Annotated in this window: 29 protein-coding genes and 6 pseudogenes (1 of these 35 cut by a window edge); 9 read left to right on the top strand and 26 right to left on the bottom strand. The window is 61.6% G+C overall.

What is annotated here, in order from left to right; all coding sequences use genetic code 11:
* Positions 1-2: 2 nt before the first annotated feature.
* From istB to tnpB, 4 genes are all read right to left on the bottom strand, one after another.
* Positions 3-758 carry an IS21-like element ISPsy14 family helper ATPase IstB gene (istB, locus tag PSPTO_RS14695; protein ID WP_011104225.1) on the bottom strand — a complete coding sequence of 252 codons (756 nt, stop codon included), beginning with the start codon at positions 756-758 and terminating at the stop codon, positions 3-5.
* 20 nt (positions 759-778) lie between these two features.
* Positions 779-2,293 carry an IS21-like element ISPsy14 family transposase gene (istA, locus tag PSPTO_RS14690; protein WP_004666649.1) on the bottom strand — a complete coding sequence of 505 codons (1,515 nt, stop codon included), beginning with the start codon at positions 2,291-2,293 and terminating at the stop codon, positions 779-781.
* A gap of 746 nt (positions 2,294-3,039) precedes the next feature.
* The gene (locus PSPTO_RS14685) at positions 3,040-4,593 is read right to left on the bottom strand and encodes an IS66-like element ISPsy5 family transposase (RefSeq protein WP_003409202.1); all 1,554 of its coding nucleotides are present in this window, start codon (positions 4,591-4,593) and stop codon (positions 3,040-3,042) included.
* A gap of 17 nt (positions 4,594-4,610) precedes the next feature.
* Entirely contained in the window at positions 4,611-4,970 is a 360-nt protein-coding gene (gene tnpB / locus PSPTO_RS14680) for an IS66 family insertion sequence element accessory protein TnpB (protein ID WP_003409203.1), read from the bottom strand.
* An 84-nt stretch (positions 4,971-5,054) separates the two neighbouring features.
* Here tnpB and PSPTO_RS14675 point away from each other — a divergent pair.
* A pseudogene (locus PSPTO_RS14675) lies at positions 5,055-5,447 on the top strand (hypothetical protein); the annotation flags it as partial.
* Positions 5,448-5,659: 212 nt separating this feature from the next.
* Here PSPTO_RS14675 and PSPTO_RS14670 read toward each other — a convergent pair.
* From PSPTO_RS14670 to PSPTO_RS14655, 4 genes and pseudogenes are all read right to left on the bottom strand, one after another.
* Positions 5,660-5,944, bottom strand: a complete 285-nt coding sequence (locus PSPTO_RS14670; RefSeq protein WP_046463525.1) for a hypothetical protein — start codon at positions 5,942-5,944, stop codon at positions 5,660-5,662.
* Positions 5,941-6,471: a DUF2778 domain-containing protein gene (locus PSPTO_RS14665; RefSeq protein WP_046463534.1), complete on the bottom strand. Its 531-nt coding sequence runs from the start codon at positions 6,469-6,471 to the stop codon at positions 5,941-5,943. The genes PSPTO_RS14670 and PSPTO_RS14665 overlap by 4 nt, the downstream gene beginning before the upstream one ends.
* 24 nt (positions 6,472-6,495) lie before the next feature.
* Positions 6,496-6,996 (bottom strand): annotated as a pseudogene (locus tag PSPTO_RS14660) (Hcp family type VI secretion system effector).
* Positions 6,997-7,191: 195 nt separating this feature from the next.
* The gene (locus PSPTO_RS14655) at positions 7,192-8,169 is read right to left on the bottom strand and encodes an IS5-like element ISPssy family transposase (protein ID WP_007247571.1); all 978 of its coding nucleotides are present in this window, start codon (positions 8,167-8,169) and stop codon (positions 7,192-7,194) included.
* Between the two features lie 163 nt (positions 8,170-8,332).
* On the opposite strand from PSPTO_RS14655, the gene PSPTO_RS14650 reads away from it, so the two are divergent.
* Positions 8,333-8,485 (top strand): zinc-binding dehydrogenase, encoded by a 153-nt coding sequence (locus PSPTO_RS14650; protein ID WP_011104223.1) that lies wholly within the window; start codon positions 8,333-8,335, stop codon positions 8,483-8,485.
* A 95-nt stretch (positions 8,486-8,580) separates the two neighbouring features.
* A pseudogene (locus PSPTO_RS30250) lies at positions 8,581-8,945 on the top strand (hypothetical protein).
* A 9-nt stretch (positions 8,946-8,954) separates the two neighbouring features.
* Here the strand turns inward: PSPTO_RS30250 and PSPTO_RS14645 are convergent.
* Entirely contained in the window at positions 8,955-9,860 is a 906-nt protein-coding gene (locus PSPTO_RS14645) for a serine hydrolase domain-containing protein (RefSeq protein ID WP_046463526.1), read from the bottom strand.
* A gap of 385 nt (positions 9,861-10,245) precedes the next feature.
* Between PSPTO_RS14645 and PSPTO_RS14640 the strand changes: the two genes are divergently transcribed.
* Positions 10,246-10,914, top strand: coding sequence for a helix-turn-helix transcriptional regulator (locus PSPTO_RS14640; protein ID WP_003376912.1), 669 nt, complete (start codon positions 10,246-10,248; stop codon positions 10,912-10,914).
* Between the two features lie 5 nt (positions 10,915-10,919).
* Here the strand turns inward: PSPTO_RS14640 and PSPTO_RS14635 are convergent, their stop codons facing one another.
* Genes PSPTO_RS14635 through PSPTO_RS14620 form a run of 4 tightly spaced genes read right to left on the bottom strand, consistent with a single transcriptional unit; the run spans position 10,920 to position 41,369 of the window.
* Positions 10,920-12,926: a MacB family efflux pump subunit gene (locus tag PSPTO_RS14635; protein ID WP_011104221.1), complete on the bottom strand. Its 2,007-nt coding sequence runs from the start codon at positions 12,924-12,926 to the stop codon at positions 10,920-10,922.
* A gap of 2 nt (positions 12,927-12,928) precedes the next feature.
* On the bottom strand, positions 12,929-14,080 hold the full coding sequence (gene macA, locus PSPTO_RS14630; RefSeq protein ID WP_010216538.1) for a macrolide transporter subunit MacA: 1,152 nt from the start codon (positions 14,078-14,080) through the stop codon (positions 12,929-12,931).
* Entirely contained in the window at positions 14,077-31,866 is a 17,790-nt protein-coding gene (locus tag PSPTO_RS14625) for a non-ribosomal peptide synthetase (protein ID WP_011104220.1), read from the bottom strand. Before PSPTO_RS14625 ends, macA begins: the two co-directional genes overlap by 4 nt.
* Complete coding sequence (locus PSPTO_RS14620) at positions 31,863-41,369, bottom strand: non-ribosomal peptide synthetase (RefSeq protein ID WP_011104219.1); 9,507 nt, start codon at positions 41,367-41,369, stop codon at positions 31,863-31,865. The genes PSPTO_RS14625 and PSPTO_RS14620 overlap by 4 nt, the downstream gene beginning before the upstream one ends.
* 290 nt (positions 41,370-41,659) lie before the next feature.
* Between PSPTO_RS14620 and PSPTO_RS14615 the strand changes: the two genes are divergently transcribed.
* Positions 41,660-42,433 carry a helix-turn-helix transcriptional regulator gene (locus PSPTO_RS14615; RefSeq protein WP_005762368.1) on the top strand — a complete coding sequence of 258 codons (774 nt, stop codon included), beginning with the start codon at positions 41,660-41,662 and terminating at the stop codon, positions 42,431-42,433.
* Positions 42,434-42,602: 169 nt separating this feature from the next.
* Here the strand turns inward: PSPTO_RS14615 and PSPTO_RS14610 are convergent.
* Positions 42,603-42,878, bottom strand: a pseudogene (locus PSPTO_RS14610) (sugar-binding domain-containing protein); the annotation flags it as partial.
* A gap of 1 nt (position 42,879) precedes the next feature.
* Here PSPTO_RS14610 and PSPTO_RS14605 point away from each other — a divergent pair.
* Positions 42,880-43,179: pseudogene (locus tag PSPTO_RS14605) on the top strand (dihydroxyacetone kinase family protein); the annotation flags it as partial.
* A gap of 12 nt (positions 43,180-43,191) precedes the next feature.
* On the opposite strand, the gene PSPTO_RS14600 reads toward PSPTO_RS14605, so the two are convergent.
* Genes PSPTO_RS14600 through PSPTO_RS14590 form a run of 3 tightly spaced genes read right to left on the bottom strand, consistent with a single transcriptional unit; the run spans position 43,192 to position 46,774 of the window.
* Complete coding sequence (locus PSPTO_RS14600; protein WP_011104216.1) at positions 43,192-44,268, bottom strand: Rieske 2Fe-2S domain-containing protein; 1,077 nt, start codon at positions 44,266-44,268, stop codon at positions 43,192-43,194.
* On the bottom strand, positions 44,253-45,845 hold the full coding sequence (locus tag PSPTO_RS14595; RefSeq protein ID WP_046463528.1) for a GH3 family domain-containing protein: 1,593 nt from the start codon (positions 45,843-45,845) through the stop codon (positions 44,253-44,255). The genes PSPTO_RS14600 and PSPTO_RS14595 overlap by 16 nt, the downstream gene beginning before the upstream one ends.
* Entirely contained in the window at positions 45,845-46,774 is a 930-nt protein-coding gene (locus tag PSPTO_RS14590) for a fatty acid desaturase family protein (RefSeq protein ID WP_005762378.1), read from the bottom strand. Before PSPTO_RS14590 ends, PSPTO_RS14595 begins: the two co-directional genes overlap by 1 nt.
* A 123-nt stretch (positions 46,775-46,897) precedes the next feature.
* On the opposite strand from PSPTO_RS14590, the gene PSPTO_RS14585 reads away from it, so the two are divergent.
* A complete protein-coding gene (locus PSPTO_RS14585; RefSeq protein ID WP_005762380.1) occupies positions 46,898-47,764 on the top strand; it encodes a metal-dependent hydrolase in 867 nt (288 codons plus the stop codon).
* A gap of 24 nt (positions 47,765-47,788) precedes the next feature.
* Positions 47,789-48,697, top strand: a complete 909-nt coding sequence (locus PSPTO_RS14580) for a hypothetical protein (RefSeq protein WP_005762383.1) — start codon at positions 47,789-47,791, stop codon at positions 48,695-48,697.
* Here the strand turns inward: PSPTO_RS14580 and PSPTO_RS14575 are convergent.
* Both PSPTO_RS14575 and PSPTO_RS14570 read right to left on the bottom strand, forming a co-directional pair.
* Positions 48,685-49,800: a hypothetical protein gene (locus PSPTO_RS14575; protein ID WP_005762385.1), complete on the bottom strand. Its 1,116-nt coding sequence runs from the start codon at positions 49,798-49,800 to the stop codon at positions 48,685-48,687. The two genes, PSPTO_RS14580 and PSPTO_RS14575, sit on opposite strands and share 13 nt — an antisense overlap.
* Positions 49,794-50,459, bottom strand: a complete 666-nt coding sequence (locus PSPTO_RS14570) for a hypothetical protein (protein ID WP_005762387.1) — start codon at positions 50,457-50,459, stop codon at positions 49,794-49,796. Before PSPTO_RS14570 ends, PSPTO_RS14575 begins: the two co-directional genes overlap by 7 nt.
* A 249-nt stretch (positions 50,460-50,708) precedes the next feature.
* On the opposite strand from PSPTO_RS14570, the gene PSPTO_RS14565 reads away from it, so the two are divergent.
* Positions 50,709-52,157 carry a fatty acid desaturase gene (locus PSPTO_RS14565; RefSeq protein WP_005762390.1) on the top strand — a complete coding sequence of 483 codons (1,449 nt, stop codon included), beginning with the start codon at positions 50,709-50,711 and terminating at the stop codon, positions 52,155-52,157.
* Here PSPTO_RS14565 and PSPTO_RS14560 read toward each other — a convergent pair.
* The 7 genes and pseudogenes from PSPTO_RS14560 to PSPTO_RS14530 all read right to left on the bottom strand — a co-directional run.
* Positions 52,134-52,292: a hypothetical protein gene (locus tag PSPTO_RS14560; protein WP_225983000.1), complete on the bottom strand. Its 159-nt coding sequence runs from the start codon at positions 52,290-52,292 to the stop codon at positions 52,134-52,136. The two genes, PSPTO_RS14565 and PSPTO_RS14560, sit on opposite strands and share 24 nt — an antisense overlap.
* 89 nt (positions 52,293-52,381) lie before the next feature.
* Positions 52,382-52,972 carry a peroxidase-related enzyme gene (locus tag PSPTO_RS14555; protein ID WP_011104210.1) on the bottom strand — a complete coding sequence of 197 codons (591 nt, stop codon included), beginning with the start codon at positions 52,970-52,972 and terminating at the stop codon, positions 52,382-52,384.
* The gene (locus PSPTO_RS14550) at positions 52,972-53,493 is read right to left on the bottom strand and encodes a CMD domain-containing protein (RefSeq protein ID WP_005762396.1); all 522 of its coding nucleotides are present in this window, start codon (positions 53,491-53,493) and stop codon (positions 52,972-52,974) included. The genes PSPTO_RS14555 and PSPTO_RS14550 overlap by 1 nt, the downstream gene beginning before the upstream one ends.
* Positions 53,494-53,564: 71 nt before the next feature.
* The gene (locus PSPTO_RS14545) at positions 53,565-55,130 is read right to left on the bottom strand and encodes an ABC transporter substrate-binding protein (protein ID WP_011104209.1); all 1,566 of its coding nucleotides are present in this window, start codon (positions 55,128-55,130) and stop codon (positions 53,565-53,567) included.
* Positions 55,131-55,182: 52 nt separating this feature from the next.
* A pseudogene (locus tag PSPTO_RS14540) lies at positions 55,183-56,196 on the bottom strand (ABC transporter ATP-binding protein).
* On the bottom strand, positions 56,186-57,199 hold the full coding sequence (locus PSPTO_RS14535; RefSeq protein ID WP_011104208.1) for an ABC transporter ATP-binding protein: 1,014 nt from the start codon (positions 57,197-57,199) through the stop codon (positions 56,186-56,188). The pseudogene PSPTO_RS14540 and the gene PSPTO_RS14535 overlap by 11 nt, the downstream one beginning before the upstream one ends.
* Positions 57,196-57,671 carry the 3' portion of an ABC transporter permease gene (locus PSPTO_RS14530; protein WP_005762406.1) on the bottom strand. Its footprint extends 445 nt past the window's final position, so 476 of the gene's 921 nt are visible here — the last part of the coding sequence; its start codon lies beyond the right edge, outside the window; it ends in the stop codon at positions 57,196-57,198. The genes PSPTO_RS14535 and PSPTO_RS14530 overlap by 4 nt, the downstream gene beginning before the upstream one ends.

Genomic DNA, 57,671 nt, shown 5'->3' with positions numbered 1-57,671 from the left:
TGTTAGTCTGAAGTCCCTGCCGTCGTCAATTTCGTTGCGCGTCTGCGCATCGACTCGCCCTTCAGTTCGATCCGATAAGCGTTGTGCACCAGCCGGTCGAGGATCGCGTCGCCCAAGGTCGGATCGCCGATTAGCGCATGCCATTTGTCCACCGGCATCTGGCTGGTGACCAGTGTCGAGCGGTTGCCGTAGCGGTCGTCCAGCAGCTCAAGCATGTCGCGTCGTCGCGCGGCAGTAAACGGTGCCAGGCCCCAGTCGTCCAGGATCAGCAGGTCGGTCTTGGCGTAGCCGGCCATCAGTTTGGCGAAGCGGCCGTCGCCATGGGCCAGGCCCAGCTCCTCCATCAAGCGCGGCAGGCGCAGGTAACGCACGCTGTAGCCGTCGCGGCAGGCCTTGTGGGCCAGCGCGCAGGCGAGCCAGGTTTTGCCTACGCCAGTTGGCCCGCCGATGATCAAGTTCAGGCCATCACGCAGCCACTGGCCACCGCCCAGTTGCAGGATCATGGCCTTGTCCAGGCCACGCGGGCTGCGGTAGTCGATGTCTTCCAGGCAGGCGTTGTGGCGCAACCGCGCCGCTTTGAGGCGAGTGGTCAGGCGGGCGTCTTCGCGCTCGGTCACCTCGCGGTCGACCATCAGGCCGAGGCGTTCATCGAAGCTCAAGTCATTGATATCGGGCGTTGCGTGTTGCTCGCCCAGCGACTTGATCATGCCGTGCAGGCGCAGGGTTTGTAGCTTGTCGAGCGTTGGATTCGGTAGCATTTCGAAGCTCCTTTCTCAGGTCAGTGGTAGTAGTCCGGGCCACGCAGGTTGATGTGCTCGTCGGGCAGTAGCGGCAGGTTTTGCTGGGCCAGCGGCAGGCGCTCCAGCCCTTGGCGCAGGATTGATTCCAGGCTTTTGTAACTGCATGCGCCCAGTGCCAGCGCACGCTGGCACGCGGCTTCCAGCCGCGCTTCGCCGTGCTGTTTGCTCAGGCGCAGGATGCCCAGGCAGGCGCGGAAGCCTTGCTGTGGGTGGATTCGGCGTTCGAGGATGTAGGCGATGACGCCAGTGGTGTTGGGCCCGGTCTGCTCTGCCCAGCGGATCAGCCGTTGCGGCGTCCACTCAGCATGTTCGCGGTGGCTCTTGGGCATGTGCTCGGTTTGAGTGGTGTGGCGGCCTTTGTGCAGCGAGCGCAAGTGGCTGGCCACGCGCTGGTTGGCGTGGAAGCACTCGACGGTCTGGGCGGTGAGTCGTACTTCGAGTTGGTGCTTCACCAGCTGGTACGGCACCGAGTAGAAGTGGCCATCGACCTCGACGTGATAGTCGATATGGACGCGTACCTTTTTCCATTCGGCATAGACGTACGGGTGTTCCGGCAGCCCTTGCAGCGCCGGTTGGTCGAGGGCCTCGAAGGCTGACCGGCGTGAGCCGGGCAGCTTTTTGAAGGGCTTGTGGTTGAGGCGATCCAGCAGTAGCGCGATGGCTGTATTGAATTCGCCAAGCGAGAAGAACTGGCGGTTGCGCAGCACCGCCAGGATCCAGCGTTCGACTACTTGCACGCCGACTTCGACTTTGGCTTTGTCCTTGGGCTTACGCGAGCGAGCAGGCAAGACGGCGACGCCGTAATGCTCGGCCAGATCGCGGTAACTGGGGTTGATATCCGGCTCGTAACGGTGCGCCTTAGTCACGCCACTGCGCAGATTATCGGGCACCAGGATCTGCGTTGTGCCGCCGAAAAAAGCAAAGCATCGGACGTGCGAGCCCAGCCAGTCGGGCAGTTTCTGCGACCAGGAGGCCTCGGCAAAGGTGTAGCTGGACGCGCCGAGAACGGCGACGAAGATCTGCGCTTGGCGGATCTCGCCGGTTTGCCGGTCGATGACCGGCGCTGTTTGCCCGGCGTAATCAACGAACAGCTTTTCGCCAGCACGGTGTTCCTGACGCATGACCACGTCGACCTTGGCGGCCCAGAGGCGGTAGTGCTCGCAGAACCAGCTGTATTGAAAACCTTGCGGGTGAGCGAGTCGATATTCCTGCCAGAGCAGGGCCAGGGTTACGCCGGGGCGGCGCAACTCGGTGTGTACCCATGCCCAGTCGGGCATTGGGCGCTGGTCGGTCGGCACCGGCACTGTTGGTGGAAACAGCCGTCGATTCAACTCAGCGTCAGAAATATCGATGGGCCACTGAAGCCCACTGGCGGCAAACCGGCAAAGGTAATCCCCTGCACTCGAATGGCCGATGGATAAGCTGGCGGCGATCTTGCGCACGGACAGGCCGGCGTCGAACTTTAGGCGTAGTACCTCTCGGATTTTACGCATGGATAAGCGCTCCACGACGACCTCTTAGCTTCGAAAAAAGAGGTCGATAGTAGTGAATAGTCCTGCGTTGCTGCCTGCCTGAAAGTGTCCGGATGGCCGTGGAATCGGTGTCCGGATGCTTGTGGAATGAGTGTCCGGATCAGCGTGGAATCAGTGTCCGGATGTCGGTGGAATGGGTGTCCGGATGGTCATGGAATCCCCAATAGTGCATAACGTCGAAGCTCCAAATTCAAACGCACAGGGAACGCGCATGGGTATCAAAATGAGCTCCGCTTCTGATCAGAACAAGCAAGAGTGGGAAGCGGACACCTACCAAAAGGGCATGGGCGCCGAGCCCCTGCAGTGCACGCACTGCGCAACACCGGTGGCTCATAACCCGCCCCACACCCGAGAAATGCATGACAAGTCGGTATTCGTGCAAGGTTACTTTCGGCTTCTGCCCAAGGGCGCGCACAGTGCCAACTGCCCATTTGGGGTGGACGAAGAAATCACCAAAATAGCCAAGACATCTGAAGGCTTAATTGAAAGCCTCCAGAAGGATAGGTACCAGATGCGGCTGGTCATGATCAAGGAAGCACTGGAGGGGGCCGGCACGCCCAAGAAAACAGATGGCGGAACAAGGGCCACTGCCGGCCGAAAGTATACCCATAACCCTGGCCTGCTGCCCGCTTACATCAACTCAGCTAACCGTGCGCTGAAATGTAAGCGATCCACCAACCACACCTACCATCAGATGCGGCTTCCGTTTATCTTGGCATTTCCGGTGAGCAGTTCCACGGCAGCAACGCCTCATAGTCGGCCACCGACTGCGCAAGTGGCAACCTCTCCAGTACGTGGCGCAGCCACGTATAGGGCTCCTGGCCGTTGACCTTGGCGGTCTCGACCAAGCTATAGATCTGTGCACTGGCGGTGGCGCCTTTAGGCGTGTCGCTGAACAGCCAGGCTTTGCGCCCAATAACAAACGGCTTTATTGCGCGCTCTGCCGGGTTGTTGTCGATCGGTAAAAAGCCGGCTTCCACGTAACGCTTCAGCCGACTCCAGTTATTCGCCAGATAACCAACTGCCTTGCCCAGCACGCTTTGCGGCGTCACGTGGGACTGAGTTTTATCCAGCCAGCTTTTCAACTGAGCCAAGATTGGCAGGCTTTTCTCCTGCCGACCGGTAAAGCGCTGTTCGTCGCTGCCGTCTTTCAATTCGCGCTCGATACCGTACAGCTTATTGATCATCGTCAGCGCGATATCGGCACGCCCGGTCTTGCCCTTAGGTTGCACTTTTTGTGCTTCGACAAATTTGCGCCGCGCATGGGCCATACACGCCAAGCGCTCCACGCCCGGTTGTAACGCCAGCGCGTTATAGCCCGCGTAATCATCAGTCATCACATAGCCGCGATAACTTTCCAGCAGCCGTAACGGTACGTCCTGCGCGCGGCTGGAAGTGTAGTCGAACAATACGACTTTATGATCTGGAGGCCCGCTGGCCTGTACCCACATCCAGGATTGGCTGGTCGGGTCTCGATCTGGTTCTTTCAGTACCTGAACGCGGGTTTCGTCACAGTGGATGACCGGGCTTTCCAGCAATCGATCACGCATCAGATTTAACAGCGGCTGCAAATGTTCGCCGCACTGGATAATCCAGCGGGCCAACGTTTGACGCGGGATTTCTATGCCATGTCGGCTTAGCACCGTTTCAAAACGATGCAGCGGCAAGCCGTCGACATACTTGGTGGTCAGCAGCATGGCCAACACGCTGGGGCTGGCCATGCTCTTTTCAATCAACTGCGCAGGCTTGCCGGCTGTGACCGGTGCCGACTCACAGCCACGACAGCCGTAGACTTTGCGGATGTGTTTGATCACCCGAATCTGCATCGGCACGATATCCAGTTGCTCGCTGGTTTCCTCGCTGACGACATGCTTGCGGCAACCGCAGGCACAGGTCAGTTCGTGTTCGGGCAGCTCGTGGATGACTTCAATGCGCGGCAGATCAGCCGACAGTGGCTTGCGCTTGCCACGGCGTGGCGCAGGAGCAACTACTTCCTCATCAGCATCGCCGACCGGGAGCATAGGCTCGCTTTCAGGTTCATTGAACAAGGCAAGTTGAGGGGTATTAGGCTCGACGGTTTGTTCGGACTTTCGACCAAAAATACGGTCACGCAGCAGCTTGATCTGCTCTTTGAGATCAACGATGTGAGTGGCGTAGGCGTCTTTAACTTCCTGTTCGCGCGAGCGTGCTTCGTAGCTCTCAAGCAGCATCTGTTTGAGCAATACGGGATCGTCAGGAAGGTTGTCGGGCAATGGTCGCATGCCCTGGATTATACCCGTCAGGCAACAAACCTTGGAGTCAAAATCTTATGAGGACGGTTGCGCCACAGATCAAATCCATCCAGCAGCCAATTCAATTCCTGAACCGTCAGCACAATGGCTTCGTCGACATCATCTGGCGAGATTTTGAAACGCTCGGACTCGAGACGCTTGAGCCAAAGGCAGAAGCCGTTACGCTCCCAATACAAAATCTTCACTCGATTCCGGGATTTGTTGAGAAAGACAAAGAGCACCGGATCAAAGACCGCCACTTTAATATCCAACTCGACCAAAGCAGCTAAGCCATCGATGGATTTTCTGAAATCCACGGGTTTGGGATAGAGGTAGACTTTCTCGACTTTGGCGTCGGGTCGCATCATGGTGCTGGCTCCTGAAAGAAAACGGGAGCACAGCATCAGGCGTCAGCCAGTGGCTTGAAATGTGGGGTTCGTGGATCGGATACGTTCGATGCCTACATGACTACCACCAATAATCGTCACGGCCCTACATACGGGCTATTGCTTCAGCACCGCTATGAAAACCGGAAAATCAATTTTCATATGCTGATGAGCGCCGACGACTTCCAGCAACGTCCCTGCGCGCTATGGGACTTCCTGCAAAACTACATGGACACCAGCGGCCCGATTCCGGACATTCCGTTGTTCGAGCCGTATCGGCACCTGGACCCGGTCACCGCCCGTTACGATCAGCAGCGCGGCCGCAACCCTCGCTACTGGATCGACATGGATGACGCCACGTTCAATGCCGAGGTTGATGCCATGTGGCAGCGGGTTTATGCGATTGACACGTTTAGCCGCCCCAACCTTATGGCGCGATATGTGGATTACGGTTCGTGAAATCTTGTGTCGGCTATATCGTGGCGCGGCGATCGAGATCGCCGTGCCCTGTCCTCAGAGCCTTGCAGGGGCGGAAAACCGAATAAATCAGCGGTTCCCCATGTATCGTCAAAAAATCTGACAGGCGAAACCGTTGTAACGAGCAGAGCAGATGGACGCGCTATAGACGGCATATTGTTCTCTGCTCGTTACACCCTGCCACAGGGTCATTATCATGCCCGCGAACGTATAACCCCATACCAAAGCTTTGACAGCGACCAAGTCAATAGCGTGACCAAAATCAGAGAGGTGATAAACACCACGCTCATTATCAAAGTCTCTCCTTCTTCGGCCCCAGCCACGCCAAAAACATGACGCAGAGAGAGATAGATTGATCTACCTACCGAAGTCTCCACGCCGGCTTGAGCCATTCCACTAACAAACACGGTTCGCGTTAAAAACAACGCCACAAAGAAAATTGCAAGAGCTGTTGTGGCGAGCTTAATGGCACGCATCATTTGCTTATCCTTGGGTCGATGACGTCCAGAATGCCATAGTATTTTTGTCCAGAGCCTGGAATACTTCCGCCATCCATGTTGCGTAGGTAACAACTTAATTGCTCAAAAGCAATCCTGGATGGCATAGTGACGCATCCCTCGCTCAAACCCGCGACGCCAATGGGGTGCAACCTAAAATTTTGCCTGACCACATTATCTATTATTGTTTTATCATCAATATTTCCATCATCCCGATAGAGCGAAAACCAATCACTCCGATCAGTTTGCGCAATAAAATCTTTGACAGGATCTCTTATCCACCCTAGCATTCCACCGCTTTCCCTATCGAGAATATAATAACGACCGGGCGGAAGCGGACCCTCATCAGGGCTACTAACTGCGGCAGGATTGTTGGCAAAGCTACTTGATCCAGAGAAAGCATCATAATTTTCATGATTGCTACATTTAAGTATGCTGATCGGTTGGCCAGTCAATTCAAAGGTGCAATGCGCAACCTTATTGGTATCAATGGATGATTGGGAAGTCATAGTCATACGTCTCCTTACACTGCTTCAAGCATATACTTTATTAGCTATGCCATCCCATCCACCTACAACTTGCCCCCCACCTTGTCCATCAATGCGCTTTTGTTGCGTATAGATCATTTTCATGCGCCCATAATTCAAACGCACTGTTTCAGTAGGAAATCCACCCTCAACACTACCATTACCATTAAGAGAAACGGATGAAATAATTACTTCCTCAAGTTTTATCTCTAAGTACTTGAGCTTTTCTGATCCCGCACGATTGACTGCAATGGTTACTTCTTTAAAGTGCTTTCCGCTGCAACATGCCTCGTGAAGCTTAGGTGTAGATTTATCAACTGTCTTGCGAAAAAACAGGTCGCTCATGCGTGCTCGGCCACCCGTGGCTCCACCAGAACTAGTAGCAGTAACCGAAGCAGATTAGCTTGCACCCACATCGAAATCATCCATTTCTATCCAATCCTTGAACTGAGCGTCGAGCGCTTCACCGGGGATACCTTCTATCTTCAAATAAGCATCAAAAGCCATGTGTCTTTCTTCCATGTGGGTCGTTTATCATTATTAGCAAAATATTCTAGGGAAGGTCTGAAGTAGGCATCGATTTTTGACGCTCTCATGGCCTGAGGTTCAAAAAAAGCTCGCCCGATCAGATAATTAGACGTTTTCCGCTCTTAACTCATCGATTTTCCTTCAAACAGCACCTTTCCAAGGCGTTTTTCCGCATTACAGGCGCACCTCTCCCATCGCCAGCAGCCGTTTTCGCACCATCCAAAGGTTCGACAAGGCAAACAGAGTAGCCTGTTGCGCGGTGTTTTTAGCCAGCCCGCGAAACCGGACTTTCGTATAACCAAACTGGCGCTTGATCACGCGAAACGGATGTTCAACCTTCGCCCGTAACTGGGCTTTCGTGAACTCGATTTTGCGATAGACCCGTGCGATCAAACTTTTCTCGCCATGCTTTTTATAACGGCTTGGGCGGGCCGCAATTGACCAGATCATCTGACGATCCTGATGCTCCGCACGCTTGTCCACGCCGGTGTAGCCCGCATCACCGCTGACATAGGTTTCCTCACCATGTAGCAATTGATCAACCTGAGTCACGTCCGCCACATTCGCCGCAGTACCCACCAGGCTATGGACTAAACCCGACTCGGCATCGACGCCGATATGCGCTTTCATGCCGAAGAAATACTGGTTTCCTTTCTTCGTCTGATGCATTTCGGGATCGCGTTTGCCGTCCTTGTTCTTGGTCGAGCTCGGCGCATGAATGATCGTCGCATCGACCACCGTACCTTGGCGCAGCATCAAACCTCGATCACCCAGATAGCCATTGATGACCTGCAAAATCCCGCCTGCCAACTCATGCTTTTCCAACAGACGCCGGAAGTTGAGAATCGTGGTTTCATCGGCGATTCGATCCAGACTCAACCCTGCGAACTGGCGCAGGATCGTTGTCTCGTAAAGTGCTTCCTCCATCGCCGGATCGCTGTAACCAAACCAGTTCTGCATCAGGTGAATACGCAGCATCGCCATCAGCGGATAAGCCGGACGGCCACCTTCGCCCTTTGGATAATGTGGTTCGATAAGGGCAATCAAGCCTTTCCAGGGCACAACCTGATCCATCTCGATGAGAAAGCGCTCGCGGCGGGTATGCTTACGTTTACCCGCGTACTCGGCATCGGCGAAGGTCATCTGTTTCATCAGGGAAGCTAGGTGAAAGGTGTTGGGGTATTTTGCCAAATCAGGAAACCTTTTTCAGAGTTTCCCTAGACCATTATAATTACGTGTGCTCTGATTTTTTCATTGTTGAGATAGTGTTCTCATTTTTTGGTGCATTAGCAGCAACAGGGAGTTCGGCGTTACCGTGTACTCAACACAGGTGCGCTCCAATGGTACTCAATTGGCAGAGGCCGGACGCTTGCTTGACAACGGCAGCGTTCGCATCGTGATCGATAGCACGTTTTCATTGGCCGACGCATTGGCTGCCCACGCACGAGCCTCACGGGGCGGTATCTAGGGCAAGGTTGTGCTTACCGCCTGAGTGTTAGCCCCCCGGCATAACAGCAGAATGGATAAACTCTCCCTCACTGAAAACCGAAGGACACGATATCTATGAAGACGCCCACATCACCCATCACCGAGCGTTTGAACAACCGCAGATTCAAGGTAGCGGGTAACGCCCACGGGCTATCCGGTGCAGGAACGGTCTTTCACTACGTTGTTGAAGAGGGTGCGATTTCGGGCACTTATCAAGGTGGCCGGATTCGCATGGGTCATCAAATCGGACGCGTGACAGGCCCCGATACCCTTGAGCTTCTTTATCACTGCCTGACTACCGACGGCGAGATTCTCGCCGGGTGGTCTCGGGGCACCGTAGGCGTTGATCAGGCAGGACGTACCACCTTGAACTTCGTATGGGGTTGGTTATCGGGTGCGGAGGCGGTGGCGAGTCGAGTTACATCGAACTCGCCGGCTAGCCCTGCGCCTTATCGAACGTCGCCAATCGGCCGCTGCGCACTGACGGCGGTCAAAAGCTGCTCCAGAACCTTCGCCTCGACCTGCCCCTCATCACCGTGTTCATCGAACACCGAACAAGTCGCCACGTTGTGGCCACTTGAGCAATGGAACACTGCGATTACACCGCCAGGCCCCACGCCTGTATGCCCGGTAAGTGTAAGCCCACCGTTTGTGCCACCTATCATCAGGCCCAGTCCATAACCCGGAGTGGCCCACGGCCTTCCCGGTATTGGGCCGCCGAGCGCTATTGCATGCTGCATGTCTTGTAGCAAAGAGATAGGGAGAAGCTGGCCGGTCAACAAGCGATCCAGCAAAATGGTCGACTCTGAAAGTGGGCCGACCAGCAAGCCATGGTAGACCCAGCCAGGGTGGTACGAAGAGAGACTTGCCGGATGCACCTCAGCAAGGTCTTCCTGTGTCTTGGCGAATCGGACCTGTGTGACACCGAGGGGCAAAAGTACGCGGCGGGCCAAGGCGTCCTCCAGGCTCAGCTCGGTAATGCGTTCAATCAGCCTGGCGACCAGCAAGTAGCCCACATTCGAGTATCGCCAGGCAGTTCCTGGCGCGTAACGCAATCTCGTGGCGTCAAGACGCTGCATCATTTCGGCTGCTGGCCACGGAATGTGGCCTTCAGCAACGGCCGCGTGATATTCCGGCAGCTCTGAATAGTCCGCAAGTCCTGCCTGGTGTTTGAGCAGTTGCCGAAGCGTAAATGGGCCTTCCTGTACGGGGTCGTCCAGCTGTATCAAACCGTCACGAACAAGCGAAAGTGCCGCGGTAGCAAGCACCGGTTTGGTAAAGCTCCACCAAGGTACAACCACGTCTGAATGCTCTGTCGGCAAATGCCGACCGTTCAGAATGGTGGAACAAAACATGTGCAGGCATCCTGTAGGGAAAAGGCTTGAAACCAACATTGGCTTGCGTGGGGCCATGTCCTGCGATGCAGGGCGTCACGCGTCTGCCGAGTATGCCCTACCGGCCGGTCACAAAAAACGCATGCACCTGCGCCCCCCGATTCAAGCTCATCGTGCCCGCCTCCCCCGATCAACAACAATAACCCCTTGTGATGATGAAGTATTTAGGTAACATCAGGCCTGTACTCTTTGCTGTAATTAAAACTAGTGCGCTCTAATAGATCATCTAGATGGCATCTAACGCCACGTCCGATCTGCGAAAGCCTGCATGAGAAACTTCATGTGACTACTGCGCCCTTTCGGCGTCCAAGCTCTTGTCAGCAGTTCTGAAATCACGGATGACTTTATGCCCAATTCACTACTTCCGCAGATTGGCAGGGCCATCGCCAGCATTGGCAGCGGCCATTTTTCCAGCATGTTCCACAAGTTGATCGTGAGTCAGCTCGCCGTGGATGCCACGCACCTGTCCTCGCTGCCGCAGGCCTGGCAGACCCCGCCCGCCTCGGCACCGACGGTGTTCAACGAGACGGTGACGTCCGCGCGCGGCACTTTGCTGCTCAATGATTCGATTCATCTTTACCCTGCGCAGGCTTCTGAAAACTTTAGTTGCAAAATATCGGTCTTCCGGGCGCTTCCTGCCCATGAGTTTTCTGAAGAAGAGCGCCGCCAGCTGAATGATCTTTCTCCGCTTCTGTTCTCGATACTCGAAAAACACGTGAATGCCTTACAACTTGCGATGCCCGGAACCGAGTCCGCCAGGACGGAGAGTTTTGAAGAGCGTTTCCATGAGCGCCTGCGTGAGACCGGGCTGACCCTTTCCGAACGCGAGACGCAGGTTTGTCTCGGCCTGCTCGCAGGCCACACCGCTATCGAACAGGCCGAGCGTTTGGCGCTCAAGGTCAATACCGTCGGCAGTTACCAACGCCGTGCCGCGATCAAACTGGGCATCAGTGGCAGGCATTCGCTGATGCGCTGGATGTATGCGTCGTCCGAGAGCAATTATTCGCCCTGCTGAGGGCATCAGTCCCGCGCCAGCGCTTCGATAGGGTCCAGACGGGCGGCATTGCGTGCAGGCACAAAGCCGAACAGCACGCCGATCAAGGTCGAACAGGCGAATGCGGTCACCACCGAGGCCAGTGAAAAGACCATTTCCCACTGCTGGACGAACAAGGTAAACAGATAGCCGATGGCGTAGGACAGGCCGATACCGATTACCCCGCCCATCAGGCAGACCATGACCGCCTCGACCAGAAATTGCTGGCGAATGTCCGACTGACGCGCGCCGACGGCCATGCGGATGCCGATTTCGCGAGTGCGCTCGGTCACCGACACCAGCATGATGTTCATCACCCCGATTCCGCCCACCACCAGGGAGATAACCGCAATCAGCGACAACAACAGGGTCAGCGAGCGGCTGGTTTTCTGTACCGTCTGCATGACGCTGTCGAGGTTGTTGGTGAAGAAGTCCTTGGTGCCGTGACGCTGCAGCATCAGTGCCTTGATCTGCTCTTCCACCGCCTTGCTCGGCATGCCGTCCTTGACCCGCACGCTGATGCTGTCCAGATGTCGCTGCCCCAGCACCCGCCCCGCCGCCGTTTCATAAGGCATCCACAGGTTGAGCGTGTTACCGGCGATGAACAGGTTTTTATGGTCGCTGGTGACGCCGATCACCGTGCACGGCAGTTTGCCGACCAGAATCACCTGCCCCAGCGGGTTGACGCCCGGCCCGAACAGGCGTTGAGCGGTGTTGTGGTCGAGCACCACCACCTGAGCCTGACGCCGGGCATCCTGATCACTGAACGTGATGCCGGCTGCCAGCTGGATGTTGCGCACCTGAAAATAGCGGCTGCTGACGCCATTGAGCTGTGCGTCCACATCGACGTTGCGGTAGCGCACCAGCATGCTGCGACCGACCACGGGGGTGGCGCTGTCGATGTAATACAGCTGATTGAGCGCGGCAACGTCTGAGGGAAGCAGCGTTTCGATGGATTTGGCCCGGCTGTCACCAAAGTTGGCGCCGGCATAGATGTCGATGGTGTTGCTTCCGATGGACTGGATGTCCTTGAGCACATAGCGCTTGGCGCCTTCGCCAATGGCTGAGATCGAGACCACCGAGGTGATACCGATGATGATGCCAAGCATGGTCAGCAAGGTGCGCATGCGGTGCGATATCAGCGCGATCCAGGCCATATTGAACGCTTCACGGAACAGCCCCAGGCTGGCCAACAGACGCCTGGGCGCGGGACCTGGCGGCGTGGCTGGCTGCGCTTCGGGCGCGGGCTGCGTTGTCTGCGCCGTGCGTCGGTCACTGATGATTTCGCCGTCGCTGACTTCGATAATCCGCTCGGCGTTGGCAGCCACCTTGGGGTCGTGCGTTACCAGAATCACAGTATGGCCCGCGGCATGCAGTTCCAGCAGCGTGCGCATGACTTCCTTGCCGCTGGCGGTATCCAGTGCGCCGGTCGGCTCATCGGCCAGTATCACCTGCCCGCCGTTCATCAACGCTCTGGCGATGCTCACGCGTTGCTGCTGACCGCCGGACATCTGGCTGGGCCGATGCTGCAGATGCCCGCCCAGTCCCAGGCGCGTGAGCAATGCCTGAGCACGCTCATGGCGCGTGGTCTGCGCGGTGCCGGCGTAAATGGCCGGAATCTCCACATTGCGAACCGCATCCAGGTGCGGCAACAAATGGTAGCGCTGGAAAATGAAGCCAAAATGGTCGCGGCGCAGCGCTGCCAGCGCATCGTCATCCAGCTCGCGGGTTTCCTGCCCGTTGACCTGATAGCTGCCGGCGCTGGCATGGTCCAGGCAACCGAGAATGTTCATCAGGGTTGATTTGCCCGAGCCCGATGCACCGATGATCGCCACCAGTTCGCCGGTGTGAATGGCCAGGTCGATGTGCTTGAGGACCTGAAATTCGCGGTCGCCTGCCATGAAGCTGCGGCTGACCTGTTGCAGGCGCAGCAGCGGTTGGTCGCTGTTGATCGACGTTTCGTGCAACGCTTCGATGTCTACCTTCTGGTTCATGTTCAGGCCCCCGCCGCAACCGATGCCGGATCACCGATTACCACCCGCTCGCCCTCGGCAAGCCCGCCGGTTATTTCGACCTGAACGTTGTTGTTGATGCCGGTCTGAACGTTTCGTTGCTCGGCGAAACCCTTGTTATCCAGCACCCGTACGGCGTAAGAACCGTCGGCGTTACGCGGCCCGAGTGCGGCCACCGGCACACTCAAGGCACCTTTGGCGGTGCCCAGCACGATGCGCACCTGGGCCGTCATGGCAATGCGCAGGCGGTGGTCGAGGTTGGGCACTTCAAACAGCGCGTTGTAGAACACCGCCGAGTTCTGCCGGGAAGCCCCCCCGCTGCTCTCGGTTTCCAGATAATCCTGTGGCGCGGGCTCGGTGCCGCGCAGTTTGGCGTAATAGCGTTTCTCCTCGCCGAGAATCGTGAAATAGACCTCCTGGCCAGCGCCGATGTGAATGACGTCGGCTTCCGATACCTGAGCCTTGATGGTCATGGTGTCCAGATCAGCCAGTTTCAGCAGGATCGGCGCCAGTTGTTGGGCGATGACGGTCTGGCCTTCCTGAGTCACGACACCGACCACATCGCCGTCGATTGGCGCGATGATTCGCGTGTAGCCCAGGTTGACCTTCGCCGTGTCGATCTGCACCTGTGCGCTCTTTATCTGGGCATCCAGTGCGCGCACGTTGGCCTGCTGCATCTCGTAGTCGGATTCGGCATTTTCAAAGTCCTGCCGGGATACCGACTGATCGGTCTGTAAATCCTTGTAGCGTTTGTAGAGCCGTTCGGCCTGTTTCATCTGAGCTTTCGCCGAATGCCGGTCGGCCTGCAGTTTTTCCTCGTCCACCTCGGCCTGGCGCAGGGTGTTGCGCAGCACCAGCGGGTCGATCTCGGCCAGCCACTGGCCCTTCTTGACCTTGTCGCCCAGTTTGACCTTGAGTGACTTCAACTGCCCAGACACCTGAGCGCCGACGTCCACTTGTTTGATGCCCTCCAGCACCCCGGTGGCCAGCACGGCGTTTTCGATGTCGCTTCGTTCAACCTGAGCGGTGATGTAGACCGGTGCTCTGGCCGGCGCTTCGACGGCGTAAAACACCGCACAGGCCACCGCCAGCAGCGCGCCGCCCCAACCTGCCTTGCGCAATCCGGGCCGTTTCATTGGGTTTCCTCCACACCAATCGTCAGGCCGTCGTACCACCATGCAGCCAGGCTGTAGACGTCCGGAGCCTTGAGCACGCTGAAGTGATTACCTGGCCCCTGCCACAGCGCAAGCTGCGGCAACAACTGCTGCCAACCTGCCGCAGACGAAGCCTGTTCAAGCTGGTTGTCCAGCGCATCCAGTTGCGGATCATCTACCAGCACCAGACTCGCCTTGCCGTTGTAGCTTCCCGGATCTGGCCGATATACAGTGCGCACTGCACTGGCAAACGTGCGAACGATGCCTTGCAGCGCCTGCGGTGCAAGGCGTTGCGGCAACAGGCCGATGCGCACCATGGCGCTCTGGAGCAGATGCAATTGGGTGTCGCCATCGCAATCAGCGAACGTCAGCGGGTCGAGTTCCAGGCTTTTACCGCTGGACAGCTGCAACGCCTCGATCAGCCGCTCCAGCGCTGCCGTGGCGGTGTAAGGCTTGCTGCTCAAGCCATCACCGCCGGGCGCTTCGCTGTCGATCAGGGTCAGCGACGCGACCTCGCGGCCACGTGCCTGAAGCTTGACCGCCATGGCGTGTGCTGCCCAGCCGCCAAAGGAGTGCCCGACCAGATGCAATGGCCCTTGCGGGTACATCGCCTCAATCGCCAGCACATGGCTCTGCGCTGCCGCTTCCACCCGGCTGTGCGGAACGCTGCGGCCGTCCAGACCGCGTGGTTGCAGGCCATAGATCGGCCAGTCCGGCCCCAGTGCTTCGGCCAGGCCGATGAAACTGGTGACGCTGTCACCAGCACCCGGTACGCAGAACAACGGCGCATGCCCATCGCGCCCGCTCTGGATGGCCAGCAGCGACTGATAAGCCGGTGCCGAATGCGCCGTGGCAGGTGCGTCTTGCAACGCCTGACCAATACGCTGGCCGAGGGTGTTCACGTGGGGAGCCTGCATCATGCTCATGTGATCGCCCGGTACGCTGACGCACTGCAGCGCGCCTTTGGGCAAGATCTCGGCCCAACCCAGCGTCGCGCTGGCGCCCGGCGGTGCCATTGGCCGTTGATCGGCACAGAACAGGTGGATCGGCAGGCTGAGCGGCTCCACCTGGTAATGAGCCAGCGCATGACCATGTGCCACTTCGCGCTCCAGATAGTGGCGCAATTGCCGGTCGTCCGCCTGAGCCAGTTCTTCGTACAACAACTGCTCGTCGCGACACAGCTGCAACAGGGTTTCGAAGTCTGGCAACGCCGCCTGCTCGCCCAGTGAGTGCAGACGCGCCAGCGCGGTCGAGCCCGTTTCGTCCTGTACCTGCCAATGCGCGATGCAGTGCGACAGCAGCTGCCGCTCCAGCAGGTCCGGCCCTTGCCAGCGCGCTTTGCCCTGATCGGTGAGGCGCGGCACATAGCTGTCGATCAGGCCGAGGAACGTAACGGCCTCGTCCATGCCGAGCAATTGCGTGGCCACTTCATAAGCCAGCACCCCGCCGAATGACCAACCCGCCAGCCGGTAGGGACCGCGTGGCTGGACCTGTCGAATGCGCTCGACCAGTCGCGCTGCCAGGCACTCGAGGGTACGCAACTGCTGCTGGCCCAGCCCGATGCCCGGCAGGCCGTAGATCGGGAAGTCGCCTTGCAGATGCTGCCCGAGCACCGGGAAATACGCATCCAGCCCGGTGAAGTCGTGAATCAGGAACAACGCTGGCTCGCTGCCGCCCGCCCGCACCGTGATCACTTCCTGAGCGTCGGTGGTGGGCAGCGGACGCTGATCGAGCAGCCCGGCCAGCGCCGTAATGCTCGGGTGCTGGAACAATTCGGCCAGGGTCAGCGGCAACCCGGCCTTTTGCAGCAGGCTGACCAGACGGATCGCTGACAACGAATGCCCGCCCAGTTCGAAGAAGCTGTCGTGTCGGCCGATTCGCCCGACTTCCAGAACCTCGGCCCACAGCTGCGCCAGGCGTTCTTCCAGCACGCTGGACGGCGCTTGATAGATGGCCGTCGCCAGCGCGTCCATGTCCGGTGCCGGCAAGGCCTTGCGGTCGACCTTGCCGTTCTGGGTCAACGGCAGTGCATCCAGGCCGACATAGGTCGCAGGCACCATGTATTCCGGCAATCGCCCCAGCAACTGCGAGCGCAATGTGGCGCTGTCGAGAGCCGCATCGCGTCGGGTGAAATAGGCCACCAGCCGCAAGGTGCCATCTTCCAGACGCTGAGTGGTCACAACGGCTTCAGCAACGCCAGGGCACTGGGCAAGCTGCTGTTCGATTTCGCCCAGCTCGACGCGCACACCACGGATTTTCACCTGATCATCGTTACGCCCCAGGTACTCAAGCGTGCCGTCAGCCAGCCAGCGCACCAGGTCGCCGGTGCGGTACATCCTGGCGGCCGTCACGTTGCTGAACGGATCGTCGAGGAAGCGCTCGGCGGTCAGGTCAGGGCGGTTCAGGTAGCCGCGTGCCACGCCGGTACCGCCGATGTACAACTCGCCCGGCACGCCAAGCGGCACCGGCTGACTGTGCGCGTCCAGCACGTAAAGCCGCGCATGGGCAACCGGTTTGCCGATATGCAGCACCCCTTGCGGCAGCATGAGGCCGGAACTGGCCACCACGGTGGTTTCCGTCGGCCCGTAATTGTTGACCACTGCAAAGCCCGGGTCCCGTTTGAAATGTCGCAGGCGGTCGCCGCCGATCAGCAGGGTGTGCAGGGTCGGGTGGTGCAGCTCGCGGCTGAACGCGTATTCAGCCACCGGCGTGGGCAAAAACGCCACGTGCAGCTGTTGCGCCAGCCACCAGTCGAGCAGCAGATCAAGCTGTTCGTTGCCGATATCGGCAGGCGGCAGGTGCAGCACGGCGCCGGCACACAATGCAGGCCAGACCTCCCAGGCCATCGCGTCAAAGCCGAAGCCGGCCACACTGGCGGTTTGGCTGCCGGCGCGCAGGTCGAAGGCCTGACAGTGCCAGTCCACCAGATTGTTGAGCGTGCGGTGCTCGACCATCACGCCCTTGGGCTGCCCGGTAGACCCTGAGGTGTAGATCACGTAGGCCAGATTTTCAGCGGTCAGGCCTGGCACGTGCGGCGTGTCATCACGCTGCAGCCAGTCCGGGCGATCCAGCGCAACCCGCGGCACATGCAGATCAGGTACCCGCGCCAACAGGTCGAACTGGGCCAGCACCACCACCGGCGCGCTGTCTTCCAGCAGGTAACCGATACGCTCGTCCGGGTGCGCCGGATCGACCGGCACGTAGCTGGCTCCGGCTTTGAGTACCGCGAGCATTGCGCACAGTGTTTCCAGCCCGCGCCGCGCCAGTACCGCCACCCGATCGTCCGGGCGCACACCAAGCCCGATCAGGTAATGGGCCAACGCATTGGCGCGATGATTCAGCTCGCCGTAGGTCAGGCGCTGATCGCCCACCTGTACCGCCACAGTATCGGGCTGGTGCAGAGCATGCTGCTCAATGCGCTGGTGAATAGTCAGCGCGCTTTCGGGCCTGTTCGACTCGGTATTGAAGCCGTGCAGCAGCTCGCTGCGCTCGCTGACCGGCAGCGTGTTCAAGGCCTGAATCGGCGTCAGTGGCGCGTGCTCCAGCGCAACCAGCAGGCTCTCCACGGCGCAGGCCAGATACGCGCAGACCCGCCGCGCATCAATGCCCGCCGAGGTCAGCGCGGTCAGGTCGAACACCTCGCCCAGATCATCGACGCTAAGCGTCAACGGATAGCTGCTGCGCTCGGCCGTCTGCAACAGTTCGATGCCCTGCCAGGCCGTGCTCGCGGCCTTGTCATGACTGCCGGGCGCTGCACTGTGGCGATAATTCAACAGCGCACTGAACAACGGCGCCCCCGCAGGCAGCGCGCTGCAACGCTGGGCAAGGGCCAGCGAAGCGTGTTCGTGAGCGAGCAAGCCGGTCAGGCGCCGATGGGTCTGCAGGACGGCGTCGCGGGCGGTCTGCTCGGCAAGGTCGATACGCAGCGGCAAGGTGTTGATGAACACCCCCAGCGTGCGCTCCGCGCCTTCAGCACCACCCAGCCGACCGATCAGCACGGTGCCGAACACCACTGTGTCGCGACCGGACAGGCGGCCCAGCACCTGAGCCCAAGCCAGATGCATCAGGCTCGCCGGGCTGACGCCCAGTTGCCGCACCTGATTGCGAATGCGCTGGCTCAGCGCGGCATCCAGACGCAACCTGGCTTCGCCGGGCACCTCAGGCCCTGGCAAGGTGGCCTGAGCATAAGGCAGGGTCGGCTCCTCAAGGTCGCCCAGTTGCTCGCGGAAGAACGTTTCATGAGCGTCGTTACCCGGCCCCAGCAAGGTGTGCGCGATGTAATTGCGGTAAGGCACCGGTGCCGGCAGTTGCGCCTGCTGATCGAGCAGCACGGCCTGCAACTCATGGCTCAACAGGTCGAGCGCGACGTGGTCCATGATCAGGTGATGGAACAGCAGCACGGCGACAATGCGCTGGTTGTCCGGGTCCTCGGCATGCACCAGGCGCAGCAGCGGCGCGTCTAGCAGGTTCAGCGGTTCCGGGTCGTGCAGCGCGGCCAGCGGCAGCTCGATGACCGGCAACAGGGCATGGCGCCACACCACTTGCACAGGTGTTTCGAGCCCTTCCCAACACAGCGAGGTGCGCAGTACATCGTTACGGGCGATGACCTGTTGCAGCGCCTGGCAGAAGGCGTCCAGCCGCGAGCGGTCGGCAAATGCAAAACGCGCTTGCAGGCGATAGGGATCATCGTCGCCGGCCGACAGGTAATGATAGAAAATACCGGCCTGCAACGGCCCCAACGGGTAGATGTCCTGAATATTGGCCGCGCCGCCGGTCACGCTGGCAACCACGCGATCAATGCCTGCCTGATCCAGCTTGACCAGCGGCAACAGGTCCGGCGTGATCGAGGTGCAATCCGCGCCAATCAGGTTGGCCGGAATCTTCACCTGGCTGCCGCTGCCAATCGCGCTGGCCAGGGCGGCGAGGGTCGGCTGAGCGAACAGCACGCGCACGTCGGCGTCCATGCCCCGGCGACGCATGCGCGCAATCAGGGTGACGGCCAGCAGCGAATGCCCGCCCAGTTCGAAGAAGTGATCGTGCCGCCCCACCTGCCCGACCTGCAGCAGGTCGCTCCAGATCTCGGCCAGCGCGGTTTCCAGTTCGCCTTGCGGCGGCTCGTAGTCGCGTCCGGGCAAGGCCTCGCGATCCGGCGCCGGCAAGGCGCGGCGGTCCACTTTGCCATTGGCGGTCAACGGCCAGGCATCCAGGCGCACAAAGGCGCTGGGCACCATGTACCCCGGCAGACGGGCGAGCATGTCGCTGCGCAGCTGCGCCGCTGCCACCGTGGCGCTGTCGGCACGTTCGATGAAGTACGCTACCAGACGCGACTGGTCCGGCTCGTCTTCGCGGGCCATGACCAGCGCTTCTTCGATGCCCGGCAATTGCGCCAGTTGCGCCTCGATTTCGCCCAGTTCGATGCGCACACCGCGAATCTTCACCTGATCGTCGTTACGCCCCAGGTAATCCAGCGTGCCATCGGCGTTCCAGCGCGCCAGATCGCCAGTACGGTACATGCGCGCATGCGGTTGCCCGGCGAACGGATCAAGCAGGAAGCGCTCGGCAGTCAATTGCGGCTGGTTCAGATAACCGCGCGCCACGCCCTCGCCGCCGATGTACAACTCACCGGCGACGCCCAGCGGCACCAGTTGCTGTTGCTCGTCCAGCAGATACACACGGGTATTGGCGATCGGCTTGCCGATATCGAGGCTGCCGTCGGGCAGCAAACGTCCCGAGGTGGCGACCACCGTGGCCTCGGTCGGGCCATAGTTATTGATCACGGCAAAGCCCGGCTCGCGATGAAACTGCCGCAGCCGGTCGCCGCCGATCAGCAGCGTGCGCAGGGTCGGATGACGCAACTGGCGGCTGAAGGCATATTCGGCGACCGGGGTCGGCAGGAACGCGACCTGCAGCGGTTGCGCCAGCCACCAGTCGAGCAGTGCGTCGAGCTGTTCGTTGCCAATCTCTGCCGGTGGCACGTGCAAGGTTGCCCCCGCGCACAGCGCTGGCCAGACTTCCCAGGCCATCGCGTCAAACCCGAAGCCGGCAACACTGGCGGTGTGGCTGCCTGCGTGCAGGTCGAATGCCTGGCAATGCCAATGCACCAGGTTCTCCAGGGTGCGATGTTCAACCATCACGCCTTTCGGTTGCCCGGTCGAGCCCGAGGTGTAGATCACATAGGCCAGATCTTTGGCGGTCAGCCCTGCCACGATGGGGTTGTGCGCCTGCTCGGGCCAGTGCGGCCGATCCAGCGCGATCACCGGCACGCCCAGCGCGGGCAGACGCTCGATGAAGGTCTGTTGCGCCAGCACCGCAACCGGCGCGCTGTCGCTCAGCAGGTAGGCAATGCGTTCGCCCGGATGCGCCGGATCCACCGGCACATAGCAGGCCCCGGCCTTGAGCACCGCCAGCAGGCCCACGAGCGTGTCCAGCCCGCGACGCGCCACCACTGCAATACGCTCATCCGGGCGCACGCCCAGGCTGATCAGATAATGAGCAAGGCTGTTGGCCTGGCGGTTCAGCTCGGCATAACTCAGCGACTGCTCGCCGACCTGCGCCGCAATCGCTGTAGGTAAACGGGTTGCCTGAGCCTCTATCAAGCCATGCACGGTCTGGTTTTGCGAAAAGCTCAGGCCGGTGGGGTTAAGCGTCTCAACCAGGTACTGGCGCTCCTGCCTGCCCACCAGCGGAACTTGTGCGAGCACCGTCTGCTGGTCATTCACCAGTGCCTGCAACAACTGCTCGAAATAACCGCAATAGCGCTGCACCGTTGTGTCATCGAACAGTGCTGTTGCGTAATCCAGCGTGCCGACCAGCGCATCGCCGTGCTCGCCGAGGTTCAGCGACAGGTCGAATTTGGAGGTTTGAGCGCTCTGCTCGACCAAGGCCAGCGACAGTCCATCCATCTGCGGCAGTGAACTGTCCCCGGCCAGCCAGTTGAGCGTGGTCTGGAACAGCGGCGCGTGCGCCAGGCTGCGTGCCGGGCGAACGATTTCCACCACCTGCTCGAACGGCAGGTCCTGGTGATCCTGAGCCTCCAGCACCCGGGTTCTGACCTGGGCCAGCAAGGCTTCACCGGTCGCGGCGGACGAGGTGTCGATGCGTACGGCCAGGGTATTGACGAAAAGCCCGATCAGCCCTTCCAGTTCAGCACGACCCCGCCCTGCAATCGGGCTGCCGATAACCACTTCGGCCTGCCCGGAAAGACACGCCAGCAGCGCTCCCCAAGCAGTCATCAAGGTCATGTACAGCGTCACACCCTGGCGCTGCGCCAGTGCACGCAAGCCTGCGGTCAGTTGGCTGTTCAGGCGGACCGCCAGGCTGGCACCGGCAAAATCCTGTTGCGCCGGGCGTGGCCGATCGGTTGGCAGGGTCAATAGCGTCGGCGCGCCGTCCAGCGTCTGGCGCCAGTAGGCGGCCTGGTGTTGCAGGCGTTCGCCGCTCATCCAGCTTTGCTGCCAGACCGCATAGTCTGCGTACTGAATGGCCAGCGCGGGCAACGGATCGGCTTTGCCGTGGCGCAAGGCCGTGTACAGCGCCAGCAGTTCGCGGGTCAGCACGCCCATCGACCAGCCGTCGGCGACGATGTGGTGCACGGTCAGCAACAACACGTGACGTTCGTCCTCCAGTTGCAACAGGCTGCCACGTATCAGCGGTCCGCGCGTCAGGTCGAAAGGTGTTGCGGCCTCGCTCACCACGCGTTCGGCCAGCGTTTCCGGGCAAAGGCGCAGGTCTTCGACGTGCAGCAGCGAGCTGCCAGGCAACTCGGCAAAAAACACCTCGGCGCCCTCTTCGCAGGCAATAAAGCGGCTGCGCAGGGTTTCGTGGCGCTCGACGATCCGCGCCAGCGCGGCGGTCAGCGCGTTCACATCCAGCGGGCCACGCAGGCTCAGGGCCAGCGAGATGTTGTACGCCTCGCTGCCGCCTTCGAGCTGGGCCAGGAACCACAGGCGTTGCTGGGCAAACGACAGCGGCAACGACTGGTCACGCGGCGCAGGCAGGATCAGCGACAGCTCGCTGCGTCCGGCACCGGCCAGCGCGGCAGCAACGGCTGCCAGTTCACCCAGCGCAAAGAGTTCACCCAGTGGCAATTCCATGCCCAGTTGCTGGCGAACCTGAGAAACCATGCGCATGGCCAGCAGGGAATGCCCGCCCATGTCGAAAAAGTGATCGTGGCGGCCGACCCGCTCGACCTGCAACACTTCGGCCCAGATCTGCGCCAGGGCGATTTCAATGTCACCCTGCGGTGGTTCGTAGGCAAGCCCCAGCAGCGACGAGTGGTCCGGTTCAGGCAATGCGCGGCTGTCCAGCTTGCCATTGGCGGTCAGCGGCAGCGCGGTCAGCTCGATGAAGGCCACCGGGACCATGTAATCCGGCAGGTTGGCCTGCATGTGCGCACGCATCTGTCCCGGCGCGGGTGCTTCGACGTCTTGTTGGCTGGTGAAATAGGCGACCAGGCGCACATTGCCCGGTTCGTCTTCGCGGGCCAGCACCACCGCCTCCCTGATCCCCGGCAATTGGTGCAGGCAATTGACGATTTCGCCCAGTTCGATACGGAAACCACGGATCTTGACCTGATCGTCGTTGCGCCCCAGGCACTCCAGTTGCCCGTCTTCCAGCCAGCGCCCCAGATCGCCCGTGCGGTACATCATGGCGCCGGGCTGATCGCTGAAAGGGTCGGCAATAAACTTCTCGACGGTCAGCTCCGGGCGGTTCAGATACCCCAGTGCAACGCCGTCGCCACCGATGTACAGCTCGCCGATCACACCCAGCGGCGCGAGGCGTTGCTGAGCGTTCAGCACGTAAACCCGAGTGTTGCCAATGGGTCGGCCGATAGGCACTGATTCGGCGCTGCTTGCCAGCGCCCGAACATCGTAAGCAGTCGCGAAGGTAGTGGTCTCGGTCGGGCCGTAACCGTTCAACAAATGCAGGCCCGGCGCCTGGGCCAGCATTGCCCGAAAGCTGACAGGGTCAGCGCGTTCGCCACCTGAAATCAGCACCCGCAAGCCGCCGAGCGCTTCGGGGATCATTTGCACGTACTGGTTGAACAGCGCCGTAGTGAGAAACAGCACGCTGACGTTGCCGTGCCGCAAGGCTGCGCTGAAGCGCGCCGGGTCGATCAGCGTGGTGTGTTCGATCACAACCAGCTGCCCGCCGTTCAGCAAGGCACCCCAGACTTCCATGGTGCTGGCATCAAACGCCGGGTTGGACGCAAACGCGATGCTGTCCTGTTCGTTGAACTCGGCATAACCGTTGTTCAACACCAGCCGGACGATGCCGCGATGGCCGACGCGCACACCTTTTGGTGCCCCGGTGGAGCCCGAGGTGTACATGACGTAAGCCGCTGTGTCCGCGCCTTGCGGCAAGCCAGGATCATGCGCGGGCTGGTCGTCCAGATTCAACTGGTCCAGATCGATGCGCTGCACCGACGTGGCAATCGACATGGCGCTCTGCGTCAATACGCATTTCGCCTGGCAGTCGCCAAGCATGTACTGCTGTCTTTCGGCGGGTGCATTGACATCCAGCGGTACATAGGTTGCCGCGCATTTGCCGATCGCCAACTGGCTGATCAGCAGTTCCAGCGAGCGTGGCAGCAGAATCGCCACATGCTCATCAGGCCGTACGCCCTGCCCCAGCAGGTAATGCGCAAGGTGGTTGGCGCGTTCGTTCAACTCGCCGTACGTCAGCGAACGACGGCCATGCACGGCCGCAATGGCCTGCGGTTGAAGTGCCGCGCGACGCTCGAACAGGCGGTGCACGGGCAGCTCGCGGGGGTATTCACGGTGGGTATCGTTGAACGTGGTCAGCAGTTGCTCGTGCTCAGCCTCCGGCAGCACCGACGATTCGATCAGGGCGGTTTTCGGTGGCTGCTGCAGTGCCTGCACCAGATGCACAAGGGCCTGTTGCAGATAAGCGCAGATCCGTTGTGGATCAATACCCGGTGCCGCCTGGACCGTCAGGCCGAAATCATCGCCGAAGTCATCGATACACACGGTCAGCGGGTAGTTGCTGCGCTCTTCTGCGTGGATGACCGCAATGCCTTGCCATGCAGCGCTGCTCGCCGGGTCATCGACCTGCGACACCGCGCTGTGGCGGTAATTGAGCAGCGTATTGAACAACGGCGCGCCCGCTGGCAAGGCGCTACAGCGCTGGACCAGCGCCAACTGAGCATGCTCGTGGGCGAGCATGCCGACCAGACGCCCGTGCAGATCGAGCACCGCACTGCGCGCGCTATGCCCGGCCAGGTCCATGCGCAGCGGCAAGGTATTGATAAACACACCCAGAGCGCGCTCACCGCCTTCACCGCCGCGCAGGCGCCCAAGCAGCACGGTGCCGAACACCACGCTGTCGCGCCCGGACAATTGCCCCAGCACCTGGGCCCAGGCCAGGTGCATCAAGGTGGCGGCGCTGACACTCAACTGCCTGGCCTGATCGCGCACCTGGCTGCACAGGGCGCTGTCCAGTTTGAGCCGGGCCTCACCAGGAATCTGCTCGGCGGAGGTCATTGCCAGACCGTATGGCAAGGTCGGCTCATCGACATCGCCCAGTTGCTCGCGGAAGAACGTTTCATGGGCGTCATCGCCAGGCCCTTGCAGGACGTGGGCGATGTAGTTGCGGTACGGCACGGGGGCGGCGAGCCCGGCTTCGTTGCCCAGCAGTATGGCCTGTAACTCGTGGCTCAAGACGTCAAGAGCGATGTGATCCATGATCACATGGTGGTAACGCAGCACCGCGGTGATCCTCTGGTTGTCCGGGTCATGGGCATAAACCAGATGCAGCAGCGGCGCCTGCGTCAGCTCCATGCGCGGCGCATTGAAAAGCTCTGGCAAGGGCGTCTCTTGAATGCGCAGCGGGGCCTGACGCCAGACCACCTGAACCGGCGCTTGCAGGCCTTCCCAGCACAACGCGGTGCGCAGAATGTCGTTGCGCTCGATCACCCGCTGCAAGGCTTGGCAAAAAGCGTCCAGACGCGACGTGTCGGCGAACGCGAATTGCGGCTGCAACAGGTAGGGATCGCGGTCCCCGGCTGTCAGGTGGTGATAAAGAATACCGGTCTGCAAGGGGCCCAGCGGATAGATATCCTGCACATTGGCAGCCCCGCCCGGTACCTGCGCGACGATGCGGTCAATGGCCGCCTGATCCAGCGCTACCAAAGGCAGCAGTTCGGGGGTGATGTGCTGGCAGTGCGCATCGATCAGGTTGGCCGGCACCTGGATTTCGCTGTCGCGACCAACTGCCTCAGCCAGCGCGGCCAGCGTTGGCTGAACGAAAAGAACGCGAATGTCCGCCCTCATGTCCAGACGGCGCATGCGCGCAATCAGGGTCACGGCGAGCAGCGAATGACCGCCCAGTTCAAAGAAATTATCCTGCCGACCGACCTGCTCCACTTGCAGCAGCTCCCCCCAGAGGCTGGCGAGGGCGATTTCGACCGCGCCGTGCGGCGCTTCATAAGCCCGGCTGGCGAGGCTGTCACGATCCGGTGCTGGCAGGCTTTTGCGGTCCAGTTTGCCGTTCGCCGTTATCGGCAGGCCGGCAAGCCGGACAAAGGCCGCAGGCACCATGTAATCAGGCAGCAACCCCGACAGCCAGGCGCGCAACTGCTCGATATCCAGCCCGGTCTGGTCTTCAGCGCAGGTGTAATAGCCCACCAGACGCTTGTCTCCGGGCACATCCTCGCGCGCCACGACCACAGCGTCGAGAACCTGTGGATGATCATTCAGGCGAGACGCGATCTCACCCAGCTCGATACGGAAACCGCGAATCTTGACTTGCTCGTCGTTACGGCCCAGGTATTCCAGGCTGCCGTCGGCCATCCAGCGCGCCAGGTCACCGGTCCGGTAAATGCGCGCATCTGCGGCGTGGCTGAACGGGTTATCGAGGAACCGTTCGGCGGTCAGTGCTTCACGGTTCAGGTAGCCGCGTGCCACTCCGGCACCACCGACATACAGCTCGCCGACCACACCGAGCGGCACCGGCTCGCCGCAGGTGTCGAGGACATACAATTGCAAATCGGCAATGCGCTTGCCGATCGGGCTGGCGCCGACACGCTGGGCGTCTTCGGGCTGCACCGGGTAATAGGTCACGTGCACGGTGGTTTCGGTGATGCCGTACATGTTGACCAGTTGGGTGGCGGCGTTCACGTTGCGGGCGTACCACGGCTTGAGCATCGCTGTTTCCAGCGCTTCACCGCCGAAAATCACCTGGCGCAGCGAATGCGCCTGCGGATTCTCGCCCTGGGCAGCAATCAGCTGGCGAAACGCACTCGGCGTCTGGTTGAGCACCGTCACCCCGGCGCTGCACAGCAGCGCGTAGAAGTCTTCAGGCGAGCGGCTGACCAGTTGCGGCACGATCAACAAACGCCCGCCGTGCAGCAACGCGCCCCAGATTTCCCAGACCGAGAAGTCGAAGGCAAACGAGTGGAACAGCGACCAGACGTCCTGTTCGTTGAAACCGAACCAGTCTTCGGTGGCCGAGAACAGTCGCGCAACATTGCGGTGTTCGATCATCACCCCCTTGGGCAGGCCGGTGGAGCCGGAGGTGTAGATCACATACGCCAGGCTCGTGGGCTTGACCGACACCTGCGGATTACGCTCGGATTCGTCCTGCAAACCGGCCTCGTCGAGGCTGATCACCGGCACTTGCGACACCGGCAAGGCGGCCTGCACTGACCGCTGGCTCAGCAACGCTACCGGCGCGCTGTCGCCGAGGGTGTAGGCAATGCGCTCCAGAGGGTAAGCCGGGTCCAGTGGCACGTAGGCGGCACCGGCCTTGAGAATCCCCAGCAGGCCCGCGATCATTTCCAGGCCACGATGCGTGCAGATGGCGACACGGTCATCCTCACCGATGCCCAGGCCAATCAGGCGATGCGCGATTTTGTTGGCCTGGGCGTTAAGCGTCGCGTAGCTCCACGATTGGTCTGCAAAACTCACGGCAATCGCATCTGGCGTGCGCTGCACCTGCGCTTCAAACTGGCTGTGCAGGGTCTGCCCTTGCGGGTAAACCACGTCGGGTGCATTGAAGCCCTCGGTCAACTGCCGACGCTCGGCCTCCGACAACAGCGCAATGTGGTTCACCACCGTCTGGCCATCAGCGACCATGCCACGCAGTATCGCCTCCAGATAACCCAGATAGCGCTCGACGGTGCTGCGGTCAAACAGCGCGGTGGCGTATTCCACGATGCAGCGGAAATGTTCGGCGCTGTCGCCGACGCTCAGCGCCAGGTCGAACTTTGCGAAAGCCGCCTGCTCATCCAGCGGTTCCAGTTGCAGATCGCCCAGTTGCAAGTCCAGGCCCTGACTGCCATCCCAGGTCAGTGATGCCTGGAATAACGGGCTGTGCGCCAGGCTGCGCGGCGGCCGCAGGCGCTCCACCACTTGCTCGAAAGGCAGGTCCTGATGGTCCTGCGCTGCCACCACGCGGGCCTTGATGCGCGCCAGCAGCGTCACGGCATCCGGCTCGCCGGACGTGTCCACACGCACGGCCAGGGTATTGACGAACAGGCCGATCAAGCCTTCGATTTCGGCGCGACGACGGTTGGCCACCGGCATGCCGACAACGACCTCTTCCTGGCCGGACAACCGCGACAGTAATACCGCCCAAGCCCCCATGAACAGCATGAACGGTGTCACCGACTGGGCCTGGCAGAACGTTCTGATGTCAGTGCTCAGGCGCGCATCCAGAGTCAGCGCGACGCTGGCCCCGGAGTAGTCCTGATGCGCAGGACGTGGTCGGTCGGTCGGTAATGTCAGCAACACCGGCGCGCCCGTCAGCGCCTGCTGCCAGTAATCAGCCTGATGGCTCAAGCGTTCGGCGTCCAGCCAGGTGCGTTGCCACACAGCGTAATCGCCATATTGCAGCGTCAGCGGGGGCAGCGGATCAGCCAGCCCTTGGCTGAACGCCTGATACAGCGCGGTCAGTTCACGGGTCAGTACACCCAGCGACCAGCCGTCGGCAACGATATGGTGCACGGTCAGCAGCAGTACGTGGCGTTCTTCGGCCAGGCACAGCAGACGACCGCGAACAGGCAGGTCGTGGCGCAGATCGAAGGGCTGCGCGGCTTCTTCCTGGGCTACCGCGCGCAAGGCATCGGCGCCGTGACCACGCAAATCCTGCCAGCAGATGTCCGGCACTGAAGTGATGGGCGCCGCCTGCACCCAGGCGATATCGTCTTCCTGGCTGAAGCGGCTGCGCAGGCTGTCGTGACGGGCCACGATGCGCTCCAGTGCACGTTTCAAGGCACGGCTGTCCAGCGGGCCGGTCAGTTTAAGGCCCAACGAAATGTTGTAGGCGCTGTTGGCGTCTTCCATCTGCGCCATGAACCAGATGCGCTGTTGCGCAGACGACAACGGTACCGGGCCATTGCGCGGCTGCACATCGATGGCCGGCAACTGGCTGCGCGCAGCGGCGGCCAGGCACTGGGCCACGGCGCTCAACGCGCTGTCGGCGAACAGGTCGCCCAGTGTCAGTTCAAGCGAGAGACGCTGGCGCACCTGAGACACCATGCGCATGGCCAGCAGCGAATGGCCGCCCAGTTCAAAAAAGCGGTCCTGACGCCCTACCCGCTCGACCTGCAGCAATTCGCTCCAGATGGCGGCCAGTGCGTTTTCCAGATCACCTTGCGGTGCCTGGTATTCCCCGCTTGATAGCGCGCTGCGGTCAGGCACCGGCAGGGCCCGGCGATCAACCTTGCCGTTGGCCGTCAATGGCCAGCTGTCTAGCCGCACCAGTGCGCCGGGCACCATGTAAGCGGGCAATCGGGCGGCCAGTGCCGTGCGCAGGTCTTCCAGGCGGGAGGGTGTAGCGTCTGCGCGTTCGGTGAAGTAACCGACCAGACGCGGCTGGCCTGGTTCATCTTCGCGCGCCAGCACCAGCGCTTCTTCGATGCCCGGAAGCTGGCTGAACTGGCTTTCGATTTCACCCAGTTCGATGCGCACGCCACGAAGCTTTACCTGATCGTCGTTACGACCCAGGTATTCCAGGGTGCCGTCCGGGTTCCAGCGCGCCAGATCGCCGGTGCGGTACATGCGGGCTTGAGGCGGCTCGGCAAACGGATCGCGCAGAAAGCGCTCGGCGGTCAGTTGCGGCTGGTTCAGGTAGCCACGCGCAACACTCTCGCCGCCGATGTACAACTCGCCAGCCACGCCAAACGGGACCAGCTTGTGCAGGCTGTCCAGCAGGTACACGGAGGTGTTGGCGATCGGTTTGCCGATGTCCAGGCTACCGTTAGGCAACAAACGGCCTGAGGTGGCGACCACGGTGGTTTCGGTCGGGCCATAGTTGTTGATCACGGCGAAGCCCGGATCGCGATGAAACTGACGCAAACGGTCGCCGCCGATCAATAGCGTGCGCAGCGTCGGGTGACGCAGGTCACGGCTGAATGCGTATTCCGCGACCGGGGTCGGCAGAAACGCGACCTGCAGCGGCTGCGCCAGCCACCAGTCGAGCAACGCATCAAGCTGTTCGTTGCCGATGTCAGCCGGCGGCAGATGCAGCGTGGCCCCGGCACACAGGGCTGGCCAGACTTCCCAGGCCATCGCATCGAAGCCAAACCCCGCCACGCTGGCGGTGTGGCTGCCGGCACGCAAATCAAACGCCTCGCAGTGCCAGTCGATCAGGTTGTTCAGCGTGCGGTGTTCGACCATCACGCCCTTGGGCTGCCCGGTCGAGCCGGAGGTGTAGATCACATAGGCCAGATGGCTTGACGTCAAGTCGGCGAGCTGTGGGTTGCCCGTTTTTGCTGGCCAGTCCGAGCGTTCAAGATCGATCAGCAGTGCCTTGGGCCCTGGCAGGCTGAGCCCTTCAAGGCGGGGCAGCAATGCCGGTTGCGTCAGTACCGCCAATGGCGCGCTGTCGGTCAGCAGGTAGGCCACACGCTCGTCAGGGTGCGCTGGGTCGATGGGCACGTAGCCAGCACCGGATTTGAGCACCGCCAGCAGGCTGACCAGTGTCTCCAGACCCCGCCGGGCGACCACCGCCACGCGGTCGTCCGGGCGTACGCCGAGGCTGATCAGGTGATGCGCAAGGGCGTTGGCGCGCTGGTTCAGTTCTCCATAGCTCAGGCAGTGTTCGCCCACTTGCGCGGCGATGGCGTCAGGGCGTGCCTGGGCCTGCTGTTCGATGCGCTGCTGGAGGGTCAGTGCGCGTTGGTACTCGGCATGGTGGTCGTTGAAGCCCTGCAGCAATTGCGTACGCTCACTGGCGGGCACGATATCAAGCTGCGCGACCGGCATCTGCGGCGTCTGCTCAAGCGCATCAATCACGCTTTCCATCGCCCGTTGCAGGTAGGCGCATATGCGTTGCGGCTCGATGCCCGCGGACGTTTGCGCAGTGAAGCCGAACGCCTCGCCCAAGTCATCGACGCTCAGCACCAGCGGGTAGTTGCTGCGCTCCTGCGCCTGCAGCACTTCAATGCCCTGCCAGGTTTCGCCGGATGCCTGCGCCGGTGCGCTGTGGCGATAATTGAGCAAGGCGTTGAACAGCGGCGTCGGCGCTTGTACGCCGCTGCAACGCTGGGCCAGCGCCAGCGGTGCATGTTCGTGGCGCATCAGGGCGGTCAGGCGCTGGTGGGTGGTGCGCACCGCACCCCGCACGTCCTGGTCGTCCAGATCGAGACGCAGCGGCAATGTGTTAATGAAAATGCCCAGCGCCCGCTCCGTGGCCTCGGCGCCCAGCAGGCGGCCCATCAGTACGGTGCCGAACACCACGCGCGGCTGCCCGGTCAGGCCTGCCAGCACCTGTGCCCAGCCCAGATGGAACAGGCTGGCGACGCTGACCCCGAGGGTTCGCGCCTGGGCGCGCAAACGCTGGCACAGCAGCAGGTCAAGCGTAATGCTGTGCTCTTCAAGGTCATCGCCGTCGCCGCTCAGGTCTTGCAGGCCATAAGCCAGGGTCGGCTCGTCGAGGTCGGCGAGCATCTCGCGGAAAAACGTTTCATGTTCTTCTTCGCTGACACCCAGCAGCGCCTGCCCCACGTAGTTGCGAAACGGCACCGGCACACCCAGCGCGTTGGCCTGGCCGAGCAGGCAGGCCTGTATTTCATGCCGCACCACTTCAAGGGCGCTGTGGTCCATCGCGATGTGGTGGAACAGCAGCGTGGCCTTCACCCCATGACCGTCCGCAGGCGCGGATTCATGACAGACCAGACGCATCAACGGCGCCTGGCCCAGGTCCATCGTGACGCCTGCGCCAGTCGATACGCTGTCGACCTTCAGTTCAGCGTGACGCCAGACCACCTGCACCGGGGTGTCCAGCCCGTCCCAATGCACGGAGGTGCGCAGGATGTCGTGGCGATTGATGACCGTTTGCAATGCCTGGGCGAACGCCTCCAGACGTGGCTGATCGGAAAAAGCGAACTGCACCTGCATGACATACGGATCGCCCTGAGTGGCGGTCACGTGGTGATACAAAATGCCCTGCTGCAAGGGCGCCAGCGGATAAAGGTCCTGCACATTGGCAGCCCCTCCCGGTATCAGATCGAGCAGACGATCAATCGCGACCTGATCAAGCTCGACCAGCGTCAGCATCCCGGGCGTGATCCGCTCGCAGCCCGGCACGATGCCATTGGCCGGCAATACCAGCGCCCCGCGTTTGCCACTGCGGTAATCGCCCTGTTCGATGAGTTCGATCAGCGCTGGCTTGTGGGCGCGCAAATGGTCCAGCAAGCCGTTGTCGCTCAAGGCACGGCGATTGCCCTGCACCACCAGTTGTCCATCCTTGACCGTCAGCTGGATATCGTGAGCTTTGAGTGTTGCCAGAAGTTCGTTGATGCTCACAGGATAATCTCCATGTTTTCTGTGATGGCTGCGTAGCCCGCCAGCGTAGGTTGTTCGAAGAGCGCCCGGACATCGGCCTCGATGCCTTCCTGGCGCAAGCGCGCCGTCAGGCTTACCGCCAGCAGCGAGTGGCCGCCCAGTTCGAAAAAGTTGTCGTGCCGCCCGACCAGCTCCACGCCGAGCAGGTCGGCCCAGAGGTTGGCCAAGAGGGTTTCGGTCTCGCCTTGCGGGGCTTCGTAAGGCCGGGTCAGCAGCGCGTCGACGCCCGGTGCAGGCAAGGCCTTGCGATCCAGCTTGCCGTTGGGGGCCAGCGGCATCTCGTGCAGGTGCACATAAAGGGCCGGCACCATGTAATCGGGCAGACGCGCGCGAAGCAGCTCGCGCAAGGTCTCGATGGGCAGCAGCGTGCCGGTGTAATAGGCAACCAGTCGCTGGCCGCCCGGCGGCTCGTCACGCACCAGCACCACGGCCTGTTGAATGTCTGGGTGGGCGGTCAGGCAGGCCTGAATATCACCCGGCTCGATACGCAGGCCGTGGATTTTCACCTGATCGTCGTTGCGCCCCAGAAACTCCAGCAGGCCGTCCGCCCGCTGACGCACCAGATCGCCACTGCGGTATAAGCGGTCGCCACTCACAAAAGGGCTGTCGATGAAGCGCTCGGCATCCGCCTGCGGCAGGTTCAGGTAACCGCGTGTCACACCGGACCCGCCAATGTGCAACTGACCGCTCACCCCTTGCGGCACGGGCTGGTCTTGCGCATCGAGCACATACATGCGGGTGTTGCTGATCGGCCGACCGATGGGCAACACGCTGCCTGGCACGGGCTGATGAGGCTCCAGTGTCCAGACGCTGCAATCCACCGTGGTTTCGGTCGGGCCATAGACGTTATGCAGGCGCACCTGCGGCAGCCGCTGGCGTAACTGTTCGGCCAGCGCGACGGTCAATTCGCCACCGCCGCAAACAATGTCGGTCAGGCTGTGGCAATCGCGGCTTTGCGGCAGGTCGAGAAACTGCTGCAACAGCACGGGCACGAACTGCACCACGCTGATCCGGCGTTCCTGAATCACCTGGGCCACATAAGCCGGATCGCGTTGGCCATCAGGGCGTGCCAGCACCAGCGCAATGCCGCTGCTCAACGGCCAGAAAATCTCCCAGACCGACGCGTCGAAACTGATGGGGGTTTTGTGCAGCAGCGCCGAACCCGAGGTCGGCGGGCACAGCCGTGAGCTCCACTGCACCAGGTTGCTGACGTTGCGATGCTCGACCATCACCCCTTTTGGCGTGCCGGTGGAGCCGGAGGTGTAGATGACATAGGCCAGATGATTCGGCGTCAGGTCGGTGACCCGTGGATTGGCAACGTGCTGCATGTCCCAGTCGGCGCTGTCCAGATCGACACGCGGTGTACCTTCATCGTCGAGCAGTGCGCGGGTGGTCGCCTGCGTCAACAGTGCGATGGGCGCGCTGTCCTTGAACATATAGTGCAGGCGTTCGCGCGGATAACTCGGGTCCAGCGGCACATAAGCACCACCGGCCTTGAGGATCGCCAGCAGGCCGACCACCATACCAACGCCGCGCTCGACACAAATCGCTACGCGGTCGTCAGGACGTACACCCAGCTTGATCAGGTGATGAGCCAGGCAGTTGGCCTGCTCGTTGAGCTGCCGAAAGCTCAATTGCGAGCGTCCGGCGCGCACAGCGACCGCCTGCGGGGTGCGCGCAACCTGGGCTTCAAACAGGCCCTGCAAGGTTTGCTGCAAGTCGTGATGCACGTCAGTGGCGTTGAAATCGACCAGTAAACGCTGACACTCGTCGGCAGGCAGCACCGGCAGGCGCTGAAGTGGCAGATCCGGCTGGTTTTCCAGTGCGTCGAGCATGCCGGCCAGCACCTGTTGCACATAGCCGCAGATACGCCGGGCGCCGATTTCGGATGGCACCGTGACACTCAGGCGCAGGCTGTCGCCCAGATCATCGACGTTGAGGCTCAGTGGATAGTTGGTGTGTTTCTCGCTGGCGAGAATGTCCAGTCCTTGCCAGGCATCGTGCTGTGCATCCTGGCGGGCCTGGCCTGCGGCATGTCGATAGTTGAGGATTGCGCTGAACAACGGCAGCGGCGCGGCCACCCCGCTCCAGCGCTGCGCCTGGGCCAGCGACGCGTGCTCGTGGCCGAGCAGTTGGGCCAGACGGGCATGTGTGGCGCGGGCACCGTCACGCACGCCGACGTTGTCCAGATCGATACGCAGCGGCAGGGTGTTGATGAACATGCCCATGCCTCGGTCGGCACCCGCCCCGCCTTGCAAGCGACCCAGCAGCACCGTGCCGAAAACCACGCGCGGGTTACCGGTGGCAGCGGCCAGTACGCGCCCCCATGCCAGATGAAGCAGGCTGGCAACGCTGACCCCCAGTTGCCGCGCCTGACTGCGCAGCCCGCGCAACAGTGCGTCGGGTATTACCTGCCGGGCTTCCTCAATGGTACGGCTGTCACCCTGCACATCGCGCAGGTCGAACGGTAGGGTTGGCGCGTCGATGTCGCCCAGCTGTTCGCGAAAGTACGCTTCGTGCTCGGCTTCGCTGACGCCCAGACGTGCCTGCGCCACATAGTTGCGATACGGCACGGCGGGCAGTGTAGGGCCGGGCTCGCCGCGCAGATGAGCGAGCATTTCCTCGCGCATCACTTCAAGGGCCGTGGCATCCACCACGATGTGATGGAACTGCAGCGTTGCCGACAGGCCAGCGCCGGTTGCGTCCGGGCTGTAGAGCAGGCGAATCAGCGGCGCACGCGCAAGGTCCATGCGTGCCGCGCCCGGTTCGGCGTCAATCTGCGCCGACGCAACATGCTCGACTGTCAGATCGGCGTGCCGCCAGACCACCTGTTGCGGCACTTCCAGCCCTTGCCAGACAATTGCGGTACGCAGGCTGTCGTGGCGCGCGATGACCGTGCGCAAGGCAGCGGCGACAGCGTTCAACCGGTCCAGGCTGTCGACATTGATGCGTAATTGCAGCAGGTACGGGTCGCCCTGTTCGGCCGTCAGGTGGTGATAAAGAATGCCTTCCTGCAACGGTGCCAACGGATAGATTTCCTGCACATTGGCCGCCCCGCCTGGCACCGTGGCGACAATGCGGTCGATAGTCGGCTGGTCGAGCCGGGTCAGGCTCAACAGCTCAGGGGTGATGTGCGTGCAGCCCGTCGGCACGCGATTGACCGGTGCGCTGATCTCGCGGCCCTTGCCCACGGAGGCAGCAAGTGCAGCCACGGTGGGCTGGCCCAGCAACACCCGTACATCGACGCTCAAGCCGATGGTGCGCAGGCGCTCGACCAGGCTGACCGCCAGCAGCGAATGACCGCCCAGTTCAAAGAAGTTGTCGTGACGGCCGACGTGCGCAAGGCCGAGCACTTGCGCCCAAAGCTGCGCCATGACGGTTTCTGTTTCGCCCTGCGGTGCCTCGTAGGCCTGCCCGGTCAGCGCTTGCAGATCCGGGTCTGGCAGTGCGTTGCGATCCAGCTTGCCGTGGCTGGTCAGCGGCAACGATTGCAGGCGCGTAAAGGCCAGCGGCACCATGTGCGGCGGCAAACAAGCCTGTAGCGCCTCGCGCAGGGTTTCGGGTTCCACAGCGGACACTTCGGTGTACCAGGCCAGCAAGCGCTCGCCGCGCACCAGCACCACGGCGTCTTTGACGTCGGCCTGGCGGGCAAGCACTGCCTCGATCTCGCCCAGCTCGATGCGCATGCCGCGGATCTTTACCTGATCGTCGTTACGGCCCAGGTAATCCAGGCTGCCGTCGACATTCCAGCGCACCAGATCGCCGCTGCGATACATGCGCGCCTGCACTTTGTCACTGAACGGATCGGCGACAAAGCGCTCTTCGGTCATTTGTGGCTTGTTCAAATAGCCACGAGCAACGCCTGCGCCGCCAATGTACAGCTCGCCGATGACCCCGACCGGAACGGGTTGCAGTTGCTCATCCAGCACGTAGACGCGGGTGTTGGCGATCGGACCGCCAATGTGCAGCGGGCCGCCCGGCGTTACCGGCCCGGAGGTCGCTACCACTGTGGTTTCAGTCGGGCCGTAGTTATTGATCACCGCAAAGCCGGGGTCGCTGTCGAACTGACGCAAACGGTCGCCGCCGATCAGCAGCGTGCGCAGCGTCGGGTGCTGCCGAGGGCGTCTGAACGCCTGTTCAGCCACCGGCGTGGGCAGGAAACTGACCTGCAGCGGTTGCTCCAGCCACCAGTCGAGCAGTTCATCGACGTGTTCGTTGCCCACCTGCGCGGGCGGCAGGTGCAGCACGGCACCGGCACACAACGCTGGCCAGACTTCCCAGGCCATTGCATCAAAACCGAAACCAGCCACGCTCGCCGTATGGCTGCCTGCATGCAGAGAGAACGCCTGACAGTGCCAATGCACCAGATTGGCCAGCGTGCGGTGCTCGACCATCACGCCTTTGGGTTGGCCGGTGGAGCCTGAGGTGTAAATCACGTAGGCCAGGTTTTGCGCATCAAGGCCCTGCACCTGGGGATTGCTGTCGGGGTGCGAATGCACCTCGGCCTGCTCGATGTTCACCTGAGCGATATCGCCCACCAGAGCGAGGGTCGCGTGCTCGGTCAGCACCAGACGCGGCGTGCTGTCTTGCAGCAGGTAGGCGATACGCTCGGCCGGGTACACCGGATCTACCGGCACATAGGCGGCACCCGCCTTGAGTACGGCGAGCATGGCGATCAGGCGTTGCGGCCCACGATGCAGGCACAGCGCGACCCGCTCGTCCGGCCTGACTCCCAGGCTGATCAGGTGATGCGCGAGGCGATTGGCCTGCTGGTTGAGCTGGGCATAGGAAAGGCTGGTGCCATCCTGAATCAGCGCAGGGCTTTGTGGCGTTCTGGCAACCTGCGCTTCAATCAGCGCGTGCACGGTGAGACGCTCCGGGAACGCCTGTCTGGCAGGGTTGAAGTCTTCCAGCAAGTGCAGGCGCTCGTCTGCGTCGAGGATCGAAACGTTGTCCAACGCCAACGGCCAGGCCCGTTCCAGCGCCTGAACCAGTTGCTCCAGGGTATTTTGCATCCAGCCCGCCACACGCTCGGCGCCCATGCCCTGCATGGCCAACACGTGCAGGTCGAAGTTCTCGCCCAAGTCATCGACGCTCAGGGTCAGCGGGTAGTTGCTGCGCACATCACCGCCGAGCACCCGCACGCCTTGCCACAGCCCTTCGCCGTCGTGCGGCTTCACCTCGGCGCTGTGGCGGTAGTTGAGCAAGGCGCTGAACAGCGGCGTACCCGAAGCCACGCCGCTGCAACCCTGAGCGAGTACCAGCGACGCCTGTTCATGGGCGATCAGCGCAGCAAGCCTTGAATGCACAGCTTTCACCGCTGCACGGGTGGCAAGCGCGGTGTCGACCCGCAACGGCAGCGTATTGATGAACACCCCTAGCGCCCGCTCGGCACCCTCGCCGCTCATGCGCCCAAGCAAAACGGTGCCGAACACCACGTCGCGGCGGTTGGCGAGCACGCTGAGCACCCGGGCCCAGGCGACGTGCATCAAGCTGGCGGCGCTCACGCCGAGTTGGCGGGCCTGCTCGCGTAGCCGCAGCGCCAGATCGTTGTCGAGTGTGCGCCGATCTTCTTCGATACCGCTGCCATCTGCAGGCACATCATGTATACCGAAAGGCAGGGTCGGTTCTTCGACATCAGCGAGCATTTCACTGAAGAACGCCTTGTGGCACGCGTCGTCGTTGCGCAGGTTCACGTGTGCCACGTAGTTGCGGTACGGCACTGGCGTTTTCAGCGCCGAATACTGCCTGGACAGCAGTGCCTGCATTTCTCGGCTGACCACTTCCATCGCGGTGTTATCGAGCACCAGGTGATGGAACAACAGAATCGCCACTGTTTCGCCGCTCGACGAATCGCGGGCATGCACCAGACGCATCAAGGGGGCCTGGGCCAGGTCCAGCCGGTGGCTTCGGGCGTCATACCGCCGTTGCAGGCGATCAATGACTGAAATCTGTGAGTCTTCGGCCTCGAAATCGACGGCCTGCAACGTCAGTTCGGCACGGCGCCAGACCACTTGCTGCGGGCTTTCCAGCCCTTCCCAGACCACCGAGGTGCGCAGAATGTCGTGGCGGTTGATGACCTGTTGCAAGGCCGCGGCCCAGGCGTGAAGACGCTCAAGGCTGTCGAACGCCAGACGCCATTGCAGCAGGTACGGATCGCCCTGCCCGGCGGTCAGGTGGTGATAGAGGATGCCCTTCTGCAAGGGTGCCAGCGGGTAGATTTCCTGCACGTTGGCGGCACCGCCTGGCACGCTGGCAACAATTTGGTCGATAGCGGCTTGTTCGAGCGACACCAGGCTCAACATGTCCGCAGTGATTCGCGTACAGCCTGGCGGAACGCGGTTTTCGGGTACCTGGAACGCCTCTGTGTTGCTTGCGGCAGTGTTGCACGCGGCCAGCGCAGCCAGTGTCGGCTGGCTGAGCAGCACATGCACATCGGCTTGCAAACCTGCCTTGCGCAACTGCTCGACCAGCTTGACCGCCAGTAACGAATGGCCACCCAGCTCGAAGAAGTTATCGTGCCGCCCTACCCGTTCCACGCCGAGCACCTGCGCCCAGATGGCCGCCATTGCGATTTCCACCTCGCCCAGTGGCGCCTCGTAAGCGTGACCGAGCAAGTACGCAGGATCCGGGTCGGGCAGCGCACGGCGGTCAAGTTTGCCGTTGGCAGTCAATGGCAGCGAAGGCATGCGCGTGAAGGCTCGCGGCACCATGTAACCGGGCAAAAGTGCTCGCAGCGCATGATTCAGTGCATCGGTATCGACCGCAGACGTTTCAGTGAACCAGGCCAGTAGATGGAAATCGCGGACCAGCACCACGGCGTCTTTCACGCCTTGCTGGCAGGTCAGCACCGCCTCGATTTCACCCGGTTCGATGCGCATGCCGCGAATCTTCACCTGGTCGTCGTTGCGGCCCAGGTAATCCAGTGTGCCGTCGGCGTTCCAGGCCACCAGGTCGCCGCTGCGGTACATCCGCGCGCTTGCGACGTCACTGAACGGGTCGTGAATAAAGCGCTCTTCGGTCAGTTGCGGCTGGTTCAGGTAGCCACGCGCCACACCCGCACCGCCGATGTAAAGCTCACCGGGGACGCCCGGCGGCAGGGGCTGCAAGTGCCCATCAAGCACATAAACCCGGGTATTGGCGATGGGTACGCCGATGTGCAGCGAACCGCTGGCAAATACCTGGCCGGAGGTGGCAACCACCGTGGTTTCGGTCGGGCCATAGTTGTTGACCACGGCGTAACGGCGGTTGTGGGCAAACTGACGCAGGCGGTCGCCGCCGATCAATAACGTGCGCAGGGTCGGGTGTTCATCGTCCTGGCTGAACGCGTATTCAGCCACCGGGGTAGGCAGAAAACTGACATCCAGCGGCTGGGCGCGCCACCAGTTGAGCATGGCTTCGATGTCTTCGCCGCTTTCCTGGACCGGGGCCAGATGCAGGGTTGCACCCGCACACAGGGTTGGCCAGACCTCCCAGGCCATCGCGTCAAAGCCGAAACCTGCCAGGCAGGAGGTGTGGCTGCCCGCCTTCACGTCAAACGCCGCGCAGTGCCAGTCCACCAGACTGGCCAGCGTGTGGTGCTCGACCATCACGCCCTTTGGCTGGCCGGTGGAACCCGAGGTGTAGATCACGTAGACCAGGTTGTCACGGCTAAGGCCCGACACCTGCGGATTGCTGTCATCGCCCTGGCTATGCGCGCAGTGATCCAGCTCGATCAGCGGCACCGCCAACGGCGGTAAGCGATCCGCCAGCGACGATAGTGTCAACACGGCCACCGGCGCGCTGTCGCTCAGCAAGTAATTCAGGCGTTCGCGGGGGTGCGACGGGTCGATGGGCACATAAGCTGCCCCCGCTTTGAGAATCGCCAGCAAACCGATCAAGGTTTCCAGGCTGCGGCGCGAAACAACAGCGACGCGATCATCCGGGCGCACGCCTTGGTCGATCAGGCGCCGGGCCAAGGCATTGGCGTGCCGATTGAGTTGTGCGTAGGTCAGGTGTTGTCCCTGAAACGCGGCTGCCACGGCATGTGGGAACGCATGGGCCTGTTGCTCGATGCGCAGATGAATCAACGGTTCATCGCCGGGTTCTGTTTGTGTCTGGTTCCAGTGCTGCAGGTGCAACTGCTCGGCAGGTGTCAGCAGTTGGAAATCATCGATTTGCAGCGCCGGGCTTTCAACACCCTGCTCCAGAATATGCAGCAGGCGCCCCGCGATAGCTTGTGCCTCGGCATCGTCGATCCAGGCCCGATGGTGGACCATGTGCAGCGAGGCGTCGTCGTTGAGGCTGTTGCTGCGCAAATGAATGGCCAGAGGCGTCGCTTCAAAACCATTGGAGACTTTCACCGTTTTTGCCTGGGCCTCGCCGTAGCGGTAGGCATGGTCTTCCAGCTCGTAGGAGACCGAGACTTCAAACAGCTGCGCGCGCTCTTCACGGGACAATTCCAGGCTGCGATTCAGCTCGCTGAGTGGAAAGCGTTGATGACGGAAATCGCGTTTCAGCGCGTCACGCACCTCGATCACCAGCGCGCCGAAGTCCAGCCCTTCGGCGAAGGCCATACGCACGGCACTTACCTGGGCAAAGTGGCCCAGTGTGGCCTTGAAGTGCGCGCCGGTGCGGTTGAGCAACGGCAACCCGACCACCCATTCCTTGCGTTGCGTCGTGCGCGTGAAGTAGACGTGCAAGGCCGCCAGCAACACATGAAACGTCGAGGCATTGTGGCTTTCGGCGAATTTTTTCATGCGCGCATGCAGCGCTTCGGGCAGCGCCTGCACCCAGGCATGCGACGGTGCCGGATCGGTTGACCGGCGGTTGTGATAGCGAGACACCAGCAATGGCTCGGGCAGATTCTGGTATTTATCCAGCCAGTAGGCCTTGTCCTTGGCGAAGCGTGGCGATGCGTGATACCGGACGTCGTCGACGATGAAATCGCTGTAGCGCGGCGCGTCGAGTTCAAGGCTATGGCCCTCGACCTGCGCGGTGTACAGCTCACCCAGTGACTTCATCATCTGCCCGAAACCCCACCCGTCAAGAATCAGGTGGTGGGCCTGGCTGGCCAGCCAGTAACGATCCGTGGCCAGACGAATCAGGCAAAACTCGACCAAGGGACGGCCATCGAAAACACACGGACGCTGCATCTGCTCGCTGATCAGCGCCAAGGCTGAGCTGGCCGGATCGAGGTGATCGCTGAAGTCGTGCACTGCCAGCGGCATGGGTATGGACGCCGCGTAAGTCTGAAGAGGCAAGCCATCCGCGCCGGCCCCTGGCATCAACACGGTGCGCAAGCCTTCGTGGGCTGCAACCAGTTGCGCCAGCGCACGCTGCAGGGCCTGGGCATCCATCGGTCCGGTTATCTGCAGGTAGCCGCCGATGTTGTAGAGCGGAGAATCGCCACGGCTGATCTGGTCAAGCCAGATGTCACGCTGGGCGGCGGTCAGGGAGAATGTTGGGGCGACAGAGGCACGCATGGCTCAAGGTCCTTCTTGGCAGATAATCCGCGGATTAGGCACTGCCAACTGGCCGATGTATGGCCCCTGAAACCCGGACACTGGCGTATAGCCATCAATCGTGGCAGCGGCATGTGTATCCGCTTGCTACTCTGTCCCTGTTTTCCGCTACAGACGCAGGATAAAAGCTTAGGCTGAATACCCAAAGACCCAGTGTCACAATCAGACTTATCAGTCATTGCAAACAGCAGTTGCCGCGCACGAGCCGACCATGGTCCTTTGTTGCGCGGTCGGAATCAGGAAAGCTCAGGATGAACACGGCGCAATACCCCGAATACAGTAGCGATCCGCGTTTTTATCAGCAGTTGGCTCAACTCGTCTCCAGCACCGGCTGCGCTACATTTGCCGGGCACATGCTGCAACTGGTGGATGCACTGGTGCCCATTCACGGGCTTGGCCTCAGTGAATGGACGCTGGACCTGCGCCAGAGCAGCATCAGCCGTATCAACCTGCTCGGCGGTGCCGGCCTGCAATACGACCCGCCCACCACTGAAGCGCCGAACCATCCGCTGCTGCCGAGCATCCTGCACATGCAGGACCCCTTGCTGGTGCAGCTAAAGACCCCGCTGAGCAAACAACACCCGCAGCGCAACACCCACCAGTGCAATCTGGTTTCAAGCCAGGGCGACCGTCGGCGGATCATCTGCTTTTACCGCCTGACGACCCTGCGCGCGTTTTCCCTGAGCGAACTGTCGTTGCTCAAAAGCCTGTCTGACACCTTGTTGCCGCTGGTCGAACATCACGCACAAAGCCTCGTCCAGGCTGGCAGCCGGGGCGCACGCCAAGAGCCGGAGCCCGGCTCTCTGGATCAGGCGTTCAGCGGCCGACTGGCGCAGGATTCGATCACGCTGTCCGCACGCGAACAGGAGGTTTGCCTGGGCCTGTTGACAGGCGGAACCGTGGCTGAAATGGCTGCGCGGCTGAAGGTCAAGAACAGCTCGGTGGAAACCTACCTCAAGCGCGCCACCGCCAAACTGGGGGTCAGTGGGCGGCATGGGCTGGCACGCTGGATGGCGGGTGGCTGAGGCTTTCGGGTTGCGAAGCGTCACCTGTGTCTGCTGGCGTTCAAGTCTTGAAATAACGTGAAACAAAACAGCCGAATAACAGAAAGGGCCGTACCCGGCCTTTTCCCTCAGCCCTTCTGTCTTCAATCAAGCCGTAACGCCCCTCTTACTGCGATGCTGCGCCGGTTCATCAGCCTTTGCGCGTCGCGTCATCCAGGGCAAGGATGGTGTGGGCGTTGGTGACCGTTGTCGCCAGTGTGTTGATCACGCCCGAGCGCAAAGCCCCTAATGTCGCCGCCGCCTTGGTGTTTTCACTGGCGATGGCCACCACGTCCGGGATGCGAAACAGCTCCTGCACGGTCAGGCCGATCACCCTGCCCTGAATGGTGTTGACCGCTGGCTGGCCATGAATGTCGATGAAATCGTAACCCATCATGTCGCCGACGGTGCCGGACAGCCGCGCCTGGTTGCAGGACATTACCGAAGCCGGTATCGGCGACAAATGCCTGATGGACACTTTGATTCCGGCAGTCGAAGCCTTCGAGCAGGCACACGCCAATGGCGCCTCATTCAATGAAGCCCTTGATGCAATGAAAAACGCCGCAGCACAGGGGCGCGACTCGACCAAGGACCTGATGGCAAAAATCGGCCGCGCCAGCCGTCTGGGTGAACGCTCGGTGGGTGTGCTGGATGCGGGGGCGGTGTCGTGCTGCCTGATACTGACGCAATTGGCAGATTCAGTGCAGCCCAGGCTTAAAGCCGGTTGAAATACCCGGCTATCAAAGCTCGAATCGAATCCGCCGTTCGCGACGCTGTGCTTCCGGCAGCGCCTCGCCGTGTCGGACCGCCGCCAGCAACTGCTCGACGCCCACATGTATGGCGTCGGCAGGCACGTTGCACGGTTTGAAATTCGCCACGTTGTCGAGACCTTCGCGGTGCGCGCGAATGATCTTGACGTCCTGCTGAATCACGATGTGCGTGTACAGATGAATGAACGGGCGCAGCATTCTCAACACCCAGCGGGGCATCGGAAACCGGTAGGCGATGTAGGTATAGACGCGTGACTGGCGAGCATTGACCGGAGTGATCTGGCTGACGATTAAAAAGCCGGAGCGTGCGCCCCACAGGTAGTCACAAAAGGTCACATTCGGCGCCAGAAAGCGATCCGTGTGCACCAGCGGTTCGCCGTCCGGGTTGGTCAGCCATTGCATCAGGCCTATCTCGTCCACTTCATCGTGGTAAACCACCTCGATGCTCTGCGCCTTGCAGGCCAGCGTCGCCTCCATCGCCCGACCGCTGCTTGAGCGAAAAATACCCTCATGAACGAACACCGTATGCGGCACATCGAGAAAGTTCTGCACCAGACTGCCCACATCGGCGTCGAAGGTGTTGATCATGAAATAGGATTGCCACGGACGCTCGCCATAGGCAGGAAGCCGGAAGATCGGGGTGTCATGAGCATCGCCTGCGCCGGTGTACACCCAGACCAACCCATCCTGCTCGCACACTGCAAAATGACGCTGCCGATAGCGATAACCGGGCGACTTCGGTTCGCCCTGCCCGGCATCCACGCTGGGAATATGCACCACATGCCCGTTCGCGTCGTAGCGCCAGCCGTGATACGGGCACACCAGGCAATCATCCGTGATTTTGCCTGCCGACAGCCGAGTGCCACGGTGCACGCACTGGTCGAGCAGCGCCGCCGCCTGGCCGCTGCGCTGGCGAAAAAGCACGATGTTCAGGCCAAGAATCGTCGCCCGGTAAGGTTTGCCTTGGCGCAACTGCTTCTGTGTGCACGCCACATACCATTGCTCACGCGTACCGTCTTCAGGTGTGTCGGTCAGAGGTGCGGGCATTCGAATTCTTCCGTGATTGCTAGGAGCGCATTGGCCGTGTCCAGACGACTGATCAGTGCACGCGGCTTGACGTCGCCCGCACGAACGCCGGTTGCCTCCGCTGCGCGTTGCAGCAGCGCTGCCAGTGTTTGCGCGCCGCCACTGACAAAGCGCACACGCAATGGCCCCAACTGGCCCAGCGTGCGCGCATGGGCATAGTGAAAGGAGCCTTGCAGCACTGTTTCAATGCTGTTTGCCAACACCTGGCCGGGTGTAACCGCTGATGTCGACACAAGGGCCACATAATGCGGCGGTGTATTTCTGGAGTCAGGGATCAGGCAGGCGCTGTCTGCACTGTCGATGCACTGCGCCAGAACGCCCTCGACCAGCTGTTCATCCAGTTTCTCACCCACCAGATCGCAGGCACTTGCGCTGCGCCCGACAAACGCCACGCGCGGTGTACCTGCATGGTTGCCGACCATGCGCACCCGATCGCCCAAGACATACCGGTAAAGCCCCGCCCCGGTGGTCAGCAAGACTTGCGCGGTTTCGCCCATGCGTAACGAGCGAGCGCCTCTCGGCAGCCCGTCGTCACCGACAAATTCCAGATAATGACTGCCAATCGCCAGTGGACAGCCCTGCCCTTCGCCAAACGGCACACTGACCACGCCTTCGGTAGCGAACAAGCCTTTTGGCAACCAGCGCGCCTGAGGAAAAAGCGCCGCCAATTGCACGGCGTACCCATGACTCGGTCCGTCCATCCAGCAACTGACCGCTGCCAGACGCGGCCATAACTCGGTGAAGACGCCCTGCGCGCGTGCATGGCGCAGGGCCAGTTTGCGCGATGCTGGCAGCATCGCTTCGAGCCAGGCACAGGTCTGCCGTTCGGTGTCGAACAGCGGTTGCAGCAGGCTGGTCAGAAACGTCGGGCTCCACACGCTGATAAAGCTCAGGTCGGCGTCGGCAACCAAGGCCAGCAGTGTCTGCCTGCGCCAGTGCACTACATCATGAGCCAAGTCGGGAATCAGTAACGTGCCCGCCAGCCCGGCAATCGCACTGCCTTGCAGGTATTGCAGATCGCTGACACTGCCCACCGGGATGCCATTGGCGCTCACCGCCGGTTGCTGCAAAGGCGGCGACATTGACCAATAGCCACTGCCGTGGCTGATTTCCGGCACCTGGCGGTACATATCAGCCAGCCATACCGTCAGTGAACCCTGCAACTGCGCAAGAAATTCCGGCGTGTAGGGGATGAGTTTCTGCAACGCGCTGTTGCCGCTGCTGCGCTCGAAAAACAATGGCGGGCGAGTGGTCAGCACCGCGCCGCTTTCGTGCTGGGCGCGTTCGATCCAGGGCTGCAATTGAGCGTAAGTGTGCATCGGCACCTTATCGCGAAAGTCGCCAGCGTTGCGGATGCCGGCAAAGTCGTGGACACGGCCAAACGCGCAGTCGCGATTGGCCGACAACATACCCCGCAACAAACGCTCCTGAGCCTGCTCGGGGTGCTCGAAATGCGTCTGCCAGTGGTCCAGCGTGGCGTGCGTGCTGTCGATGAATGACTGCCACAGGGCTCTTCTCACGTCGCCATCGGCCTGCATCAAAAGTAGGTCTTGTCGAGCGTGGACAGGTCATCGGGCAGGCGCTGCGGCGGCGTGAACACTTGCAGCCAGCCGAACCACAAAGGCCGGGTTTCCTTGAGGTTGGAGGCCGCATGCATGTGCTGCCAGTGCATATGCGAATGGCGGTGATGAGTCAGGTTGTAGTTGAAGTTGAGAAACGCCCAGCGAACCACACGCGGCGCACGCATGTTGTAGGCACCTTCGACAACATCGATCGGGGTGCGCATGTGGTACACCCACTGCAGTGACGACCAGGAAAAACCGAAGGCGATGTAGGTTATCAGCACCACTTCCCAGGTCCAGCCAAACAGGTACGCGCACGCCAGCCACACGATGATGCCTGCGATGACTTCCTTGCGGATACGCCGAAAGTCGCTGATGGAAAAGTCCTTGAACGCCGCCGCATAGGTGTTGACCTCGCCGCTCTGCGACCAGCGATCGGCCACTCGCGGTGGCAGCAAAGGCAACAGCAGGCTGCCGATGAACGCCGCCAGCCAGATACCGCCGAGCACCGCAAAGTAGTATTCCAGGCGTTTGCGCAGCAGCGATTCATCCGGCATGGCGAAATCTGCAAGTTCGGCACGGGTGCGGTTTCGCGTGTGGTGCCCCAGGTGGTTGATGTGGATCAGCGTTGCGGAGGCGCCAAACAGGGTGGAGGCCCAGCACATCATCAGGTAATTGGTGGTCTTGTTGCTGTGCGCAAGGCTGTGAAACGCCTCGTGCATCATCGAAAACACGCCTTGCATGACCAGGCAGAACGGAATCAGGATCAGCCATTTCCAGGCGCCTGCGTCGGTGTGTGACAGCCAGGTGAGGGTCGCACCCCAGAGCAGCGTCTGCACGGCCAGCACCGCCAGATTCGCCGTGTCGAAGCGGCGTGCCGACAAAATATCCTTATACGTGCTCATAAGTAACCGTGTGTAAAAATGCGGAGTATACCTGCCTGCGCGTCACGACGGTTATTTGGCCGTTTCAAGCCTGCCGGACTCTGGCACACTGTCGGCCCTGATCATCACGGTAAGCCGAGCACCATGTCGCTGTTCAAACGCATCCTGTCCCGACGCTCGGCGGCGCAGCTTCCCCCGCAGGTTATCGTGCACCGCTCGATACGCTTTACCTTCGATGACCGCGTCCCGCGTTACTGGCACGCAGGCCGGGCACACACCACGCGCTTTTTCGACTGCCTGTCGTTCATGTTTCCTCAGGGCGAGAAAATCTTCATCGAAAGCGTGGTGCATTTTCGCCACAAGCTCGACAAGGACAGCGCGCTCGACAAGGCTGTCGACGACTTCATCTATCAGGAAGCGTCACACATGCGCGAGCACCGCGCCTACAACCAGCGCCTTTGTGCACAAGGCGCGCCGGTCGAAACGCTGGAGCGCATGCTGCTCAGACGCAGAAAGGAAAGCGCGCGGCTGCCGGCCAGCTTCCGACTGGCCCTGACCGCGAGCTTGGAACACATCACCGCGATACTGTCCGATCAGCTTTTGCGTAACCCGGCGTACCTCAAGAACGCCGACCCGACGATGGCCGGCCTGTGGCGCTGGCACGCCCTGGAAGAGATCGAGCACAAGGCGGTTGCCTATGACGTGCTGTGCACCGTCGAGCGCAACCCGCTGTGGCGTTACCTGCTTCGCTGCGTGGCGATGCTCAGTCTTTCGGTGTATTTCACCTTCGATCTCGGCTACTTCACCTATCACCTTGTGCGCGGCGACAAACAGCACCGCAACTGGCGTGAGTGGCTGCGCTTGCAGTGGTGGCTGTTCGTCAATCCAGGCCTGCTTTCGCGCATCGTGCCTGCCGGGCTGTTCTGGTTTGTGCCCGGCTTTCACCCCAACCGCATCGACACCCGCGCGCTGCTCGACACCGCTCGCCAGGCCCTCGATGAACAGCGTTAAGTGCAGTGTTCAGGGCCGATCTGCATGACGACGATCTGGACGCCCGAGGGCTTTGACGAGTGGCAACGTCATTTTCCGGCTACCGCCTTCGTGCGCCCGCCCGCCGCACTGGACTGGACCGAGCTGTTCCTGCAACGTTGGCGAACACCGCGCCTCGGCCTGCCGAAGGACACGCTGGTGGTGCTGGTCGCCGGGCTTTATTCGGAGTTCATACTCTATTGCAACCGTGCCTGTGCGCGATCGCTTAAGTCCGAGGGCTACGAGGTCCTGCGCATGCCGGTGCGCTCCTCGCGAGGGATAATTGCGCAGGGCGAACACATTGCGACGGTGCTCGGCAGCCGGCTCAAGCCAGGGCAGCGATTCGTGGTGCTGGCACACAGCAAGGGCAGCCTGGACACACTCGCAGCGCTGACGCAGCCCCCGGCCTTGCTCGACGCCTGTGATGGCATTGCGCTGGTGCAACCGCCCGTTGGCCCCTCACCGATCATCGATGACGTGCTGGGCTACCGCGTTCCTGACGCGGGTCTGGGTTATCGCATGGACAGGTTCCGTCAGGCGATGGTCACCCGCGCGTTGCTCGCCGAAGGCACCCGGGATATCAGCAGCCAGCGCGACCCGCACGTCGCGAGCATGCTGTCCGCCCTGCCCGACACGCTGCACTGCGTGCATGTGGTCAGTTGGTCTGCGGTGCGACGCTCCCGTTTCGACACCCACCATCAACGCCTGAACGCCGTGCGTCCGGGGCATGCACACGACGGCCAGTTCTATATGCAAGACCTGTCACTGCCGGGCCTGCCGCAAATCTGCCTGCCGGATGTGGACCATGGCCAGCCGATACTGGGCGGCGCCGGATTTGACCCGGCGAGGTTCTGGCGGACGTTGCTGGAAGTGCTGCACCAGACCCGGCCGGGCAGGACCGGTTACACCAGGTAGATCTCGAACCCCGGAACACCCGCCGCACAAGTCTCGGTAAACACCGGGGTATTGCTGCCACAGGGCGCGGTGTAAAGGTCCATCGGCAGGGACACGCTTCGGTAACGGCGCATTGCCAGCCACAGCGGATCCTGGTCATACAGGCATAACTGCATCAGCGAATAGTCTTTGCGCACCTGCGCCCAGGCAACGTCCAGCAAGGCGGCAAATACCTCGGGATCGCGCTGCCGAACCTGTAGATGGGTCAGGTAGATGTCCCGCAGGGGGTTACCCGGCGAGGCAATGCCCGGCCGACCCGCCAGCGGCGCGACCGCGTTGTAGCCCATGCGCAGCAACTGCTGGGCCACGGGCATTTGCTCGACCACGATCCGTTTTATCTTTCCGGCATCCCAGGGCGCAACACAGCCGAGCAGGTTCTCGCGCTCGTCCACCGCCAGCAGAAACGAGCCAATGGCAAAATCCGGCCAGTGGCTGATCCTGCGTTCGAATTCCGTTTCGCTGAACACGCAACCGAACGATTGCCGGGACGACTCACTGTCGAGAAACGCCCTGAGCGCGTCCAGATGCCGCGGCTCGGCGCGCACCACTCGCACTCCGGCGTGCGTGCGCGGTGCACTGCTCAAGCCACGCTGGCCATACACCGACACATTGCTGTAGCCACGCCAGTGGGCAAGTTTCAGCGGGTTTGCCCGCCGCCGTCCCAGCAGCGACTGAATGGCCAGCGGGTTGTCACGAATGATGCAGCAATAGGCATGCTGCGCGCCGGTTTGCAGGGACAGATCGGCGAGTCGCGTCTGAACCTCTGCCATCCATGAGCGCGACAGCCTGCGGTCGGGCATCAGCCGCAAATCGCCCAGATAGGCAATCGGCTCAGCGCTACCCTGCAGGTAGCCGTCGCGTACCACCAGACTGGCCGAGCCGCGCAGCTCGCCTTCCGGGCTTTGGGCGATCCAGGTGCGGTGATCGGCGGCATGGCAGTGATGCAGGGCAAAGTAATCCGGGCTGCGATCAAAGCGCAGCGGCATGCTGCCGCGCATGGCGTGACGCTGTTGAAAGTCGAGGAGCTGCGCGTTGTCCGCAGGGCCGGCCTGACGAATCAGCACGTCGATAGCTGCTCGGCCATGATCAGGCGGCGCGCCAGAGGCCGCAGGTTTTCCGGCGTGAAGCGGCACAGGCACACCAGCTCGTCGCCCTGAGCATAACCAGGGTTTTTCTCCAGGAAGTAGGCAACCTCCGGCAACCTGGCATGATTTTCCGACACCTGCGCCAGCTCTGCGGTCAACCGCCCCTGCGGCGTCTTGAAGGACAGCAGGCCGGTTGCCGGGTTGTAGGCATCGCCAAAACGCGTGTGCGCCAGGTGATCCATCAACGCCTGCACGTGAGGTTCGGTCAAATGCCCCGCACGGGGCGCGTAATCCAGTACCATCGCCCGCAGGTAGCGATAAGTCCGGTGCCCTTTGCAGATCAGAAACCAGTACAGGGGAACATCAGGCGCCTGACGCCACAGGTCGCCAATCAGTCGGGACCAGGCGAACGCGAGCTGCTGGCTGCCCCAGTGTTCAGGGGTGATGATGGTGTCGCCGGAAAAAATGAACCTGCCGGGCTGGTTATCCCAGTGCATTTCAAACAGTTTCAGCGTCGAAAAGCCCATGATCGTGTCGCAGGCGTCACGCAGAACGACGCAATGGGTCTTGTCGTCAAGATCCTGCTTGAATCGTACCCGACAGGTATCCTGATAGCAGGCGGAATAAATCTCGAACATCCGATCGATATCATTCGGTTGCAGATCGGAGCGCTGTAGAGCGGTCGCGCACAAACTCATGGAGGCCTTCGATGTATGGAAACATAATGACCGGATTCTGAATGGCCGGGCCGCTGAGGGCAATGAATCTATCAGTTCAATTCAATGCCCCGCCGCTCTGCAATCATCATTGCGCGCCTGTCAGCGTGGCTGAATGGCCGCTTGCGCACGTATCGAATGCTACAGGCTTTATCCACACAGGTTGTCCACATGCACCCTCCTCACTCCGCCGCTTCCAGCGTCGATCGGCCCTTCGCCTGGCTGGCGATGTACCTGCTGGTCACCGGCCTGCTGTACTTTCTGGTTACGCATGTGCCCATGGGTTCTGTGCGCCTTGTGCAGCCCTCAGGTGTCGACGCCCATGTTCCCCTGCTCCCGTTCACGCTGCCGCTGTACCTCAGTTACACGCTGGTCATGCCGGTGCTCGTGTACATGGGGCGTCAGTCGTCATGGCTGCTGCCGACGTTTTTTGCCGGTGCTCTGGCGGCGGGCCTGTGTCTGGTCTGTCATCTGTTCTGGCCCACCATGATCCTGCGTCCTGAAACCGGCGCTGCCTGGCTCGACTGGCTGTACCAGCTCGATGCACCACTGGCCGCTTCGCCCAGCGGGCACGTGGCATTGCCTGTGGCCATCAGCGTTGCAATGGCTGGCCTGCGACTGCAAAAGGCCTGGGTATTTGCCGTCTGGAGTGTGGTGCTGATGCTGACGGTGATGACCACCGGGCAGCATGTGTTTACCGACATGGCCTATGGCGCGGCCATCGGTGTCGCCTGCGGCGCGGCGACGCTGATCTTCAAGCGCTGCGCGGTAGACCTGCGCACCCTGTCTGCGCTGCTGCTTGAATGGCTGTGCATCCTGGTCACGATCCGCGTTGCGCTTTATCTCGCAGACTGGCGTTTCTACCTGTTGGCCATGCTCATCGTTGCAGCACGCCAGCACGCGCTGTTCGTGCTGTACCACGACGCCACCCACTACAACCTGACCCGCCGACGCAGCACCAACGACTTCCTGATCAACCTGGCGATCGGTGTTCCGGGCCTGGTGCCCATCGAATTCTATCGCCCGCTGCACCTGGATCATCATCAGCACGCCGGGACCGAGCAGGACCCGGAGCGCCGGTTTCTCTATTACCGTCAGCCGTGGCGTTTCCAGCCGCTGAGCGCGAAGCTACTGCTCAGGCAACTGCTGGGTGACCTGCTGATGGTCAATACGCTGCGCAACATCGCGGCCTACAAGGCTGCCGGTGGCGCGCCGCCAAAGATCACCCGACCGTTGATTTCGGCAGCGCTGGTGTGGCTGATGATTGTGGCGTGCCTTGTCTGGCAATGCTCGATAAGGGAAGTGGGCATGCTGGCAATGCTGTGGTTCATCCCCTTGGTCACCGTCGGCACCCTGCTACAGAAAATCCGCAGCATTGCCGAACACAGCGGCGGCCCCGGCGTCACGCCCGGCTGGCAGGAATGGACGTACGCCTGGCGCGTCGGCTGGCTGGGACGGTTTTTCATCTGGCCTTACCACATCAACCTGCATCTGCAGCATCACCGCACTGCAAGCATCCCTTGGCACGCCTTGCCCAGTGCCGTTGGCAAAGACGAAAAACTCATGCCATCGCGGGCTTTGCCAGCGCTGATGTGGTCAGGGCTGCGGCGCAAAACCTGAGGCGTATTCGGCATCCGAGACCTGCCCCGCGCCAGCGGTGACGATCAGGGTCTGACCCAATGGATGGGTATGCCAGGCGGTGCGTGCGCCGGGCTCGAACGTTACCGTGGCACCGCTGACCCTGGCACAAACCATGAAAAGTGATGGGTGACATTCAGCCAAGCCACTGTCTGATCGGAAACAGCGGAATGTGCCGTACAACATTCCACCGTTCAGCAACGGGCCTATTCAGCTTCGGGAAACACCGGCTCGCCAAGATTGAGCATCAGCCGGTTGGCCCAGGCGAAGATCGCGATGGCGTGAATCAAATCCAGCACCTGCGCATCGTCCAGGCCCTGCTCACGCAACGCTATGATGTGCGCGGCGTTGAGCGAGGCAGGCTCAAGGGTCAGGTCGATGGCGAACTGCACAATGGCTTTTTCGCGTGCCGTGGTGCCTGCCGTTGCCGGGTCGGCGAAGACCTGTGCGATCACGTCATTGCGCTTGGCCAACTGCTCGAAACGCTGTGCATGCACCGATGCGCAATACACGCAGCGGTTGATGCGCGAGACCACGGTGCTGGCCAGCTCTCGCTCGGCACGGGACAGGCCGCCCGGCGCGTACATGATGGCGTTGAAAGCCTGGGAGCGCTGCCGAAGGATGTCCGGGTGGTGCGCCAGGGTCAGGTAGTAATCCGAGGTCCTGGCCTGCGGATGGCTCTCTTCGAGCACAGCGGTCTGCTCGGCAGTGGCGTTGTTCAGGTCCACGATCGGTAACCATGCTTTCCAGCCCAGCACCTGATTGGTGAAACCTTCGATTTCAATAAGCTCGCTCATCAGGCTGCTCCGGCAGATTGAATGGCGGTCAGCCCTGCGGCCAGACGCACCTGGTAGGACAGGAACGCAATCAGCTGCGCCAGTACCACGATTTCAGCAGTGCTCAAGCCCTGAAGTTGCAGCGCCTGCAAGGCGCTTTGATCGCCATGCACCGGAGACTCGATCAAGGTGCGGGTAAAACGCAGGATCGCCGCCAGGCGCGGGTCTTCAAGCAGGTCGATCCGGTTGGCGTCCACGTCCGCCAGCACACTGTCCGCTACGCCCACTTCGCGCAGTTGCTGCAGGTAATACGCGGTCAGGGTTGGCTGCGCACTCAGTTGGGTGGCGTAATAGGCAACCCACAGACGCTCGCTCAGCGGCAGGTTATCTGCCAATGCCGGGTCGAAAAAAAGCGCCTGGCTGCCCTGGGTTGCCGAGGCAACCTTGTCACGGGCATGGCGCACTGTGTGCAAAGGGTTGCCAGGTTCGATGCCCAACAGGTGATCCAGCAAGTCCGGTGTGTTTGAATGCTCGGTCGTCATGAAATGTCCTGCAATGCTGTCGTGACACTCGCGCAGCCGCTTTTAAAAGCAGCTACGCGAACAAAGGAAGATCACGGCTGTTCGGTGACCATGGTCGCCGCAGTGCGGTCGCTGACCAGCGGCTCGACTTTCAGGCCTTTGCGCGCATCCCAGATGTTCTGGTAATGGAACAACGGGATGATGCCAACGTCGTCGCTGACCACCTGGACCGAGTCTTCCAGGATCTTGCGGCGTTTGGCCTCGTCGAATTCAGCCGTCGAATCGGCCAGCGCCTTGTCCACCAGCGGGTTGCTGTAGTGCCCCCAGTTGGACGCGCCCTGCCCTTTGCTGCTGTCCACTGTGGTCAGAATATTGGTCAGTGCATAAGCCGCTTCACCGGTGCCGTTGCCCCAGGCAATCACGCTGATTGCCAGCTCATTCTTGTTGGCCTTGCCTGCGTAGACTGCCCACGGCAGCACTTCCAGCTGCACCTTGACGCCGATTCGTGTCCAGAACTGCGCAACGGCCTGCATCACTTCTGGCGCTTGCGGGTAACGGTCGCCCGGTACGTGCACGGTCAACTGAAAGCCCTCGGGAAAGCCCGCCTGTGCCAGCAGGTCCTTGGCCTGCTTGACGTCATACGGGATGTTCTTGATGCCGGGGTTGTAACCGAAGGTATTGGCCGGCATCCACTGATTGGCCTCGGTCACGGTGCCCTGCATGATGCGCTCGTCGATGGCCGGGCGATTGATCGCCAGGGACAACGCCTTGCGCACCCGCACGTCCAGCAACGGGTTCTCAGCCAGCGGTTTACCGGCGTTGTCACGAATGAATTCGTTCGGGCCGGTGCGGAAGCTTGGTTGAATGATCAGCGCACGCAAGCCCTGATAGGCGAAGACATTGACGCTCGGGGTTTTGCGCAGACGCTCGACGTCGGTTGGCGACACCTTGTCAATCACATCCACATCGCCCGCCAGCAACGCCGCAGTGCGGTTGGCGGCATTGGCGATAAAGCGGAAATCGACTTTGTCCCAGGTCGGTTTCGCTCCCCAGTAGCTGTCGTTGCGGGCAAAGATCGTACGATCACCCGGTACAAACGAGACAAAACGATAAGGCCCGGTGCCGATCAGGGCTTTGCCCGAATTGTAATCGGCACTGCTGGCGGCGGCGCCTGCATGGCGGCTGACGATGTAGATGGAATCGACGTCCGGCAGCAGGTTGGCGTTGGGCAGGCGGGTCTTGATGATCAGAGTGTGATCATCCTTGGCCTTGACCGATTCGACCGTGCGCATGGCACCTGCGTAAGACGCAACGCTACCGGGCACGCTGCGCGCTCGCTCGAAAGAGAACACCAGGTCGTCGGCGGTCAGCGGTGTGCCGTCCTGCCACTTCACGTCCTCGCGCAGGGCAAACTCCCAAGTGGTGTCGTCAGTGACTTTCCAGCTTTTCGCGAGGCCCGGCAAGGTCTTGTCGTCACGGCGGCTGACCAGCGATTCAAAGGCGTGCAGCGCCACCGAGCGGTCGCCGGCATAGTTGTTCAGTTGCGGGTCGAGCGACGAGACGGGGTCGGCATAACCGATGCGCAGGTCCTGCGCCGAAACACTGCCGGCGGCCAGCACGAGCGCCGAGGCCAGTAACGAACGAACGAGTGGTTTCATGGGTGATTCCTTGTACGCAATGGCGAAAAATTGACGAGTTTGAGGTGCTCGTTCAGCTCTGATCATTTAGGTGACACGCGCTCTGGTGGTTCGGCGAAACCTCCCTCAGCGCTGGAGCTTCCTCACGGCAGCGCGCCATAGCGCGCGGGCAGCGAGGGTGGAAATGACACCCGGCAGGCGGGTTCAGCGGGCTGGGGATTTCCCCTTTGATCGCGTCATAACGGGTGCTGCGAATATCGAAGCGCGGGATCTGCGCCAGCAGCGCCTGGGTGTACGGGTGATTGGCCCGCGCAAACAGGTCATCGACCGATGCGGTCTCGACCACCCGACCCAGGTACATCACCACCACGCGGTCACACAGGTGTTCCACCACACCCAGATCGTGGCTGATGAACAGATAGGTCAGGCCCAGCTCATCGCGAAGGTCCATGAACAGGTTGAGAATCTGCGCCTGAATCGACACGTCCAGCGCTGCTACCGACTCGTCACAGACCAGCAGTTCCGGCTGCACCGCCAGCGCACGGGCAATACCGATACGCTGGCGCTGGCCGCCGCTGAACTGATGCGGGTAACGCTGGCGCAATTGCGGGCTGAGCCCGGCGCGTTGCAATTAGGCGCTGACATAATCATCCGCGCCTTTGCGGTCGGTCAGGCCATGCAGCAGCGCGCCCTCGCCGACGATCCGGTCGACCCGCAAGCGCGGATTGAGGCTCGACGAGGGGTCCTGAAAAATCATCTGCACCTTCAGGCGCAACGCCCGGCGTTCCTGTGGGGTCAGGCTGTCGAGCGGCTTGCCGTCCACAGAGGTGCTGCCGGCGGACACCGGCAGCAGCCCGGCCACCATGCGCCCCAGGGTCGATTTGCCGCAGCCCGATTCGCCCACTAGCCCGACCACTTCGCCACGAAGGATGCGCAGATCGACGCGATCCACTGCGTGGGTCACAGGTTTTGGGCGGGCCAGGTGCAGGCGCTGCAACAGGCCTTGAAAAGAACGTTCGTCTACCGGCTTGCCAAAGGTCTTACTGACCTGATGCAGCTCGATGAGGGGAATCTGATTACTGGACATCGGCGCCAGCTCCTGGATAAAAGCAGCGAACCGTATGGCCCGGCAGAATCTCGCGTGGTTTGGGGTCTTGCGCGCACGCCGGTGCCGCTTTGGCGCAGCGTGCGGCAAACGCACAGCCCGCAGGCATCGACAGCAGGTCCGGTGCCATGCCGGGAATCTGCCGCAGACGCTGACCGCGTTTGTTGCGGCTCGGCAGGCTGTCGATCAGGCCTTGTGTATAGGGATGTTGCGGACGATCCAGCACGTCAGCGACCGAGCCTTGCTCGACAATGCGCCCGGCGTACATCACCGCCACGTCGTCGGCCAGGCCAGCCACCACCGACAGGTCATGGGTGATCCAGATCAGCGAGGTGCCCTGTTCGCGCACCAGTTTCTGCACTTCGCTGAGAATCTGCGCTTGAATGGTCACGTCCAGCGCGGTGGTCGGCTCGTCGGCGATGATCAGGTCCGGGGCGTGCAACAGCGCAATGGCGATTGCCACTCGCTGGCGCATGCCGCCGGACAGCTGATGCGGGTAGGCGCGCAGACGCTCTTCGGGGCTGGCAATGCCCATCAATGCCAGGGTGCGGCTGGCATGCTCACGTGCCTCGCGTTTGCCGAGCGTACTGTGCGCGCGCACCGCTTCGATCATTTGCGTGTCGACCCGCAACACTGGATTGAGGGTCATCATCGGGTCCTGAAAAATCATCGCCACCCGATTGCCCTGGATTTCGCGCAGTTGCCCGGTGGAGAGTTTTGTCAGGTCGCGGCCTTTGAACAGCACCTGGCCACCACTGATGCGCCCCGGTTCGTCCACCAGGCCGAGAATCGAGAACCCGGTGACCGACTTGCCTGACCCCGACTCGCCCACCAGCCCCAGAATGCGTCCCGGCTGTACGCGCAGCGAGACATTACGCACCGCAGGCAAGACACCGGCGCGGGTGTAAAACGAGGTGCACAGGTCGCGCACTTCCAGGGTCGGTTCGACCGAGGATGTCACGCGCGATACGTCAGGCAGGCTCATCGCTGCAACCTCGGGTTCAGGACATCGCGCAGACGGTCACCGACCAGGTTTATCGCGACGATGGTGATCAGCAGAGCCAGCCCCGGAAACAGGCTGATCCAGTATTCATTGCTGAGCATGTACTGAAAGCCGTTGGCGATCAGCAGCCCCAGCGAGGGCTCGGTCACCGGCACGCCCAGGCCGAGAAATGACAGGGTCGCTTCCAGCGTGATGGCACGGGCAATCTGCAACGCGCCGATCACGATCAGCGGCGGCAGGCAGTTGGGCAGGATGTGCCCGATGACGATGCGCAGCGGACCAACGCCCTGCCCGCGCGCCGCGTCGACGTATTCGCGGCGGCTTTCAGTCAGCGCCTGGCCTCGCGCAGTGCGGGCGTAATAAGCCCATTCGAGCAGGATCAGGGTGAGCATCACGTTGCCAACCCCCTTGCCCAGCCAGGCGAGAATCATCAGCGCCATCAGAATCACCGGAA

It is taken from the genome of Pseudomonas syringae pv. tomato str. DC3000 (assembly GCF_000007805.1).
Lineage (GTDB): Bacteria > Pseudomonadota > Gammaproteobacteria > Pseudomonadales > Pseudomonadaceae > Aquipseudomonas > Aquipseudomonas avellanae.
The sequence above is the reverse complement of the archived record's forward strand: the minus strand, read 5'-3'. Positions and strand labels throughout refer to the sequence as shown.

Excerpts from the sequence above, each read along its gene's own strand:
- PSPTO_RS14615 (WP_005762368.1), top strand. The coding sequence starts at position 41,660 with ATGAACACGGCGCAATACCCCGAATACAGTAGCGATCCGCGTTTTTAT.
- PSPTO_RS14640 (WP_003376912.1), top strand. The coding sequence starts at position 10,246 with ATGCCCAATTCACTACTTCCGCAGATTGGCAGGGCCATCGCCAGCATT.
- PSPTO_RS14560 (WP_225983000.1), bottom strand. The coding sequence starts at position 52,292 with ATGGTTTGTGCCAGGGTCAGCGGTGCCACGGTAACGTTCGAGCCCGGC.
- PSPTO_RS14620 (WP_011104219.1), bottom strand. The coding sequence starts at position 41,369 with ATGCGTGCCTCTGTCGCCCCAACATTCTCCCTGACCGCCGCCCAGCGT.
- PSPTO_RS14665 (WP_046463534.1), bottom strand. The coding sequence starts at position 6,471 with ATGACTTCCCAATCATCCATTGATACCAATAAGGTTGCGCATTGCACC.
- tnpB (WP_003409203.1), bottom strand. The coding sequence starts at position 4,970 with ATGATGCGACCCGACGCCAAAGTCGAGAAAGTCTACCTCTATCCCAAA.
- PSPTO_RS14585 (WP_005762380.1), top strand. The coding sequence starts at position 46,898 with ATGTCGCTGTTCAAACGCATCCTGTCCCGACGCTCGGCGGCGCAGCTT.
- macA (WP_010216538.1), bottom strand. The coding sequence starts at position 14,080 with ATGAAACGGCCCGGATTGCGCAAGGCAGGTTGGGGCGGCGCGCTGCTG.
- PSPTO_RS14670 (WP_046463525.1), bottom strand. The coding sequence starts at position 5,944 with ATGATGCGTGCCATTAAGCTCGCCACAACAGCTCTTGCAATTTTCTTT.
- PSPTO_RS14565 (WP_005762390.1), top strand. The coding sequence starts at position 50,709 with ATGCACCCTCCTCACTCCGCCGCTTCCAGCGTCGATCGGCCCTTCGCC.
- PSPTO_RS14600 (WP_011104216.1), bottom strand. The coding sequence starts at position 44,268 with ATGCCCGCACCTCTGACCGACACACCTGAAGACGGTACGCGTGAGCAA.
- PSPTO_RS14580 (WP_005762383.1), top strand. The coding sequence starts at position 47,789 with ATGACGACGATCTGGACGCCCGAGGGCTTTGACGAGTGGCAACGTCAT.
- istB (WP_011104225.1), bottom strand. The coding sequence starts at position 758 with ATGCTACCGAATCCAACGCTCGACAAGCTACAAACCCTGCGCCTGCAC.
- PSPTO_RS14550 (WP_005762396.1), bottom strand. The coding sequence starts at position 53,493 with ATGACGACCGAGCATTCAAACACACCGGACTTGCTGGATCACCTGTTG.
- PSPTO_RS14535 (WP_011104208.1), bottom strand. The coding sequence starts at position 57,199 with ATGAGCCTGCCTGACGTATCGCGCGTGACATCCTCGGTCGAACCGACC.
- istA (WP_004666649.1), bottom strand. The coding sequence starts at position 2,293 with ATGCGTAAAATCCGAGAGGTACTACGCCTAAAGTTCGACGCCGGCCTG.
- PSPTO_RS14655 (WP_007247571.1), bottom strand. The coding sequence starts at position 8,169 with ATGAAACAGATGACCTTCGCCGATGCCGAGTACGCGGGTAAACGTAAG.
- PSPTO_RS14590 (WP_005762378.1), bottom strand. The coding sequence starts at position 46,774 with ATGAGCACGTATAAGGATATTTTGTCGGCACGCCGCTTCGACACGGCG.
- PSPTO_RS14685 (WP_003409202.1), bottom strand. The coding sequence starts at position 4,593 with ATGCGACCATTGCCCGACAACCTTCCTGACGATCCCGTATTGCTCAAA.
- PSPTO_RS14545 (WP_011104209.1), bottom strand. The coding sequence starts at position 55,130 with ATGAAACCACTCGTTCGTTCGTTACTGGCCTCGGCGCTCGTGCTGGCC.
- PSPTO_RS14555 (WP_011104210.1), bottom strand. The coding sequence starts at position 52,972 with ATGAGCGAGCTTATTGAAATCGAAGGTTTCACCAATCAGGTGCTGGGC.
- PSPTO_RS14635 (WP_011104221.1), bottom strand. The coding sequence starts at position 12,926 with ATGAACCAGAAGGTAGACATCGAAGCGTTGCACGAAACGTCGATCAAC.
- PSPTO_RS14595 (WP_046463528.1), bottom strand. The coding sequence starts at position 45,845 with ATGCAGGCCGATGGCGACGTGAGAAGAGCCCTGTGGCAGTCATTCATC.
- PSPTO_RS14645 (WP_046463526.1), bottom strand. The coding sequence starts at position 9,860 with ATGTTTTGTTCCACCATTCTGAACGGTCGGCATTTGCCGACAGAGCAT.
- PSPTO_RS14570 (WP_005762387.1), bottom strand. The coding sequence starts at position 50,459 with ATGTTCGAGATTTATTCCGCCTGCTATCAGGATACCTGTCGGGTACGA.